General features: G+C 67.5%; 46 protein-coding genes and 1 tRNA gene. 20 read left to right on the plus strand and 27 right to left on the minus strand.

What is annotated here, in order from left to right:
* Positions 1 to 253: RHS repeat domain-containing protein (locus tag J7346_RS12240; RefSeq protein WP_209120258.1), on the minus strand; the 253-nt coding region annotated here is incomplete at its 3' end.
* Between the two features lie 119 nt (positions 254 to 372).
* On the opposite strand from J7346_RS12240, the gene J7346_RS12245 reads away from it, so the two are divergent.
* The 10 genes from J7346_RS12245 to virB11 all read left to right on the plus strand — a co-directional run bounded on the left by J7346_RS12245 (position 373) and on the right by virB11 (position 13,171).
* Positions 373 to 537, plus strand: coding sequence for a hypothetical protein (locus J7346_RS12245; protein ID WP_209120259.1), 165 nt, complete (start codon positions 373 to 375; stop codon positions 535 to 537).
* Positions 534 to 4,844, plus strand: a complete 4,311-nt coding sequence (locus J7346_RS12250; protein ID WP_209120260.1) for an RHS repeat-associated core domain-containing protein — start codon at positions 534 to 536, stop codon at positions 4,842 to 4,844. Before J7346_RS12245 ends, J7346_RS12250 begins: the two co-directional genes overlap by 4 nt.
* A gap of 664 nt (positions 4,845 to 5,508) precedes the next feature.
* On the plus strand, positions 5,509 to 5,790 hold the full coding sequence (locus tag J7346_RS12255) for a TrbC/VirB2 family protein (RefSeq protein WP_245157843.1): 282 nt from the start codon (positions 5,509 to 5,511) through the stop codon (positions 5,788 to 5,790).
* Between the two features lie 4 nt (positions 5,791 to 5,794).
* The gene (locus J7346_RS12260; RefSeq protein ID WP_209120262.1) at positions 5,795 to 6,079 is read left to right on the plus strand and encodes a VirB3 family type IV secretion system protein; all 285 of its coding nucleotides are present in this window, start codon (positions 5,795 to 5,797) and stop codon (positions 6,077 to 6,079) included.
* Positions 6,058 to 8,433 carry a VirB4 family type IV secretion/conjugal transfer ATPase gene (locus J7346_RS12265; RefSeq protein WP_209120263.1) on the plus strand — a complete coding sequence of 792 codons (2,376 nt, stop codon included), beginning with the start codon at positions 6,058 to 6,060 and terminating at the stop codon, positions 8,431 to 8,433. The genes J7346_RS12260 and J7346_RS12265 overlap by 22 nt, the downstream gene beginning before the upstream one ends.
* On the plus strand, positions 8,430 to 9,644 hold the full coding sequence (locus tag J7346_RS12270; RefSeq protein WP_209120264.1) for a type IV secretion system protein: 1,215 nt from the start codon (positions 8,430 to 8,432) through the stop codon (positions 9,642 to 9,644). The genes J7346_RS12265 and J7346_RS12270 overlap by 4 nt, the downstream gene beginning before the upstream one ends.
* The gene (locus J7346_RS12275) at positions 9,641 to 10,414 is read left to right on the plus strand and encodes a type IV secretion system protein (RefSeq protein WP_209120265.1); all 774 of its coding nucleotides are present in this window, start codon (positions 9,641 to 9,643) and stop codon (positions 10,412 to 10,414) included. The genes J7346_RS12270 and J7346_RS12275 overlap by 4 nt, the downstream gene beginning before the upstream one ends.
* Positions 10,411 to 11,115, plus strand: coding sequence for a TrbG/VirB9 family P-type conjugative transfer protein (locus tag J7346_RS12280; protein WP_209120266.1), 705 nt, complete (start codon positions 10,411 to 10,413; stop codon positions 11,113 to 11,115). Before J7346_RS12275 ends, J7346_RS12280 begins: the two co-directional genes overlap by 4 nt.
* 101 nt (positions 11,116 to 11,216) lie before the next feature.
* The gene (locus J7346_RS12285) at positions 11,217 to 12,191 is read left to right on the plus strand and encodes a TrbI/VirB10 family protein (protein ID WP_209120267.1); all 975 of its coding nucleotides are present in this window, start codon (positions 11,217 to 11,219) and stop codon (positions 12,189 to 12,191) included.
* Positions 12,188 to 13,171: a P-type DNA transfer ATPase VirB11 gene (virB11, locus tag J7346_RS12290; protein ID WP_209120268.1), complete on the plus strand. Its 984-nt coding sequence runs from the start codon at positions 12,188 to 12,190 to the stop codon at positions 13,169 to 13,171. The genes J7346_RS12285 and virB11 overlap by 4 nt, the downstream gene beginning before the upstream one ends.
* A 172-nt stretch (positions 13,172 to 13,343) precedes the next feature.
* On the opposite strand, the gene J7346_RS12295 is transcribed toward virB11, so the two are convergent.
* Entirely contained in the window at positions 13,344 to 15,563 is a 2,220-nt protein-coding gene (locus J7346_RS12295; protein ID WP_209120269.1) for a TonB-dependent receptor, read from the minus strand.
* Between the two features lie 247 nt (positions 15,564 to 15,810).
* On the opposite strand from J7346_RS12295, the gene J7346_RS12300 reads away from it, so the two are divergent.
* The 7 genes from J7346_RS12300 (at position 15,811) to J7346_RS12330 (ending at position 24,319) form a co-directional block, all read left to right on the plus strand.
* Positions 15,811 to 17,979, plus strand: a complete 2,169-nt coding sequence (locus J7346_RS12300; protein WP_209120270.1) for a TonB-dependent receptor — start codon at positions 15,811 to 15,813, stop codon at positions 17,977 to 17,979.
* 5 nt (positions 17,980 to 17,984) lie between these two features.
* Complete coding sequence (locus J7346_RS12305) at positions 17,985 to 19,073, plus strand: PepSY domain-containing protein (RefSeq protein ID WP_245157845.1); 1,089 nt, start codon at positions 17,985 to 17,987, stop codon at positions 19,071 to 19,073.
* Positions 19,070 to 19,267: a hypothetical protein gene (locus J7346_RS12310; RefSeq protein ID WP_209120271.1), complete on the plus strand. Its 198-nt coding sequence runs from the start codon at positions 19,070 to 19,072 to the stop codon at positions 19,265 to 19,267. The genes J7346_RS12305 and J7346_RS12310 overlap by 4 nt, the downstream gene beginning before the upstream one ends.
* Positions 19,268 to 19,360: 93 nt before the next feature.
* On the plus strand, positions 19,361 to 21,136 hold the full coding sequence (locus tag J7346_RS12315; RefSeq protein ID WP_209120272.1) for an N-acetylglutaminylglutamine amidotransferase: 1,776 nt from the start codon (positions 19,361 to 19,363) through the stop codon (positions 21,134 to 21,136).
* The gene (gene ngg / locus J7346_RS12320; RefSeq protein ID WP_209120273.1) at positions 21,126 to 22,898 is read left to right on the plus strand and encodes an N-acetylglutaminylglutamine synthetase; all 1,773 of its coding nucleotides are present in this window, start codon (positions 21,126 to 21,128) and stop codon (positions 22,896 to 22,898) included. Before J7346_RS12315 ends, ngg begins: the two co-directional genes overlap by 11 nt.
* Before the next feature lie 14 nt (positions 22,899 to 22,912).
* The gene (locus tag J7346_RS12325) at positions 22,913 to 24,025 is read left to right on the plus strand and encodes an osmoprotectant NAGGN system M42 family peptidase (protein WP_209120274.1); all 1,113 of its coding nucleotides are present in this window, start codon (positions 22,913 to 22,915) and stop codon (positions 24,023 to 24,025) included.
* A 39-nt stretch (positions 24,026 to 24,064) separates the two neighbouring features.
* Positions 24,065 to 24,319 carry a hypothetical protein gene (locus J7346_RS12330; protein ID WP_209120275.1) on the plus strand — a complete coding sequence of 85 codons (255 nt, stop codon included), beginning with the start codon at positions 24,065 to 24,067 and terminating at the stop codon, positions 24,317 to 24,319.
* Between the two features lie 4 nt (positions 24,320 to 24,323).
* On the opposite strand, the gene J7346_RS12335 is transcribed toward J7346_RS12330, so the two are convergent.
* Both J7346_RS12335 and J7346_RS12340 read right to left on the minus strand, forming a co-directional pair.
* Positions 24,324 to 26,018: an amidase gene (locus J7346_RS12335; RefSeq protein WP_245157846.1), complete on the minus strand. Its 1,695-nt coding sequence runs from the start codon at positions 26,016 to 26,018 to the stop codon at positions 24,324 to 24,326.
* Positions 25,952 to 28,225, minus strand: a complete 2,274-nt coding sequence (locus J7346_RS12340; RefSeq protein ID WP_209120276.1) for a S9 family peptidase — start codon at positions 28,223 to 28,225, stop codon at positions 25,952 to 25,954. Before J7346_RS12340 ends, J7346_RS12335 begins: the two co-directional genes overlap by 67 nt.
* A 111-nt stretch (positions 28,226 to 28,336) precedes the next feature.
* Between J7346_RS12340 and J7346_RS12345 the strand changes: the two genes are divergently transcribed.
* Both J7346_RS12345 and J7346_RS12350 read left to right on the plus strand, forming a co-directional pair.
* Complete coding sequence (locus J7346_RS12345) at positions 28,337 to 29,164, plus strand: ferredoxin--NADP reductase (protein ID WP_209120277.1); 828 nt, start codon at positions 28,337 to 28,339, stop codon at positions 29,162 to 29,164.
* A 43-nt stretch (positions 29,165 to 29,207) separates the two neighbouring features.
* Positions 29,208 to 29,480 (plus strand): chorismate mutase, encoded by a 273-nt coding sequence (locus J7346_RS12350; RefSeq protein ID WP_280636519.1) that lies wholly within the window; start codon positions 29,208 to 29,210, stop codon positions 29,478 to 29,480.
* Here the strand turns inward: J7346_RS12350 and J7346_RS12355 are convergent.
* Positions 29,477 to 29,830: an Hpt domain-containing protein gene (locus J7346_RS12355; protein ID WP_209120279.1), complete on the minus strand. Its 354-nt coding sequence runs from the start codon at positions 29,828 to 29,830 to the stop codon at positions 29,477 to 29,479. The genes J7346_RS12350 and J7346_RS12355 overlap by 4 nt on opposite strands.
* A 130-nt stretch (positions 29,831 to 29,960) precedes the next feature.
* On the opposite strand from J7346_RS12355, the gene J7346_RS12360 reads away from it, so the two are divergent.
* Positions 29,961 to 30,036 (plus strand) — tRNA-Lys (locus tag J7346_RS12360).
* A gap of 225 nt (positions 30,037 to 30,261) precedes the next feature.
* On the opposite strand, the gene J7346_RS12365 is transcribed toward J7346_RS12360, so the two are convergent.
* The 22 genes from J7346_RS12365 to J7346_RS12470 form a co-directional block, all read right to left on the minus strand.
* Positions 30,262 to 30,762 (minus strand): Gp49 family protein, encoded by a 501-nt coding sequence (locus J7346_RS12365; RefSeq protein ID WP_209120280.1) that lies wholly within the window; start codon positions 30,760 to 30,762, stop codon positions 30,262 to 30,264.
* 210 nt (positions 30,763 to 30,972) lie between these two features.
* Entirely contained in the window at positions 30,973 to 31,374 is a 402-nt protein-coding gene (locus tag J7346_RS12370) for a hypothetical protein (RefSeq protein WP_209120281.1), read from the minus strand.
* The gene (locus tag J7346_RS12375; RefSeq protein WP_209120282.1) at positions 31,371 to 31,709 is read right to left on the minus strand and encodes a hypothetical protein; all 339 of its coding nucleotides are present in this window, start codon (positions 31,707 to 31,709) and stop codon (positions 31,371 to 31,373) included. The genes J7346_RS12370 and J7346_RS12375 overlap by 4 nt, the downstream gene beginning before the upstream one ends.
* Positions 31,709 to 32,308 (minus strand): hypothetical protein, encoded by a 600-nt coding sequence (locus J7346_RS12380; RefSeq protein ID WP_209120283.1) that lies wholly within the window; start codon positions 32,306 to 32,308, stop codon positions 31,709 to 31,711. Before J7346_RS12380 ends, J7346_RS12375 begins: the two co-directional genes overlap by 1 nt.
* Positions 32,309 to 32,310: 2 nt before the next feature.
* A complete protein-coding gene (locus J7346_RS12385; RefSeq protein ID WP_209120284.1) occupies positions 32,311 to 32,664 on the minus strand; it encodes a hypothetical protein in 354 nt (117 codons plus the stop codon).
* Positions 32,661 to 33,419 (minus strand): hypothetical protein, encoded by a 759-nt coding sequence (locus tag J7346_RS12390; protein WP_209120285.1) that lies wholly within the window; start codon positions 33,417 to 33,419, stop codon positions 32,661 to 32,663. Before J7346_RS12390 ends, J7346_RS12385 begins: the two co-directional genes overlap by 4 nt.
* On the minus strand, positions 33,416 to 36,004 hold the full coding sequence (locus J7346_RS12395) for a hypothetical protein (RefSeq protein WP_209120286.1): 2,589 nt from the start codon (positions 36,002 to 36,004) through the stop codon (positions 33,416 to 33,418). Before J7346_RS12395 ends, J7346_RS12390 begins: the two co-directional genes overlap by 4 nt.
* 77 nt (positions 36,005 to 36,081) lie before the next feature.
* On the minus strand, positions 36,082 to 38,745 hold the full coding sequence (locus tag J7346_RS12400) for a hypothetical protein (RefSeq protein ID WP_209120287.1): 2,664 nt from the start codon (positions 38,743 to 38,745) through the stop codon (positions 36,082 to 36,084).
* Complete coding sequence (locus J7346_RS12405; RefSeq protein WP_209120288.1) at positions 38,742 to 41,282, minus strand: hypothetical protein; 2,541 nt, start codon at positions 41,280 to 41,282, stop codon at positions 38,742 to 38,744. Before J7346_RS12405 ends, J7346_RS12400 begins: the two co-directional genes overlap by 4 nt.
* A 138-nt stretch (positions 41,283 to 41,420) precedes the next feature.
* Positions 41,421 to 44,321 (minus strand): hypothetical protein, encoded by a 2,901-nt coding sequence (locus J7346_RS12410; protein WP_209120289.1) that lies wholly within the window; start codon positions 44,319 to 44,321, stop codon positions 41,421 to 41,423.
* A complete protein-coding gene (locus tag J7346_RS12415; protein WP_209120290.1) occupies positions 44,318 to 44,809 on the minus strand; it encodes a hypothetical protein in 492 nt (163 codons plus the stop codon). Before J7346_RS12415 ends, J7346_RS12410 begins: the two co-directional genes overlap by 4 nt.
* On the minus strand, positions 44,806 to 45,234 hold the full coding sequence (locus J7346_RS12420; RefSeq protein WP_209120291.1) for a hypothetical protein: 429 nt from the start codon (positions 45,232 to 45,234) through the stop codon (positions 44,806 to 44,808). Before J7346_RS12420 ends, J7346_RS12415 begins: the two co-directional genes overlap by 4 nt.
* Positions 45,231 to 47,402, minus strand: a complete 2,172-nt coding sequence (locus J7346_RS12425) for a hypothetical protein (protein ID WP_209120292.1) — start codon at positions 47,400 to 47,402, stop codon at positions 45,231 to 45,233. The genes J7346_RS12420 and J7346_RS12425 overlap by 4 nt, the downstream gene beginning before the upstream one ends.
* Positions 47,403 to 47,444: 42 nt before the next feature.
* Positions 47,445 to 48,062, minus strand: coding sequence for a hypothetical protein (locus tag J7346_RS12430; RefSeq protein ID WP_209120293.1), 618 nt, complete (start codon positions 48,060 to 48,062; stop codon positions 47,445 to 47,447).
* A gap of 124 nt (positions 48,063 to 48,186) precedes the next feature.
* On the minus strand, positions 48,187 to 48,660 hold the full coding sequence (locus J7346_RS12435) for a hypothetical protein (protein WP_209120294.1): 474 nt from the start codon (positions 48,658 to 48,660) through the stop codon (positions 48,187 to 48,189).
* Between the two features lie 99 nt (positions 48,661 to 48,759).
* Positions 48,760 to 49,698, minus strand: coding sequence for a phage capsid protein (locus J7346_RS12440; RefSeq protein WP_209120295.1), 939 nt, complete (start codon positions 49,696 to 49,698; stop codon positions 48,760 to 48,762).
* A gap of 245 nt (positions 49,699 to 49,943) precedes the next feature.
* A complete protein-coding gene (locus J7346_RS12445) occupies positions 49,944 to 50,966 on the minus strand; it encodes a hypothetical protein (protein WP_209120296.1) in 1,023 nt (340 codons plus the stop codon).
* A complete protein-coding gene (locus tag J7346_RS12450; RefSeq protein WP_209120297.1) occupies positions 50,863 to 51,285 on the minus strand; it encodes a hypothetical protein in 423 nt (140 codons plus the stop codon). The genes J7346_RS12445 and J7346_RS12450 overlap by 104 nt, the downstream gene beginning before the upstream one ends.
* Positions 51,282 to 51,605 carry a hypothetical protein gene (locus J7346_RS12455; protein ID WP_209120298.1) on the minus strand — a complete coding sequence of 108 codons (324 nt, stop codon included), beginning with the start codon at positions 51,603 to 51,605 and terminating at the stop codon, positions 51,282 to 51,284. The genes J7346_RS12450 and J7346_RS12455 overlap by 4 nt, the downstream gene beginning before the upstream one ends.
* Before the next feature lie 23 nt (positions 51,606 to 51,628).
* Positions 51,629 to 53,326 carry a portal protein gene (locus J7346_RS12460; RefSeq protein WP_209120299.1) on the minus strand — a complete coding sequence of 566 codons (1,698 nt, stop codon included), beginning with the start codon at positions 53,324 to 53,326 and terminating at the stop codon, positions 51,629 to 51,631.
* Positions 53,323 to 53,511, minus strand: coding sequence for a hypothetical protein (locus J7346_RS12465; protein WP_209120300.1), 189 nt, complete (start codon positions 53,509 to 53,511; stop codon positions 53,323 to 53,325). Before J7346_RS12465 ends, J7346_RS12460 begins: the two co-directional genes overlap by 4 nt.
* Positions 53,512 to 53,531: 20 nt before the next feature.
* Positions 53,532 to 55,093: ATP-binding protein (locus J7346_RS12470; RefSeq protein WP_209120301.1), on the minus strand; the 1,562-nt coding region annotated here is incomplete at its 5' end.

Raw genomic sequence — 55,093 nt, forward strand, 5'->3', positions numbered from 1 at the left:
GTGGCGGAGGAGGTGGCGGCGGGGGAGGCGGCGGCGTGGACCCGTTCGACGTCACCACCTGCGTCCGGTTACCGGCGGCGTCGTAGGTATAGGTCACCGTCACGCCCGTCGGATAGGCCGCCGACGTCAAGCGTCCAAGTGCATCATAAGTGTAGATGACCGGATCCCTGGCGAGAGCGACGCGGGGCAGCAGGGTGAACAGTGCACCACCCGCGCCCAGCCAGCTCAGGACTTTCCTTCGGCTGCCCGACATTCCGTTTCCCCCCTCAATGACGGCAGTCGGGCACGAACCGCAGGGTACGTCAAGATTGAATAGTAGATTGACATCTCCCGTTAGCGGTGAAAACTTCAACCAGAGGGGGATGCACAATCATGAAAATGCTCGTTTTTGCCCTGTCCGGGCGAGCCCTGATCCTGCCCGGCGCAACGGCAGCACAGACGGCTGCGCGGACTGGCGACCATGCATCCCTGCTCTGCCATGACGGCCCTGAGATCCGCTTCTCCGACGTCGACACCCAACCGGAGGCTTTCCAATGATCCGCCTGTCCCGCAAGGCCATGTTGCTGGCCGTGACCTCCGGCATCGCCCTGACCGCAGGCGCGGCCCACGCCCAGTCGACCGACCCTATCCCACCCGAGCATTACACGGTGGACGAACGCGGGGTGGATCTGGTGACCGGCATGTGGATGGCGATCGCGGGCGGCACATCCATCGGACCCGCCGAGACGGGGCTCAGCTACAGCCAGATCCAACTGGACAATGGCATGTGGTGGGACCCCGCTATAGGCGGCATTGCCAGCTGCGGGTACGGCGTGGACTGCGTAGTGACCGTAGAAGGGTTTACCGAAGTTTTCGTCTCAACCGGTTCAATGGTATTCGCCCCGAAAGATAATACTGGCTCCACCCTGACATATAACTCTTCAACATCGCAGTTCACCTATACGCGCAGCGATGGTACCATCTACACGACAGAGCGTAAGGGGACCATGACGCTAAGTGATGGCGTCGTGACCAAGAAGGTTGAACCAAATGGACTTACAACCAACTATAATTACGCAACCATAACATACGAGATTTGTCCGGAGCCGGAGACTGATCCGGAGCTCGACCTTCCTGGTGGAGGTGTCGTCTTTTGCCAGGATGTCACCGCCGGACGGCTGCAGTCCTACGACAACAATGCCGGATACATGGTCCACTATGACTATGCATCCAATCTTGATCCAGAAGATCCGAGTTGGCACGAGGTCGCGAAGGTCACCGCGCTGAACTTGGCCGTCGACTACTGCGCGCCCACAGCGGCGACCTGTACCTTCACCCGGACCTGGCCGAGCGTGGCGTTTTCGACGGCAACGCCCAGTTCCGGGGTGACCGACCAGATATTTACCGACCAGACCGGGTTCACCACGCGCTATCGCAGCCAGTGGGTCTCGACAGGGAAACAGACGGACGTTCTGCTCGGCACGGATCCGGATCCCGTAATCTCGGTCATCTCAACCAGTCTGGGCGTATCCAGCGTCACGGATGCCACCGGGACGTGGACATACGGCTACACCGATACCGGCTCGACCCGGATCATGGTGGTGGAAGGGCCGATCGACCAGAAGCTGACCGTGGTCACCGATCTGTACGTCGGCCAGCCGAGCTCGGCGACGCTTGTCACGGACGCGAGCACTTCTCCCTCTGGGGACCAGGTCTGGTACTGGAGCTACACTGCCGGCGGTCGGCTCGCCTCTGTCTCAGACATCGAGGGGGGAGAGACCACCTACAGCTACGACAGTCGAGGCAACATCACCCAGGTAACCACTTCACCGAAGTTGGGCCCGCCAGCGACAGCGATCCGGACCAGTGCCACCTACCCGACCACCTGCACCAATCTAGTGACGTGCAATCTTCCGCTCACGACGACGGATGCTGCCGGAAACGTCACCAACTACACTTGGGACAGCACCCACGGCGGCCTCCTGACGGTCACGGCCCCGGCGCCGACCGCCGGCGCAACCCGGCCCGAGACCCGCTACACCTATGCGCCGCAGACGGCCTATTTCAAGAACAGCAGCGGCGTGATCGCGGCCGCGCCCTCGGCCATCACCCTGCCGACCCAGGTATCCGCCTGTACGACCGGAAGCAGCTGCACCGGCACCGCCAACGAGGTCCGGACCACGATCGGCTATGGTTCGACCGGCGTGGCCAATAATCTTCTGCCCGTCACAATCAGCCGCGGTTCGGGGGCCAGCCCCTCGATGGCTGTCACCACGTTGGCCTATACGCCCGAGGGTGACGTCCTGACGGTCGACGGTCCCCTGTCCGGGACGGCGGATACCACCCGCTACCGCTACGACGGACGTCGGCGCGTCGTCGGCATCGTCGGTCCGGATCCGGATGGTGCCAACGGTCGCCTGAACCAGGCCCGGCGGTTTACCTATAACGAGTGGAGTCAGGTAACCCTCGGCGAGATCGGCACTACGCCAGGCTATACGGATGCCAACTGGGCCAGTTTCTCACCGTTGCTGCGCACGGCCACGACCTATGACGACCATGGCCGAACCGTTCTGGTCAGCCAGCAGTCCGGTGCCGGCACGCCCATCAGCGTCCAGCAAATATCGTACACTGCGGCCGGCCAGATCGACTGCATGGCCCTTCGCATGAACCCGGTGGTGTGGGGCAGTTTGCCCGCCTCAGCGTGCACGGCAACGACCACAGCCGGCGATGGCCCCGACCGCATCACCCGAATGACCTATGACGATGCCGGTCGCCCCCTGTCGACCACGTCGGCCTATGGTCTCCCGGAGGCCTCGACCAGCAGTGTCACCTATGGCCTGAATGGTCAGGTCGCCACCATGACGGACGGCAACGGCAACGTCTCGGAAATGACCTATGACGGGTTCAACCGGCCCAGTCGCCTGTATTTCCCCAATGCCACGGGCGGGGGCACATCCCTGACCGACTATGAAGAGGTGACCTACGACGCCTATGGCCGTCTGGCGACGTCCCGCAACCGTGCGGGTCAGGTGACCAGCTTCACCGTTGACAAGCTGGGACGGATCACCCTGGTCGACACGCCCTCGGGAACGGCCGACGTCTATTATCGGTATGACCTGCTGGGTCGTCTGACATCGATCAGCAAGACCGGCGCACTGCCCGTCGTCTGCAATGCAGATGCCACCTGTTTGACCTGGGACGCGCTGGGGCGCCAGACAGGCGAGACCACCGACCTCGGCACCGTAAGCTATGCCTATGACGCAGCCGGACGCGTGACCCGCATCACCTGGCCGGATTCCTTCTATGCCCAGTACGATCGCGACGTCACGGGCAGGGTGACGGCCATTCGCGAGAACGGCGCGACCTCCGGCGCGGGCGTACTTGCTACCTACGCCTACAACAATCTCGGCCAGACGACGGGCATCACGCGGGGGAACGGTACCACCACGGCCTACAGCTATGATGCCGCCGGTCGGATGACGGGACTGAGCCACGACATGGCCGGTTCGGTCGCGGACGTGGCCTTTGGCTTTGGATACAACACAGCCGGTCAGCTGGTCAGCCGCACCGTGTCCAACGCCGACTATGTCTATGCCCCGACCACCGGCGCGACCAGCTATGCCAACAACGGCCGGAACCAGGCGACCTCGGTCGGCGGGACCGCCGTCACTTATGACGCCGACCAGAACACGGCCACCGCTCTGGGCAACAGCTATGCCTATGACGCGGTGGGGCGACTGACCTCGGCCACGATTGGCGGCACGGGGTACGGTTTTGACTATGACCCCAGCGGCCGGCTGGCCAGCACGGGCAGCACCCGCTTCCGGTATGCCGGCGCCCAGCTGATCGGCGAATATAGCGCAACCGGTACCCTGACCACTCGTCACGTTCCGGGGCGAGGCCTTGACGAGCCGGTCGCGAGCTATTTCGGGAGTACGAGGGTCCAGCAGATCGCAGACGAGCGCGGCTCGATCATTGGCGTGGCCCAGGCCGGTGGCACGGTCACCATCAACCGCTATGATGAATATGGCGTGCCGGATGCCTCGAACCGCTTCCAGTATACAGGCCAAGCCTGGATGGCCCCAAACCTCTACTACTATCGCGCACGCGCCTATGCGCCCGAATTGGGGCGCTTCCTACAGCCTGATCCGATCGGTTATGCGGGGGGATCCAATCTCTACGCCTATGTAGGCGGAGATCCGGTCAACTTAGTCGATCCCACAGGGCTCACCGGTCGGCACTTCGATGTTTTCGAGTGCCTACGCCGCGGGGGGGTCCCCAACGAGACACGTGTGGAGGGGGAAGATCACGGCACGTGCACCGGTCCCACCTTTGGCGGCTTTGGAGGTTTCGGAGGCAACCCCGATTGGCCTGGCCAACCTGATATGCCCGGCGTCGACGGCTCGGGTGGTGGAACAACCCTTGATGAGATCGTCGTTGTCGGTCGACGACGCCCCCATACCTTTACTATAACTATGCCCCTTTTATGCGGAGGCGCCGAGGCATTCGCATTCCTTTTGGGGCCTAACATTTCAGCGCCCGGAGCACCCGCAATACGAGATGACGGCTTTAACCCTCGCGTTGCACTCTTGGGAGGAAACTACATATCTCAGGACGTGAGTTTCAGAAATCTAACGATCCACAATGCTACCCTGGAGGGCGAGCACGATTTCCACCCTGGAGACGTATACATCCAAGTATTCGGAATTTCAGATCGTTCGTCGATATTGTCTATAGTGGGCACGGGAGAGGGCGACCACTACTTGCTCAACGCAGCAGCATTTTATGGACATTTTGGTGCGGTCACGGCGAATGGCACGGCCGCCTTTTGCTTGGCCCGACGAGGAGCGGAAACCCTAAGATGAAACAATGGTGATCATATGAAATTTTGTCGTACGAGCGTTGCAATTATGGCGTCACTGTTGGTGTGCGGATGCACGACCTCCAAGAAGAAGTTTCAGGTGGAAGTATGCCTTAGTGATGAGGTTCAGGAGGAGAGCTTTCTAATATTTATGCGCGCCGTTGCTGACAAAAGCGGATTGGTATTCATAGACGGAAGCGATACGTATGATCGTCGTAGTGCAGAATTGGGAATAGACTCGGTTCCCGGCAATACAATATATTTTGGCGCGGAAAGCGAGACCGATTCGGGCGGGTTTACAGGTGGGAACTTAGGCCTTAACCGGTTCCAAGTCGGGCTAGCGATGACGCCTACAGAAGATGCATCCTTCAACGCTAGGATGATTGAGCGAACAACCGACGAAGTGATCACGCGATGGACCGCGCGTCGAGTGCCCGCAGATGCCACCTTTAAGCCGCGACCGGGATGTGGTGACGGCCAAAGATAGGTGTGAACCAGCCTTATGGCACGTACGAGAGTGGATAGCTGCAACGGCTGGATCTTAGGCTATCCTTCTTCCTTCATCTTGGCAGGCGAACCCATCTCCGCCTAGTGTGACGCGTAAGGATTGTGTGGGGGCGTAAATGAAGCGTTTGGCGAAGGCATTCTCAGGAGGCACGGCGACGCTCTTGGCCCTGTCACTGGCCACCACGGCCCAGGCCCAGGTCGCGCTGACCGACCCCAGCGGTTCGGGCCCCATTGTCTCGGCCGTTCAGTGGCTTCAGGGCACGCTGCTGGGGACGGTCGCCACGGTCGTCGCCGTGATTGCGGTGGCCTGTGTCGGGCTGTTGATGCTGACCGGGCGGATCGACTGGCGGCGGGGCGCTGTGGTTGTGCTGGGGTGTTTCATCCTCTTCGGCGCGGTGAGCATCGTGGCCGGCATCCAGTCCGCCGCCACCTTCGGCGGCTGACGCCGTGGACCATCTGGAACGGACCCCGATTTTCACGGCCCTGACGCGGCCGCTGATGTTCGCGGGCGTGACCTACAACTACTTCATCATCAATGCGGTGATCGCCGCCGAGCTGTTCCTGATATTCCGGTCGGCGTGGGTGCTGCCGGTGGCGCTGTTGATCCATGGCATCGGTGTGCTGTTGTGCCTGCGTGAGCCGCGCACGATCGACCTGTGGCTGATGCGGATCGGCCGGTGCCCGCGCGTGCGCAACTACGACATCTGGCGATGCAACTCCTACCGTCCCTGAGCCAGGGGGCTGGCACGGTGCGGCGCGAGCAGGCGGCGGGCACCCACCTGCCCTATGCCCGGCATGTGGACGACCACACGATCGCGACGCGCGACGGTCTGCTGATGCAGACCATCCGCCTGCGCGGCCTGCTGTTCGAGACCGCCGATACGGGCGAGCTCAACTATCGCAAGACGCTGCGCGACGCGATGCTGCGCGCCATCGGCTCGTCACGCTTTGCCCTGTATCATCACGTGGTCCGACGTCGGGTGCAGGTCGATCTGGACGAAGCCTACCCCGACGCCTTTTCCCAGAGCCTCGGGGATCGGTGGGCCGACCGTCTGGTCAGCCGCTCGCTGTTCGTCAACGACCTGTACCTGACCCTCATCCGCCGCCCGCTTCAGGGCAGGATCGGACTGGCAGACCAGGTCCGGAACTGGTTCGTCCGCGCCGGCGAGGCGCCGGGTACCAGCCTGGCCCACGAGCTGTCGCAGCTGGAAGCCGGGCGCGATGCGCTGATGTCTGCGCTCGGGGAGTATGAGCCGCGGCTGCTGGGCGTTCGCGAGACGCCGTCCGGCATGGCCTCCGAGCCGCTCGAGTTCCTGTCGGAGCTCTTCAATGGCGAGCAGCGCCCCGTGCTGATGCCGCATCAGGACCTGGGCGCCTACCTCCCCTATCGTCGCATCAGCTTCGGCCAGGACGCGGTCGAGCTGTCGGCGGCCGGCCATCTGGGACGCAGCTTCGTCGGCGTCGTATCGATCAAGGATTACCCGGCCTGGAGTGCGCCGGGCATGTTCGACGATCTGCTGCGCCTGCCGTTCGAACTGACCATCACCCAGTCCTTCGCCTTTGTGGAGCGGCAGGCTGCGCTGGAGCGCATGAACCTGTCGCTGCGCCGCATGCGGTCGGCCGAGGACGAGGCCCTGTCCCTGCGGGGGGAACTGGCCCAGGCCAAGGACGACGTCGCGGCGGGTCGGGCCGGCTATGGCGAACACCACATGACGCTGGCCGTCCGGGGCGACACGCCCGCGGCGGTGGATGCCGCCGTGGCCGATGTGACCGCCAGTCTGGCGGATATGGGCATCGTCGCCGTCCGCGAGGAGATTGCGCTGGAGCCCGCCTTCTGGGCCCAGTTTCCGGCGAACTTCAAGTACATCGCGCGGCGGGGTCTGGTCTCGACCAACAATTTCGCGGGACTGGCCAGCGGCCACAACTTCCCCATGGGCGAGCGCTCGGGCAGCCATTGGGGTCAGGCGATCAGCCTGCTGGAGACCACCGCGGCCGGGCCCTATTTCTTCAACTTCCACCAGGGCGACCTCGGGAACTTCACCGTCATCGGTCCCTCGGGCTCGGGCAAGACCGTAGTGCTCAACTTTCTGCTGGCCCAGGCGCGCAAGCTGAAGCCCCGCATCATCTTCTTCGACAAGGACCGGGGCGCGGAACTGTTCATCCGCGCCATCGGCGGGCGCTACGACCTGCTGCGTCCGGGAGAAGCCTCGGGTCTGAACCCGCTGCAACTGGAGGACACCGCCGCGAACCGCGGTTTTCTTGCAGACTGGCTGGCCCAGCTGGCCGGGGGCGCCGACGTCAGCGAGCGCGCCCGGATCCAGGATGCCATCAGTGCCAACTTCGACCAACCCGCCCGCCATCGCCGGCTGAGACATCTGGTCGAACTGTTCCGCGGGGATCAGCGCGCCCAGGCCGGAGACCTCTGGTCGCGCCTGCGTCCCTGGTGGGGGGATGGCGACCGGGCATGGCTGTTCGACAATCCGAAAGACCTCACCGACCTGTCCGCGGATACCGTGGGCTTTGACATGACGGTGCTGCTGGACGATCCGGTCGTGCGGACACCGGCCATGATGTACCTGTTCCACCGGGTCGAAGAACGCCTTGACGGCACGCCGGCCATCATTGTGGTCGATGAGGGCTGGAAGGCCCTGGACGACGACGTCTTTGTCCGCCGTATCAAGGACTGGGAAAAAACGATCCGCAAACGCAACGGGATCGTCGGCTTCGCGACCCAGAGCGCGCAGGACGCTCTCGAAAGCCGGATCGCCAGCGCCATCATCGAACAGGCGGCCACCCAGATCTTCATGGTCAATCCGAAGGCCCGGGCCGAGGATTACATCGACGGTTTCGGGCTTTCCTCGCACGAACTGGATCTGATCCGTACCCTGCCCGACAGCGCGCATTGTTTTCTGATCCGGCGCGGCGGAGAGAGCGTCGTGGCGCGACTGGACCTGTCCGGAGAGCGCGACGTCCTGGCCATTCTTTCCGGGCGGGAGCGGACGGTCCGACTGCTCGATGAAATCCGGGCGGCCGTTGGCGACGACCCCGCTGACTGGATGCCGCCCCTGCTGGAGCAGGTGTCATGATGACCTGCCCCGCCCTGTCCACCGGCGACGCCTTCCTGTCCTCCCTGCTGCGTCACATCGATTGTCAGGGACAGACGGTCGGCGCCGTGGGGTACCAGCTGCTGGCCGCGCCCGGCGCGCCCCTCACACTTTTCCTGACGGCCCTCCTGACCCTCTTCGTGGCCTTCTTCGGTCTCAGGTTGATGATGGGGGAAACCCCCACGCTTCGGAGCGGCGTCATCGCCGTCGCAAAGATCGGGGTCGCCCTGGCAATCGCGACCAGCTGGCCGGCCTATCGCACCGTCGTCTACGATGTCGTGGTTCACGGCCCTGCCCAACTGAGCACGGGACTGACAGGTGGCACCGGCCTTCCCGTTGCGGGCGAGGCCCTGACCCGGAGGCTGCAGGCGATGGATGGATCGATCGGGCGCCTCATCAATGTCGGCAGCGGTCGCAGCGACGTTACGGCGACGACTCCCCCCGAAGACATGCGCCCCGGCGAAGCCGCCCGACGCGCCCCCATTGATGACGATCCCGCCCTGGGCGCAGCAAGGGTGGTCTTCCTGTCGAGCACGATCGCGGCCTATGGCGTGGTCAGTCTGACGACGGGCGTATTGCTCGCGCTGGCTCCGCTGTTTGCCGGCCTGATCCTGTTTGACCTTTCCCGAGGTCTCGTACTCGGCTGGGCCAGAGCCCTGGTATTCGCCATGCTGGCGTCGGTGACCATGACCGTCCTGCTGGGCGTTCAGCTGACCCTGCTTGAACCCTGGCTTGAGCGCGTGCTCGCCCTGCGCAGCGAACGGATCGTAACGGCGGCAGCGCCCGTCGAGCTCCTGATCGTATGCCTTGGGTTCGCGCTGGCTCTCGCGGGATCATTCGCGGTCCTGCTTCGTCTGGTGTTCACCTCGACGGCATCTTTTACCAGCTGGATATCCGCCGGAGCGAGCGGCCTCCCCCAGCACGTCCATGCCTTTGCCGCCGGCCCCACCCAGAGCTTTCCCGAGCGCCCGGCGCCCCGGGCGCATGCTCTGGCCGACGCCCTTGCCGCTTCGGTCAGGCGCGAGAGGACCGTGACCACCTCGGGCTCCGGCGCCACCGCGCGCCCCTCCCTCCGAACGACGCCCATGTCTCCGACCCTCGATGACTTCGCCATTCCGGCTTCTGCGCAGACCCTGCGCCGGACCCGGCCGAGGAAATCGCTCGGGGCAGCCTTGCGAGACCGCCGCTCATGAAAAAGACCCGCCGCGAAGCCCTTGATGCTTACTATCGCGAGGCCGGGAGCTGGGCCGCCGACAAGATCGGCTCGCTTCAGAAGTCGCGTCAGGTCGCCTGGATCATTGCGGCAATAGCCGTCGTGGTTGCCCTGGCTGAAGCTGTCGCCCTCATGACGCTCACGCCCCTGAAGACTGTGGTGCCCTATACATTGATGGTGGATCGCACCACCGGCTATGTGCAGGCGCTCAAGCCTCTGGATCCCGAGTTGTTGACGCCTGACCAGGCCCTGGTCGAGTCCATGCTCGTGCAATATGTGATCGCCCGCGAGAGCTTCGACATGGCGACCCTCCAGCACGACTATCAGAGGGTGGGCCTGTGGTCGGCCGACACGGCACGAAGCGACTATCTCAACCTGATGCGCGCGTCCAATCCGGACAGTCCGCTGTCACGCTATCCCCGGACCTCTGTCGTCGAGACCCGGATCAAGAGTGTGTCGCGTCTGACCGCTCAATCTGCCCTCGTGCGCTTCGACACTTTGAGACGGGACGAAGGTGGACGCTACCAATTGCCCCGATCCTGGGTCGCAATCGTGGAATACCGGTTCTCCGGCGAGCCCATGTCCGCAGAAGACCGCTTCCTGAATCCCCTCGGCTTCCAGGTCTACGGCTACCGGCGCGACGCCGAAATCGCCCCGGTGCCGGACGACCTGGTTTCGACCTCGCCCTACAGCGATCCGGGCGAGCCATCCTACCTTCCGCCCGAGCTCGAGGGGGAGGAAGCACCATGAAAGCCCTCGCCCTCGCTTCGGCATTCCTGACCTTGTGGGTGGCGCTACCGGCGTTTGCCCAGGTATCGGCGCAAGAGATCCGCCCCGACCCGCGCATCCAGACCCTGCCTTATGATGCGAACCAGGTTGTGCGACTGCGGGTGGCGCCCGGCTATCAGCTCGCGATCATCTTCCGTGCCTCCGAGCGGGTCGAAAATGTCGGCATCGGCGACAGCGATGGCTGGCAGGTGACCCTCAATGGACGGGAGGATGCGCTGTTCATAAAGCCCACGCGATCCGGCGACGTCACCAACATGACCGTGATCACCGATGCCCGGGTCTATAATTTCGAACTTTCGTCCGTGCGGGTCGCTGGCGCCGACACCCCCTTTACCGTCAGATTTACCTACCCGGACGACGGGCCGGGCACGGGACCAGACGGCGACACCGCCCTGTCCCTCGGACAATACAGGATACGGGGAGCCCGGGCCGCCCGCCCTGTCTCGATCAGCGATGACGGTGTGACCACCTGGATCGAGTGGCATGAGGACCGACCGATCCCGGCCGTGTTCGGAAGCGATTACGGCGGGCAGGAACACCTGATCGAAGGTCAGGTGCGAAACGGCCTCTATGTCATCGAGGGGGTATACCGCACCCTGACGTTCCGCCTCGACCGACAGACGGCCAGTGCCACCCGGAGCAGTACAAGGCCTCCGCAATGACTCACCACGCCCCCCACCCCGGCGCAGATGAAGATATCCGGCCTGTGGTCGGAAGGGGTCGGCGCCAGTTGCCCTTCTGGCTCCTCGCGGGAATGGTCGTGGTGTCCGGGATTGTCCTGTTCCTCGTGCTGGACGGCCAAAGGCGGGACGCTGCCGTGCCCTCCACCCAGGTCAGATCCATAGACCAGACAGCGATGGCTGCGGAGTTGCCCCCGCTCTATCTGCCTCCGCCCGTTCCGCCGCCACCGCCACCACCCGATATGGTCACGCCCGCAGATGCGCCTGCGCCCTATGTGCCTGTTGCACCCCAGGCCCAGGCATCGGCACTGCCCGTGCCGCCTCCGCTGCCCAACTACCCGACGCCGGCCATCGCGGCCTCCCCGTCGGCAACAGCTACGGCGACCGGCCCCCGCAGTTCCGACGGGCCCACACTGATCATCGACACAACGGAGCAGGCGAGCCAGAGTTCGGGCGGGGGCGAGACCACCGCGCCATCACCGGGGCCGCGAACCACACGCCTGCGCCGGCCTTCCACGACCATTCCCCAGGGCGCTCTCATTCCCGCTGTTCTTGAGACGGCGCTGGATTCGACCCAGCCTGGTCAGGTGCGGGCCATTGTATCGCGCGACATCGTCGGCTTTGACGGCACCCGGATCCTGATCCCCCGTGGATCAAGGCTTCTGGGCGAGTACCAGTCCGATATGGAGCCGGGACAGCGACGTGTGCTCGTCCAGTGGACCCGCCTTATCCGCCCGGACGGAGTGTCGATCGCCCTCGCCTCCCCGGCCACCGATCTGGAAGGTCGGGCCGGGATGGAAGGCCGGGTGGACAATCATTTCCTCTCGCGTTTCGCGTCTGCCCTCCTGCAAACGACCGTCAATGTGGGAAGCGCCTTCGCTACCCGGAGCATCGGGGGCGACACGCCGGTCGTGTTTGCCGTGACCGGCGCGCCGCCTGTACCCGCAGCGCCGGGGAGCACGAACGGCCAGCCGACCATTCGCGTTGACGCTGGTGCCCTCGTGGCTGTTCAGGTCGCGCGCGACCTTGAGCTGCCGCCCGTCGGGCCCTCGCGGTGAACGTCGACGCGCCGCAGGGACAGATCTACCTTCAGAGCTATCTGGAGCCTCTGCAGGAGATACTCGCTCGCCCGGACGTCACGGACGTCTTTATCAACTGCCCCGGAGAGGTCTGGGCCGAGACCCTGGGCGGGCAGGTCGAACGCCATGCTGCCGCCGAGTTGAAGCCGGTCGTGCTGGCACGGCTGGCTCAACAGATCGCCGCCTACGCCCACCAGGGGATCAGCCGGGAGCATCCCGTTTTGTCTGCCACCCTGCCAGGCGGTGAGCGCGTGCAGATCGTGGGCCCTCCGGCGACCCGGGGTGGAGTTGTGCTCGCGATCCGGAAGCATGTCTCGGCCGGCCTCAGCCTCAAGGAATACCTGGACCAGGGCGCCCATTCGGTCTCGGGTCCGGACCAGGACGGCATGGCGGCGCTTCAGGACTTTCGTTCCAGGGGCGACCTTTTCGGACTCCTTCGCTCGGCCGTGAAGGCTCGCCGGACCATCCTGATCTCCGGTGGCACCTCCACCGGCAAAACCACATTGCTGAACGCGCTCATTCAGGAAATCCCTCAGGAGGAGCGCCTGATCTTCATCGAGGACACCCCCGAACTCACCCTCAGCCATCCCAATGCGATCGGCCTTGTGGCGCATCGCAGCGCCCTCGGCGAAGCCCGGGTGACGACCGAAGACCTCCTGAACGCCTCCCTGCGCATGCGACCGGACCGGATCATCCTGGGCGAGCTCCGTGGGCCAGAGGCCTACACCTTCCTTCGTTCAATCAACACGGGACACCCGGGCTCTATGACGACGGTCCACGCGGACAGTCCCGACCGGGCGATAGAGCAGATCGCCCTCCTTGTCCTGCAGGGCGGCACGACGCTCCGGCGTGACGACATCGCGCACTATATTCGCTCCACCATCGACGTCTTCGTCCAACTGACCCGGAAGGCCGGTCAGCGCGCGATTTCCGAAGTCGCCTTGAGGGAGGGCACTTGAGGGGGCTCGACGCCGACGCCCGTTGGTGGGCCGCAGATTCTGTCGGAACAGGCCCGGCCGGTCCTCTCCTGCGTCCCTCTTCTGTCTGGCGGCACACAAGGCTCGAGCAGAGACAAAACGACCGCCCCGGCGTCATACCGGGGCGGCCTTTTCGTCGGTCAATTGACGCGCCCTATTGCGGGATGCTGGGGGCGCCGAAGTCGAAAGCGGGTTCCTGACGGCGCGGGCTACTGCCGAAGGAATAGGTCAGGCCGATGTACCAGGTCGGCTTCATGAACTTGACCCGGCTGCGGTCCTGGAAGTCCGGCGTTTCGGTGAAGGCGTCGATCTCGGCCGTGTCCAGGATGTTGGTGCCCGTCAGCACCATGCTGAAGGTGTCCGTGAACTTGTGGCGATAGCCGATGTTCAGCATGCCGAACGCGCTGCGCTCGCTCTGCGCCTGGATTTGCTCACCGACATAGAAGCCGTTCAGCTGGAAGAAGTCGGTCTCGGTCGGCTGCCAGTTGATCGAGGCGCGCGCCGTGCCGCTGGTGCCGCTGCGGTCGATGCCGCCGGCGATGCCCGGGACATAGATGTCGTTGCGGAACACGGTGCCCGAGGCGTTGTAGGTGACCTTGCTGCCCAGTTTTCCGTTGACGATGAACTCGACGCCGGTGCGCTGGCTCTCGCCCAGGTTCTCGCGGGTGGTCAGCACCACGCCGCCGCCGATGTCCTGCGAGACGTCGGTCACACCGCCGCTGCTATCCCGGTAGAAGGCAGTGACGGCGTAGAAGGTCTGGCCCTTGCGCATCTGCCAGCCCAGCTCGAAGGAGTCGGTGATTTCGGGATCGAGATCGGGATTGCCGCGACGCAGGTTCTGGGGGTCGACGTAGATCGTGTAGGGGTTCAGGTCCTGCGGCGACGGGCGGCTGATCCGGCGGCTGTAACCCCCGCGCAGACGCTGGCTGTCGGTCAGCTGGTAGCCGAAGTTCAGGGTCGGATAGGCCTTCAGATAGTCGCGCTCGACCGTGATCGAATCCGTGATCTGGTCGAGGGTGAAATCGACCTGTTCGATACGCAGGCCGGCCTGCACGTCCAGATCGCCGAAGGGGCGCTCGTAGGTCGCGTACACGGCGTGGATCCACTCTTCGTAATCGAACTGGTTGGTCAGGGCCGCGACCGGCGCAAGGCTGGCCTCATCGGCGCCGCGTGCACCGAAAGAATCGAACGAGTCCTGGCCCAGGTCGCCCTCGTAGCCGATCTTGAGCAGGCGGCGCTCGCCCATGGGCCGCGTGTAGTCGAGCTTGAAGCCATAGGCGTCACGCTGCTGCTCGTTATCGGTCCGCTGCAGGAAGTCGGGTTCGCCGCCCACCTGGGTCGTCGAGATCAGGTCGAGATCACGCTCGGACTCGCTGGAGTCGATCTCGAAATCCGCGGCCAGCTCGTGCTGGTCGCCTTCGAACTTGCGACGCCATGACAGGCGACCGCCGACATTGTTGTTCGAGAAGCCGCCGGTCTGCAGGCGCTGGTAGCGGTCGCTGACCGTGCCGTTGCCGTCGGCGCGTTCGAACGTCTGGATGTTGTCGTTCTCGACGTCGATCGCCCGATAGCTGAGCTCGCCGCTGATCCGGTCGCGTTCATTCAGATCATAGTCGGCGCCCAGACGCGCATTGCCGAAGGTGTTGGTGTTCTCGCCGTTCGAGAGGCTCTCTTCGGTGATGGTCGTCGCCGGGGTCGCGCCGGGGCGCAGACGCACGGACTCGCTCTCGAAGTCGCTGACGTTGTGGCGCAGGCCGATGTCCCCCGACAGGGTCAGGCCGTTGTTGGTGCGGCTGCCGCTCAGCGACAGATTGCCTCGCTCGCCACCGTCCCACGAAGCACGCACGCCAAGCGAGGTGACCGAAGGCCGGGTGCTTTTGGTCACCAGATTGATCACACCGCCGCTACCCTCGGGGCTGAAGGCGGCCGACGGGTTGGTGATCACCTCGACGCGTTCGATCTGGCTGCCGGACATGGCCTGCAAAACATCGGCGCGCGAGGCGCCCTGCAGCATGGCCGAAGGACGGCCATCGACCAGAATGGTGACATTGCCGTCGCCGCGCAGGCTGACATTGCCCTGAAGGTCAACCTCGACGCCGGGCACGTTGCGCAGCACGTCGGCGACCGAGCCGGTCTGGGCCTGCACGTCATTGGTGACGTTGTAGATCATCCGGTCGGCGGCGGTGACGATGTCGGGGCGCGCCGCGCGCACGACGACTTCATCAACCTGGGTCGAGTCCTCGTCCGCCTCGTCCTCTTCGGCGGTCGCCGGCGGGTCCTGATCGGCATCCTGGGCCAGCGCGGGCGTGACCGACAGACACAGGGTGCCGCCGAAAATCAGGGCGGTCGCCATCAGCAACTTGCGGTTCGACATGGTGGAGCCTGTCCGAGAGAGAAAATTGATGCCGTTCAATGCAGTTCTGACGAGCGTCAGGCGCCGGACGGCTTTGCCCGCGACTAGCACGCCCGCCCGCCCCCGCAAGTTACATCTTGGACATGCGCGAGGCCCTGTTGTGGCAGCCGCGCCCCAACGGTCCGGATGCGACCAGATGTCCGCCCTCTTGCGCACCCCGGGGGGGCTCTGTATTGCGACGCATTCTTATTTGCACTGGAGTAATGTCGTGTCCCCGCGTGGTCTTGCCCTTCTGTCGTCTGTCGCCCTGGTCGCCCTGGCGCCGGCCCTGCCCGCCCTCGCCCAGCAGGCCGACCCGCAGGAGACGCGGGTGGACGACATTGTGGTGACCGGCTCGCAGGTCACGGTGCCGCCGGCCTATGCCGGGGGTCAGGTCGCTACGGGGGCCCGCGTGGGCCTGTTCGGGGCGATGGACCTGATGGAGACCCCCTTCGCCTTCACCGCCTACACCGAGGAACTGGCCCGCAACCAGCAGGCCCGCAGTGTCGGTGATGTGCTGCAAAACGACCCGGTCGTGCGGGTCTCGAAGGGCTTTGGCAATTTCCAGGAGCTGTATGTCATCCGCGGCTTCCCGGTCTATTCGGACGACATGACCTACAACGGTCTGTACGGCGTGCTGCCGCGCCAGTTCGTGGCCGCTGAATTCCTCGAGCGCGTCGAGGTGTTCCACGGCGCCACGGCCTTCCTGAACGGGGCCGCTCCCGGCGGCAGCGGCGTGGGGGGCGCTTTCAACCTGATGCCGAAGCGGGCGGGCAACGAGCCCCTGACCCGCCTGACCGCCGGTCTGGAGGGCGGCGGCGAGACCTATCTGGCGGCCGACGTCTCGCGCCGCTTTGGCCTCGGCAACGAATATGGCCTGCGCCTCAACCTCGCGCGTCGCGACGGCGAGGCCGGTATCGAGGACCAGGATCGCCAGCTGAGCGTCATCGGACTGGGTCTGGATCGCCGGGGCGACGGCGCGCGCTTCTCGGCGGACATCGGCTGGCAGGACCACCACATCGATGCACCCCGTCCGACAGTGACCCCTGCCGGCGCCATCCCCGCACCGCCGGCGGCCGACAGCAATTTCGCCCAGCCCTGGACCTACACCGATGAGCGCCAGCTGTTCGGCGTGGCGCGCGGCGAGTTCGACCTGTCCCCCGGCCTGTCGGCCTGGGCCGCGATCGGCGGACGTCAGGGCAAGGAACAGAATGTGCTGGCCAATCCGACGGCCCAGCCCGACGGTACGCTCAGCGCCTACCGGTTCGACAATGTCCGCGAGGACCAGATCGTCTCGGGCGACATCGGCCTGCGCGCCGACGTCTCGACCGGCCCCGTGGACCACCGGCTGGTCGCCTCGGCCTCGACCGTGCGCTCGCGCTCCGAGAACGCCTATGCCTTCTCCAACTTTGCCGGCTTCGCCAGCGATCTCTATGCGCCGGTGGATGTGACACCGCCCACGCCGGACTTCTTCGTCGGCGGCACGCTGGACAATCCGAATGTCACCGAGCGCGTCGAGAACAGCAGTGTCGCGATCGCCGACCGCCTGTCCTTCATGGACGGACGCCTGCTGGCCACCGTCGGGGTGCGCTACCAGTCGATCGAGACCCGGTCGTATGACTACAACACCGGCGCCTTCACCTCGGGATACGAGGGGGATGCGACCACCCCGGCCTTCGCCCTGGTCTATCGCCCGGACGAGCGCGTGTCCTTCTATGCCAACTATGCCGAATCCCTGACGCCCGGCCAGACGGCCCCGGCGGTCAGCGGCGGCGTGCCGGTCACCAATGCGGGCGAGGTCCTGTCGCCCTTCCGCGGCGAGCAGGCCGAGGTCGGCGCCAAGTTCGACCTGGGCCGGTACGGCGGCACGGTCAGCCTGTTCCGCCTGACGCTGCCCAGCGCCTTCGTCGACAACAACGTCTTTGCCGCCAACGGCGAGCAGCGAAACCAGGGCCTGGAGCTGACCGTGTTCGGTGAGCCGGTCGACGGCCTGCGCGTGCTGGGCGGCTGGACGCTGATCGATGCCGAACTGACCCGGACGGCGGGCGGCGCCATGGACGGCATGGCCCCGATCGGCGTGCCGGAGTTCCAGCTCAACGCCAATGTCGAGTGGGACGTCCCTGCCCTGTCCGGCCTGACTGTCGAGGCCCGGGCGGTGCACACGGGCGAGCAATACGCCAATGCCGCCAATACGGTGACGCTGGACTCCTGGACCCGCTTCGACGCCGGCGTGCGCTATGGCTTCGAGGCGGCAGGTCGCCCGCTGACCCTGCGGGCCCGGGTCGAGAACCTGGCCGATGAAGATCACTGGGTGGCCGTCGGCGGCTATCCGGGTGCCAACTATCTCAGCCTCGGCGCCCCGCGCACGGTCAGCGTCTCGCTGTCGGCGGACTTCTGAGGCGGATGCGGTCCGGCACGGTCCGCGCCTGGTCCCGGGTTCACACCTGGTCGAGCCTGATCTCGACGGTGTTCCTGTTGATGCTCTGCGTCACGGGACTGCCCCTGGTGTTCGCCCACGAGATCGACGAGGTCCTGCTGCATCAGGACTGGAGCCCGACCCATGCGGACGGGCGGCGACTGGACCTCGACCAGGTTCTGGACGCCGCCCTCGCGCGCCATCCGGGGGACGTGCCGACCTTCATGAGCTTCGATACCGACCGGCCGGTCGTGAACGTCACCAGCCGCGCGCCGGACGCGCCGGCCGGGGCCTATAATTTCCAGCCGATCGACCAGACCAGCGGCGAGGCAGCGCCCCTCGTCGCCGGCCATCCGGTCATGGAGTTCATCCTGCAGCTCCACACCGACCTGTTCCTCGGTCTGGGCGGGATGCTGTTCTTGGGCCTAATGGGGCTGATGCTGCTGGTCGCCGTGGTGTCAGGCGTGGTCCTGTACGCCCCGTTCATGCGGCGGCTGCCGTTCGGCACAATCCGGGCCGAACGCTCGGCACGGACCCGCTGGCTGGACTGGCACAATCTGCTGGGGATCGTCACCGTGGCCTGGGTGGTGGTCGTGGGGGCGACAGGCGTGGTCAACACCCTGGCCGTGCCGATCATCGCGCACTGGAAGGACACGGCGCTCGCCGACCTCGCGGCAGCCTATGACGGGCCGGTCGCCCTGGATGAGCGCGCCTCGCTCGACGCCGCGGTCGACCGCGCCCGCGAGGCCCTGCCGGGCATGACCCTGCAGTTCGTGGCCTTCCCCGGCTCGGACTATTCCACCGACAACCACTATGCCGTCTTCTTCCACGGAGACACGCCCGTCACGACCCATCTGATCACACCGGCCCTGATCGATGCCCGCACCGGCGAACTGGCGGCTGTCGCCCCCATGCCCTGGTATGTGAAGGCCCTGTCCCTGTCACAGCCGCTGCATTTCGGCGACTACGGCGGGCTGGGGCTCAAGATCGTCTGGGCCGTGCTGGACCTGATCACCATCGTCATCCTCGGCAGCGGCCTGTATCTGTGGATCGTCCGGCGGAGGCGCGCCCGATGAGCCCCCGCGATCAGGGCCTGTGGCTCATCTTTCGCCTGCCACTGCTGATCGGGGTCCTCAGCCTGATTGGACTGGTCGGCGCCCTGCTGGGCGATGGCCTCTGGGATGGCCTTGGCGCCGCGCTTCTGGCCGGCGGTATCGCCCTCGCCACCGCCGCCTGGGCACGCCAGCGATCCGGTACGCGCAAGACCTGACCGGAACGGTTCCGGTCCGCAGCGGTTAAGCTTGGGTGCGGGCGACATCGCGCCCCCTGTTTCCAACTGAGACGCGAGGTTCCGGACCAGCCCATGTGTGGACTGAGTGGCGAGATCAATTTTGACGGACAGACAGCGGATCTTTCCGCAGTAGAGCGGATGACCGGCGCGCTTTCGCCCCGGGGCCCCGATGGCAGCGGGGTGGTGGCCAGAGGGCCCGTCGCCTTCGGCCACAGGCGTCTCAAGATCATCGACCTCAGTGACAAGGCCCAGCAGCCCATGGTCGATGCCGACCTCGGGCTGATGATGGTCTTCAACGGCTGCATCTACAACTACCCCGAACTGCGCGCCGAGCTGCAGGGCATGGGCTATCGCTTCTTCTCGGACGGCGACAGCGAGGTGATCCTCAAGGCCTGGCATGCCTGGGGCGAGGCCTGCGTGGACCGCTTCCACGGCATGTTCGCCTTCGTCATCCATGAACGCGACAGCGGCCGTGTGGTGATGGGCCGAGACCGGTTCGGCATCAAGCCGCTGTACCTGTCGGAGAAGGGCAAGCGCCTCCGCTTTGCCTCCAGCCTGCCGTCGCTGCTGGCGGGCGGCGACGTGGACCGTTCGATCGATCCGGTCGGCCTGCACCACTATATGACCTTCCACGCCGTGGTGCCGCCGCCCCACACCATCCTAAAGGGCGTGCGCAAGCTTCCCCCGGCCACCCTGCGCATCTTCGAGGCCGACGGCACGTCCCGCGACCGCCTGTACTGGGCGCCGCAGAATGTCCGCCGCGCGGAGGACGCGAGCCTCTCGGCCAACGACTGGCGCGACCAGGTGCTGGAGGCGCTCCGTGTCGCCGTGAAACGCCGCATGGTCGCCGATGTGCCGGTGGGCGTGCTGCTGTCCGGCGGCGTCGACTCCAGCCTCGTCGTCGGCCTCTTGGCCGAGCTGGGTCAGACGGGTCTGCAGACCTTCTCGGTCGGCTTCGAGGAAGCCAATCAGGAGAAGGGCGACGAGTTCGTCTATTCCGACCTGATCGCGAACCATTACGGCACCGATCACCACCAGATCTTCGTGCCCCACGACCGGCTCATGGCCGCCCTGCCCGGCACCATCGGCGCCATGTCGGAGCCGATGGTAAGCTATGACAACGTCGGCTTCTACCTGCTCAGTCAGGAGGTCGCGAAGCACATCAAGGTGGTCCAGTCCGGCCAGGGCGCGGACGAGGTGTTCGGCGGCTATCACTGGTACCCGCCCATGCTGGACACGACCGATCCGGTGTCGACCTATGCGGGCGCCTTCTTCGACCGCAGCGATGCGACCCTGCGGACCCAGGTCAACCCGGACCTGCTGCCGGATCGCGACGCCAGTCTCGATCTCGTGCGCGCCCATTTCGGCATTCCCGGCGCGGAGACCCCGGTCGACAAGGCCCTCCGCCTCGACAGCCAGGTCATGCTGGTCGACGACCCGGTCAAGCGCGTGGACAATATGACCATGGCCTGGGGGCTGGAGGCGCGCGTGCCCTTCCTCGACCACGAACTGGTCGAACTGGCCGGACGCATCCCCCCGGAACACAAGCTGTCCCAGGGCGGCAAGGGTGTGCTGAAGGAAGCCGCCCGTCAGGTCATTCCGTCCGAGGTCATCGACCGCAAGAAGGGATACTTCCCGGTCCCGGCCCTCAAATACATCGACGGCCCCTATCTCGAGATGGTCCGCGACGCCCTGAACAGCCAGGCCGCCCGCGAGCGGGGCGTGTTCCAGCGGCCCTATCTCGAGACGCTGTTCAACGCGCCGCGCGACCACATCACTCCCCTGCGCGGATCCGAACTCTGGCAGGTGGCCGTCCTCGAGATGTGGCTGCAATCCCATGGCGTCTGAGGCACCCCGCCAGAAGCCACGCGCCGCGCCGCACCGTTTGAAGCGCATGCGCCACGAGGGGCTGAAGCCCATGGTGGGCGGCGCCGAACGCGAGATGACGCCTGACGCCGTGCTCGATATGGGCTGGGGGCGGCTGTTGTTCGCCCAGACCTTTGCCGAGGCCGGACCGCTGATCGAGGCCCTCAGGGCCGAGGGACCGGACCGTCGCGACATCGCCTTCTATGTCCGCAATCCGCACGTCCTGCTGGCCTCGGCCCCGCAGGAAGTGTTCCTCGATCCCTCGCACACTTTCCGGCTGGATCTGGCCACCTACCAGCCCGGTCGGCGCCAGCCGCGCGGGTTCGCCGTGCGACGGCTGGCCTCGGATGCCGACATCGAGGCGGTCAACCGCATCTATGGCGCCCGGCGCATGGTGCAGATCCGGCCTGACTTCTTCACCACCCGAAAGGATGACCGGGCCCTGACCTATTTCGTGGCGGAGGACGAAACGACCGGCGCCGTCATCGGCACGGTCACGGGCGTCGACCATGTGAAGGCCTTTTCCGATCCCGAGGAAGGCTCGTCGCTCTGGTGTCTGGCGGTCGATCCGCAGGCGACCCAGCCGGGCGTGGGACAGGCCCTCGTCCGGCGGCTGGCCGAGCACTACCGCACCCGGGGGCTGGCCTATATGGATCTGTCGGTCATCCACGACAACGAACAGGCCATCGCCCTCTACGAGAAGCTGGGCTTCCGCCGGGTTTCCTTCTTTGGCGTCAAGCGCAAGAACCCGATCAACGAACCCCTGTTCAAGGGTCCGGACCCGGCAGCCGATCTCAATCCCTATGCAAGGATCATCGTCGACGAGGCCCGCCGGCGGGGTATCGCGACCGACATCATCGACGCCGAGGGCGGACTGGTCCGCATGACCTGGGGCGGCCGCACCATCCGCTGTCGCGAGAGCCTGTCGGAGCTGACCTCGGCCGTGGCCCTCAGCATCTGCGACGACAAGCGCATGACCCGCCGCATCGTCGAACAGGCCGGGCTGGCCGTGCCTCAGCGCTACGACCCCGACGACCGGGAGGCGCTCAAGGTCGGCCTGGAGCGGCATCCGGCCCTGGTGGTCAAGCCCGCCCGGGGCGAACAGGGCAAGGGCGTGGCCGTCGGCCTGACGACCCTCGAGGATGTCGAGGCGGCCATCGAGGAGGCCCGCATTCTTTGTCCCGAGGTTCTGGTCGAGGAACAGGCCGCGGGCGAGGACCTGCGTCTGGTGGTGATCGATTTCAAGGTCGTGGCCGCTGCGATCCGCCGTCCCCCGCGCGTCGTGGGCGACGGCCGCTCAACCCTGCGGGACCTGATCGCGCACCAGAGCCGCCGGCGTGAGGCCGCGACCGGCGGAGAATCCCGCATCCCACTCGACGCCGAGACCCGGCGCACCCTCGCCGAGGCCGGCTATACGCTCGACGACATCGCGCCGGAGGGCGAGGAGGTCCGGGTCCGCAAGGCCGCCAACCTGCATCTGGGCGGGACCATCCACGACGTCACGGGCGAGGTGCACCCCGCCCTGATCAACGCCGCTGTGATGGCGGCCCGCGCCATCGACATCTCGGTGACCGGCATGGACCTGATGGTGCCCGACCACCGCGGCCCGGACTACCGCTTCATCGAGGCCAATGAGCGCCCGGGTCTGGCCAATCACGAACCGCAGCCCACGGCCGAGCGTTTCATCGACCTTCTGTTTCCGCTGTCGGGTGCCGCCGCCAGCCGGACCGCCCTCCAAGGCTAAAGTCAGGGAGACCCATGCCCAAGCCCGCCATCGACGCCGACTATCTCACCGAACGCCTGTCGCGCCTGCTGAACATCCCCAGCCCCACAGGCTATACGGACGAGGCCGTCTGGGAGGTCTGTCGCGAACTGGAGCGGCTGGGCCTCAGCTTCGATCTGACCCGGCGGGGCGCCATCCGGGCGAAACTGCCGGGCAGGGACGCCAAGCCCGCCCGCGCGCTGGTCGCCCACGTCGATACCCTCGGCGCCCAGGTCAAGCGCATCAAGGACAACGGCCGGCTTGAGGTCGTGCCGATCGGCCACTGGTCGTCGCGCTTCGCCGAGGGGGCCCGCGCCACCATCTTTGCCGAGGGCAAGCGGTTCCGCGGCACGATCCTGCCGCTCAAGGCCTCCGGCCACACCTTCAACGAGGAGGTCGACACCCAGCCCGTCGCCTGGACCCAGGTCGAGCTGCGCATCGACGAACGGGTGCCGGACCGCGCCGCGACCGAGGCGCTGGGCGTAGAGGTTGGCGATATCATCGCCATCGACCCCCAACCGGAATTCCTCGACAACGGCTACATCGTCTCGCGCCATCTGGACGACAAGGCGGGGGTCGCCACCCTGCTGGCCGCGCTGGAGTGCATGGTCCGCGAGGGCCGCACCCCGGAGGTCGACACCTATGCCCTGATCACCATCGCCGAGGAGGTCGGCGTGGGCGCCTCGTCCGTTCTGGTGCCCGACGTCGCCGCCATGATCACCATCGACAACGGCACCACCGCGCCCGGCCAGAATTCGTCCGAGTTCGGCGTGACCCTGGCCATGGCGGACCAGACCGGCCCGTTCGACTGGCACCTGTCGCGCAAGCTGGCCCGGCTGGCGCGCGAGCATGACATCCCCTTCCAGAAGGACGTGTTCCGCTACTACCGCTCGGACTCGGCCTCGGCCCTCGAGTCCGGCGCCGATATCCGTACAGCGCTCGTCACCTTTGGCATCGATGCCAGCCACGGCTATGAGCGCATCCATCTGGACGCCCTGATGTCCTTGGCCGAACTGCTGGTCGTCTATGCCGAGAGCGAGGTCGAGATCGAACGCGACATCCGCCCCCTGACCGGCGTCAGCGGCTTCACGCACCAGCCCATCGACTGAGCCTCTTGCCGGGCGGAACCGAGGCCGTAAGGTGCCTGCATGGAACCGCCCAAGGACAAGGAAGAGGCTCTCGCCGGCCTCCTGAACGGGACGATGGTCACCCTGCTGGGCTGCGCGTTTCCGGCCGTGTTCATCCTGGCCCTCACCCGGAACTGGCGTGATCTGCTCGGCGGCGACTTCTCAGCCATTTCGACCGATGCATCGCTGGCAGTCGGTATTCTCCTGTTCAGCCCATGGCTGATACGGTTCGGGCTGCGTACGCTGCGCCTGAACTGGTCGGCCTTCCAGCGCTGAGCCCCTACTGCAGCGGCCGGAGCAGCGGTGACACCGCCTCCATCCGATCGACGGACGGGGCGAACACAGGGTCACGCCGGGCCTGGGTCGCCTGTTCGAAGGCGTAGCCGTACGACAGCACCTGCTGGTCCTGCCATTTGCCGCCGATGAAGCTCATCCCCACCGGGAGGCCGTCAACATAGCCCATGGGCACCGTCAGATGCGGATAGCCGGCCACGGCTGCCAGCTGGCTGGCCGAGCCCAGATAGTGATCGCCATTGACGACATCGGTCGTCCAGGCCGGGCCGGTGGTCGGGGCGATCAGCACCACCACATCATGGTCGGCCATCATCCTGTCGATGCCCTCGGGACCGGCCAGACGGAACGAGCGCTCGCGGGCGGCGATATAGTCCGGATCGTCCAGCCCCTTTGTCGCTTCGGCCGATATGAAGATGTCCTGGCCGAACAGGGCCAGCTCGCGCGGCGTGGCCTCGTTGAAGGCGATCACCTCGGCCAGCGTCCGGGTCGGGACCTGGGCCGGGTCGGTCGAAGCCAGATAGAGGTTCAGGTCCACCTTCAGCTCGGTCAGCAGCACGGCGAACTCGGCCCCGCCGATGGCGCCCCGGTTCGGCCCTTCGGTGATATCGACCAGAGTGGCCCCGGCCGCTTCCAGCGCCTTGAGGTTTTCCTCGAACACCAGATCCGAGCCGGTCGAATAGCCGGTCAGGAACCGCATCACGCCGATGCGCTGGCCCCGCAGCGACCCCGCGTCGAGGCCTGCGGCAAAATCCACGCGCTGACGGTCGGCCTCGGCCGTCGCAGGATCGGCCGGGTCGCTGCCGGCGATAACGCTCAGCACCAAGGCGGCATCGCGGACAGTGCGGGTCATCGGGCCCGCCGTGTCCTGGCTGTGGCTGATCGGCACAATATGGGTGCGCGACACGAGGCCCACGGTGGGCTTGAAGCCGACGATGCCGTTGATCGCGGCCGGACAGGTGATCGAGCCGTCCGTCTCGGTGCCGATGGCCGCCGGCGCCAGTCCGGCCGCGACCGCCGCCCCAGACCCTGCGGACGAGCCACAGGTATTCCGGTCCAGCGCATAGGGATTGCGGGACAGGCCGCCGACCGCACTCCAGCCGCTGATGGAGTCCGAGGAGCGGATATTGGCCCACTCCGACAGATTGGTCTTGCCGAGGATCACCGCCCCCTCGGCCCGCAGGCGTGCGACCAGCGGCGCGTCCCGCCCCGGCGCATTGTCGATCAAGGCCATCGACCCCGCCGTGGTCGGCATGTCGAGGGTCTCGATATTGTCCTTGATCAGGATCGGCATGCCCCGGATGCCGTCGCCGGGTGACCAGTCCAGTTCGGACACCGACGGCGACCAGGTGATGACGGCGTTGGTGGTCAGTCGGTCGTCAACGCAGAGGCGCGACAGTTGGTCTGACAGGCCATCGCAGGCGGACAGATCAACATTCTCTTTGCTCCCATGGACGCCCGCACTCGACCACACATCCCGCGAGGGGAGCTGATCGGGTGTAGGCGCGCGCGTGATGCGGCTCGTAGTGGCACGTACCGCATCCGGTTGGTCGTCCGTCCGCCGGACCTCGACGCTGATGCAGCCGCCCAGCGTCAGGGCCAGCAGGCTGGCGCCGATCAGTCCTGCGAAGCCGGCGAACGCGATCCGATCGTGCGATCCAGGAAGTCCAGATAGGTTCGCCATTGGTGTAGCCCCCGCTCATTGCCCCGGATGCCGTGGCGCTGACCCGGATAGAGCATGGTCTCGAACGGAAGGCTCCGGCTCTGCAGCGCGTCCAGTACGCGGGTGGTGTTTTCAAAGATGACGTTGTCGTCGGCCATGCCGTGCATCAGCAGCAGCCGCCCGGTCATGTTCTCCAGACGCGGAATGACGTCCGAGGCGGCATAGCCTTCGGGGTTCAGCTCCGGCGTCGACATATAGCGTTCGGTATAGTGGGTGTCGTACAGGCCCCACTCGGTCGGCGGCGCGCCGGAGATCGCGGCCGCCAGCCCCATTTCGGGCTCGGTCAGCGCCATCAGACTCATGAAGCCGCCATAGGACCAGCCCATGATGGCAATCCGATCATCGTCCACATAGGACAGTGATCTCAGATAGTTGGCGGCCAGAACCTGATCTTCGATCTCAGGTTGACCCATCTTCAGATACAGGGCCTGTTTGAACCGCGCCGAGCGCTCGCCCTCACCCCGGTTGTCCAGCCGGAAGACGATATAGCCGGCCTCAGTCAATAGTTGATTGGTCGACGATTGCCAGGCGTTGCGCACGCCCCCGCCCGACGGGCCGCCATACACCTGCATGACCACAGGATAGGTCTTCGACGGATCAAATCCGGGCGGAGTGGTCATCTGCCAGACGAGGGTCTCGCCATGGCTTTCCAGCGTGCCGAAGGTCGGGGTCTGGCGACGCGAGACGTAGGGCCAGAAGGGATGGTCCTCGTCCAGCCGGTTCTCCTCGATCCAGCGCACCCGCGTGCCGTCGATCCGGTAGAGGGCCGACTGGGGCGGCGTCTCGAGGTCGGTATAGTTGCCGACATAGGCCGTCCCCTTGGCATTGACCGACGCCGACCACCAGCCGCCCCGCGGGGTGACCTCGACCGGAGTCACGGTGTCGTTCAGGCTGGCCCGGAACAGCTGCTGCTCGATGGGATATTCCTCGCCGTCCCGCATGGAGGCGGTGAAGAAGACGTCGCCCGTTTCCGGGTTCACCCCGTCCAGACCCTTGACCGCATAGTTGCCCGTGGTGATCGGGCGGATCAGGGTGCCGTCGCGGCCATACAGATACAGGTGCCGCCAGCCGCTCTCTTCCGACGACCAGATGAACCGGCCGTCCGGCAGGGGCCGGAAATTGTGAGTCAGCCCCACCCAGGCCTCGCTGGTCTGGGTCAGGATCACGCGGGACTGGCCGGTCGCCGGGTCGACGGCCATCAGGTCCAGGGTCTGCTGGTCCCGCGACTCGCGCTGGACATACAGCGTCTGGCCGTCCACCGACCAGGCGACCCGCGCCAGATAGACGTCGGGGTTATCCCCCATATCGACCTTCACCCGGCGGCCCGTGGTGCGGTCGTGCACATACAGGTCGACCAGGGCGTTGGGGCGGCCCGCGCGCGGATAGCGTTGCTCGACCACGGTCGCCCCGCCGCCGGAGATGTCGAGACGCGGAACGATGTCGACGGTCGATTCATCGGTGCGCTGCAGGGCGATGTAGCGTTCATCGGGGCTCCACCAGTAGCCGGTGTCTCGGTCCATCTCCTCCTGGGCAATGAACTCGGCCGTGGCCCAGGTAATCAGCCCGTCGCCGTCCGTGGTTATCGCCATCTCGCGGCCGGCGGCGAGGTCATAGACGACCAGATCCTGATCCCGCACCCAGCTGACATAGTTGCCGTCCGGGCTGACCTTGGCGTCGATCTCGTCGGCCTCGGTCTCGGTCAGGCGACGCACCGCGCCCCCGTCACGCTCGGCCAGGAAGATGTCGCCCTCCAGCGGCGCCAGGATATAGCGGCCCTGCTGGTCCCAGGCGTATTCGACGACGCCGCGGGCGCTGATCCGCATGCGCTCGCGCCGCGCCTTTTCCGCTTCGGACAGTTCACCCGCGTCCGGCACCAGGGCCCGGGCATCGATCAGCTTGAACGGCTCGCCCCCCTCGACCGGCACGGCCCACAGGTCCTGGACGTTCACGTCGTCCTCGCGCGAGCGCAGAAAGGCGACCAGTTCGCCGTCGGGCGACAGGCTGACGCCCCGCGCCACCGGTCCGTTCAGCGAGGGGCTGGAAAACACCCGCTCGGGGGTCAGGATGGCGCCGGGGTCGGCCTCCTGGGCCAGGGCCTGACCGGCCAGGGCGGCCGCGGAAAGAAGAACGAGGGCGGAGGCGGAGTGTCGAACGATCGAGGTGCGCATGGCCGGCACGCTAGAGCGGCTTTGCCGGATCGTCACCCCTCAAATCGATACGGCGGACGGAACGCCTCACCCGGGTTTCGCTGACGGGCGTCACGCTCTAGATAGGGCGCGATGACCCAGACCCTTCCGTCCACGCCGGCCGATGCCGCCCCTGCCCGGCCGTCGCCCCACCATGCGCTGAGGGTGCTGTCGGTGCACCACTGGACCGACCAGCTGTTCAGCTTCACCCTCGAACGCCCCGAGGATTTCCGCTTCCGCTCGGGCGAATTCGTCATGATCGGCCTGCCGGGAGAGGATGGCGCAAAGTCGGTCCTGCGGGCCTATTCCATCGCCAGCCCCCACTGGGCCGAGGCGCTCGAGTTCTTCTCGATCAAGGTCCCCGACGGGCCTCTGACCTCGCGCCTGCAGAAGATCCAGCCGGGCGACACCGTGCTGATGGGCAAGAAGCCGACCGGCACCCTGGTGCTGGATGCCCTGACCGGCGGCGAACGGCTGTGGCTGATCGGTACGGGCACGGGTCTGGCCCCCTGGCTGTCGGTCGCCCGCGACCCCGAGACCTACAGCCGCTTCGGGCAGGTGATCGTGTGCCACACCGTGCGCCAGGTCGCCGATCTGGCCTACCGCGACTTCTTCACTCGCGAGATTCACGACGACCCGCTGGTCGGCGACGAGGCCCGGGCCCAGCTGACCTACTATCCCACCGTGACGCGCGAGCGGTTCGAGACGCCGGGGCGCATCACCGACCGCATCCGCTCGGGCGACATCTTCGCCGACCTGCAACTGCCGATCGGCTTTTCGCCCAACACCGACCGGGTCATGCTGTGCGGGTCGATGGCGATGATCAAGGAAGCCGGCGAACTGCTGGAGACCTGGGGCCTGAAGGAAGGCTCGAACGCCGAGCCGGGCGACTATGTGCTGGAGCGCGCCTTTGTCGGATAGCATCCCCGTGGATCCCCGCACCGCGCCGGAGGCCTGCACCTCCATGGCCGAGGTCCGCCAGGGCGTGGACGCGCTGGACCGCGCCCTTGTCGCCCTGCTCGCCGAGCGTCAGGGCTATATGGAGGCCGCCGCACGCATCAAGCCCAGCCGTGACGTCGTCCACGATCAGGCCCGTATCGACGATGTGGTCGCCAAGGTGCTCTCCGCCGCGCGCGAAGCCGGCCTGTCCCCCGACATCGCCGAGCCGGTCTGGCGCCTCCTGATCGACCGCTGCATCGCCCATGAGTTCGCCACCTGGGACCGGGTACGGGACTAGCCTCTCAGGCCCCGCAGCATCAGCTCGTGCCGCCAGGCCGCCACATCGGCGAGGGCCGCGTCCAGCGCATTGTGAACCCGGTCCAGCAGGGGCGGTGCGTCGGCCTTGTCTGCGGCCTCGGCCACCGCGCAGGCGTCCGCCAGGGCCCCGGCGCCGATCCCCGCGGCCGCGCCCCGCACCGTATGGGCGGCATCCCGCCAGCCCTCGTGCCGGACGTCCAGCAGCGGCGACCACAGCCCGGCCTGCTGCACGAACAGGGCCAGCACCTCTTCGGAAACGGCATCGTCCCCCCCGGTCATGGCCTCCAGCACGGCAAAGTCGACCGCCCCGCTCAGATCCCGTCGTGCCATGCGCCGCCCCCTATTCCGAGCGCCCACCCTATCCCCGCCGCCCTGCGACGAAAACGGCCTTGCGTTCCGGAAGGCGAGACAGTATGTCCGGCCCCTTCGCGCAACCGGGCCCCGCCCGGCTGGACGATACGGGTGATTAGCTCAGTTGGTAGAGCAGCTGACTCTTAATCAGCGGGTCGTAGGTTCGAGCCCTACATCACCCACCATCGCACCGCATTGAAACTCCACAACATTCGCCCCCACGGGCGCCGGACATAAGGCGAACATCCGGCCCGTTTGCGACCTTGCGAAAGTCGCACGTGCGACTTTGCGACCTCGCGTTCCCGGGCTGTTCACGCCGCCAAACATGCGAACGCCCCGGCTGGTTTCCCGGCCGGGGCGCTGTCCGCTATTCGGGGCGGCTTGCTGATCCGCCCCTACTGCACGGACGCTCAGTTCTGACTGAGCCGGTCTCGAAGCGAGAACCCCATCAACGGCCACAGCTGCCGGATGGCATCTTCACGGGCGAACGTCTGGCCTTTGTCGGGGTCGAAGTTCTCGGGCGACGCCGGCGCACTCTTGCCGATCACGACGAACCCGTTTCTCATCGTCAGGACGCACACGGTCAACAGGTCCAGCGACGGATTGCTGGGCTGGCCCAGCGCCTCCACGGCCGAGCCCACCGTGAAATAGTTCTCGTCCGTGATGGCCGCGTTGATGTCGTCCAGGCTGACACGCGGGGCGACAGCGCCCTTCGCACCCAGAGCCTCGGTCGCGGCCAGGGCCTCGGAATGCGGAGCGGTCGACACCGCGCCGGCAGCGGCCAGGCTGGCGACGGCCATGGCCTCGGGCGGAATGCCCGTCGCGGCCGCGACCGGACCGGCAATCGAATACACACAGGCACAGGCCAGCAGACCCACGGCGGCGATCACGCCAAATCTCAACAGCTTCATCGTCTCTCTCCGTTATGCCCGGAAAGCCCCGGGCGGGCATCTTGTGAAGGGGTCTCCCGTTCCTCCTCCGGCGGGGGGCAGTCGAACGGCAGGGGCATCCCCTGCTCGCGCCAGAACCGGCACTGGCGGCCGACCTGTGCGGCCAACGCCTCGCCCCATGCCTCGACGGCGTTGTCGTGGCGCTCGCCCGCCTCGCGGCTGAACAGGACTTCAAGGCCGGGCTTCGGCTTCTCCGGCACCCTCAAATCTTCGGCAGGCGGGAACACCAACGGTCCCGGCTTCGCGCAGCTGGCGACAGCGACGGCGAAGATCGCGGTCATCAGGGGCGCTATCAGGCGTCTGGGCTGCATCGTGGTTCCTTTCGTCAAGGCGGGATTGAACGGCGCGGGTGTCGATCGCCCGCTCGCCGGCGGCGGTCTCTCGCCCCTCGGCCGCGCGCGTGGTCACGACGCGATCGCGCCCGGCCTCGGCCTCGGCCTCATCGCTGCGACCGGCGCGATAGGTGGCGAACAGGACCAGGGCGATGAGGGCGAAGAACAGCACCCACAGCCATTGCTCGATCGACAGCAGGCGGGCCCCGGCGCGGAGGCCGGACAGGAGGCGGCGGGTCATGCGGCCTCCCGCTGGTATCGAAGGCCATGGCGGGTCTCGATTTCCTTCCACGGCGGTTCTTTGTCGTCGGCGTCGTCTGCAAGCCAGACCTTCGCCATGGCCACGCAGCAGGCCCAGCACCAGCGCCATGCGAACAACTCGCCGTCCAGGATCGAAACCTTGTGCCGGTGACGCTCACCCTTCTCGATCGGGCCGCCGCAGTTGTGGCATTCACAGTGGGGCTTGGCCGCCGTCACCATCTTGTCGGACAGGTCACGGTCGCCCGGATCGCCGAAGTCGCCCTCAAAGGGATTATAGGCGCACACATCGCGCTCGAAGTCGGAGAACGCATCCATCACCCCTGCTCCTCGATCAGCACATAGGTCACGCGGGTCTGGCGGGCGGCGCTCAGGGCGCGTCGGATCAGCGCCATGAAGGCCTCCCACTGGTCGGGCGGGATGGTCTGGCACCCCTCGCTGCCCGTCGTGGTCACCCCGCCCTTGTGGATGTTGATGCCGAAATGTCCGGTGTGGTCGTAGTCGCCGTCCGTCCCGTCGCGGGTCACCGTCACCGGCCCGGCCCGCTGGACGAGCGCCTGATGCGCGCTGCGCGTTCCGGCCCGATGCGTGCCCAGCTCATACGACGGCCACACCCCGGCCTTCAGCCGCGCCATGCCCTTGCCCGCGCCGGTGCCCTTGCCCTTGCGCACCCGGCTGGGGTCCGTGTTGGCGTTGAAGGCGGCGAAGATCCCGGGCGCCAGCACAAAGATCGCATCGTCATAGATGCCCCGGTCGTTCTCTCCGACCTTGCCCAGGCCGTCGCGGTAATAGCCGCGGACGCCTACGACATAGACCTCCGGCAGCTGGGCGTCGGGGTATGCCTTTGACACCATGGCCACCACATCGGCACGGGTGGCGCGCGGCGGAGCGCTGGGGCGGGCGACGGGCTTGGCCATGGTCATCCTCCGGTTTGCATTTGCAGATAGGCGGTCAGGGCGCGGACCAAGGCGTCCGACAGTTCGCTGCCGCCGTTGAAGATCACCGTCAGCACCAGCGGGATCAGCCACCATCCGACCTTGGGAAACCACTTCCGCATGAAGTGGCAGAAGTTCAGCCACTTGCCCGCTATCTCTCCCAGATCGGTCAAGGCCTTCATCCCCGGGCTGGGCTCCGGGTCATCGGGGTGCCCGAACAGCCGGTCGGCATGGTCCGCGATGCGGGTCAGCGCCTGGGCCTGCATCCGGCCACAGTCGTTTTCGGTGCAGCCGGGGGGCGGGGCGGCGGGGCGAGCGGGGGGGCGGCGGGCGCTCATGCGAAGCTGATCCCGCGACGGGCCGCCAGCTGGCGCACATAGCGGGCGCGCGCCGAGTATTCATCGGGATATTGCGGGCGATTGCAGAGGACGGCGCCCCCCAGGATGCCCTTGAACCTGGAACCGGCGTTGGCCTGAAAGTTATCGCCCAGGATGATTTCATTGCCCCCGGTCTTGGGCGCTTTCCCGGCCGCCTTTCCGGTCACGTAGGCGCCACCGCCGCCCAGCTCGACCTTGCCGACCACATCGGGGCCGGTGTCGCGGCGCTGGAACGACACGATTTTCCAGGCATCCAGCGGCGCCGCGTCATCGGGCAGGGTCACAGTCGTGGAGCCCACGGTGCTGCCGTCCGTCTGGGAATAGACCTGGCGGAAGGTTTCCGCGTCGCGCAGATAATAGGCAAAGGCCCCGCCGAGGTTGGCGAAGCTGTGATAGTCCCCGGCGATCACCTGAAACGCCGACCCGCCCGACAGCGGCTTGAGCAGGAAAATCCAGTCGAACTCTTCCGTGCCGGTGACCGAGGTGCTGACCCTGTTGGTGGCGCCGTCCAGCTGCAGCCCCTCGGGCGTCCAGATCGGCGTGCCGGTGATCGTCGCGTGGTTGCCGTTGCCAGACTTGTCGATGATCGTCGTGCCGGACCCTTCGTCAAACTCGTACCAGGCCTGCACGCCGTCCATCGAGACGGGCGGGAAATCGTCGAGGGTCGGATAGCCGGTCGGAAAGTCGACGTCCGGAGCGCGAACAAGCGTGGTCATGGGATATCCACCTGACAGGGCACCGCCCAGTTGAAGTGTTCGTAGGGGCGGCCCAGCGCATCCAGATAGATGGACGGCCACGGGTCACTGTCGCGCAGACAGCCGCGCGCGCCCCGCGTCGGGCCGTTGCCGTCGCCGGGCGTTCCGGTGTGGGCATAGGCGAACTTCTTCGACGCCCCCAGCGCCGTGGTGGCGGCCACCCGGGTCTTGTTGTGGCCCAGCAGGGTGACGGACGCGATGGTCTTGGCGCCGTCCGCATCCGACAGCTCCATGCCATAGGCGCCCGGGTCCGTGACCCGCACATCGTCCAGCACAAGCGGACCGTGCGGCACATGCCAGGTCACGACGACCGAACGGTCCGTGTCCTGCTCGACCTCCAGCACGTGGGTCGGCATCCACGCCTCGCCCCACACCTCGACCAGATAGCGGATCTGCGCCAGCTTCTCGCCCATGGCCCGCTGCGCATGATTGATGATGTGAATGCGATCAGGGGTGGTCCCCGGAGGAACCGGCGAAAATGCGTTTGTCTCGTACTGGTATCGCGGCCCGATGATGATGCGGTTTACCTTGTCCTCAAGGTAAAGCTCCCACTGCGCCTGGCTGATCACCGGCGTCGCGTGGTTGTAATAGGTGTGGGCCAGCGTCGGGCTGATATAGTGTTTGGGCCGCCAGTCCTGCCCCGTGGTGGCCATGATGTCCGCCACCTGATCGGCGTCATGCTGGCGCCAGTTCGTCTTGTAGGTCTCCTTGGCGGTATTGATCGCCTCGTCCTCGGCCCCGTGCAGGCCGAAGATCGCCTGAATGGCCAACGACATGTCCAGCGCCTCGAACCGCGCATTTCCCGCCACCAGCGCCGCCAGCCAGCCCGTATAGGTCGGCGACCCCTTCATCAGGTTCACCAGTCGCGTTCCGCCCAGCCCCCAGGCAAAGCCGAACGCCGGATAGCGACCGCCCATCAGCGCGTTCATGGCCATGGCCATGCCCGGCAGGGGCGTTTCGCCCTGATAGTCTCCCGTCCCGTTCGCCTGGGATATCATCGGCACCAGCGCGGTCAGCCCCGATCCGGCCGGCTGGGTCACGCCGCCGTTCAGCATCCAGATGTTGTCGTAGGGCTGGGCGGTGCTCAGAACCGGCTTGGCGCCATATCCCGTCGCCAGCGACTGCCCCCACAGCAGACAGCCGTTCACGGCCCGCAGGGGGTGCGCGTTCGGCCCGGGCGTCCGGCGGACCATATCTCGCTGAAAATCGTTCCGCAGCTTTTCGAGCCCGCCGCCGACGATTTCGCCATCTTCCGTGACGCCCAGCGACACCCGGTCGCTGCCGGTGCGATCGGCGGCCGCCCAGGTCAGCCGCGACTGTGGGAGCCTCTCGATTTCTCCCGTGCGATCATCCAGCGCCGCGACCACGCTCTTCGTCGCCGGGCCCTCCTGCGGGGTGGCCGTAGTGCCGCCCGGGTCGACCTTGTAGTTGTCGATGGCGTCGGCGGTGACGACCTGAAACACCTTGCCGGGCGCCTCATTCTGGGCCGTCACCAGCGTCAGGGTGTGCCCCGTCAGGCCATGGGTGCCCGTGATCGCCAGCGCCTCGCCGGTCGTATAGCCCTTGCCGCGATGGGTCACGGCCACCTGTGTCACCACGCCCCCGGCAATCACCAGATAGCCCGTGGCCCCCGTGCCGGTGCCGCCCGTCGTCGTCCAGGCATAGGTGCCGTTCGTGCCGCCCGATCCGGCCGCCGCGATGGTGACGGACCAGACGCCTTTCGACAGGGCATCGGCGGTGCTGGCATACTGATCCGCGCCCGGCTGACTGGCGACGGCGGCGACCTGGGCCGCCCCGGCCGCCGCGATATCGGCCAGTTCGTCGTCGCCCGCGTCCCCGATCTGCGACAGTTCGCTGTCACCCGCATTGCCGATGGCCGCCAGTTCCGCATCGCCTGCGCTGCCGATATTCCCCAGCGCCGTCGTCGCGAGGGCGTCCACGGCATCGGTCGCCTGCGTCTCGCGCTCGCCCACGGCGGCCAGCGCCTCGGTCTCCCGCTCGGCGATATTGGCCAGCGCCGGCGCGGTCACACGGTCGGCGGCATCCTGCGCCAGTTCATCGACGCCCTTGTCGAAGTTGGGATTGCCGTCGTCGTCATAGGCAAACACCTTGCCCGCCCGCACCGGCGCCCGGGGCAGCACAGTGGCGGCCTCGCCCACGGGCACCTTGATCGCCCGGTCCGCCTCGGCCGAGGTCTCCTGCGCCTTCCGGCTCAGCTTGTCATAGGCCCGTTCGGCCTGTTGCGGCTGAAACCGCTCCAGATCGCCAAAGTTCTCACCCTGGCTGGCCGGGGTCACGCGGCGGATGATCACCCGCGCGCCGTTCGGGGGCGTGTTGCCCGCCGTGAAGGTGATCGTGGCCCCGTCGTTGGGCCAGTCCCCGGCCCCGATCGTGTAATGGGTGTCCAGCGTCTTGTCCGACACCACGCCGTCAATCTCGACCGACACCCTGACCTCGGTGGCGTTGACGAACGAAAAGCCGGTGGCGAACGCATCGGTCGCGCCGTTGGCGGTCAGATCGGTTTCGGGCGTTTCGATGTTCAGCATGATGAAGCATCATCGCTTCGCTCATGGCGCGGGGGATAAATCCTCCACGCTGGCCCTGGCGCTCGCCGCGCGGCGCCTTACTGCCCCGTCACAGCCTCGCTGGGGTCCACCAGAAACTCGCTGGCCTCGCGCTCGCGCACCCGCTTTTCCCAGCGTTCCAGATACCCGGGGCTCATCGCCTCCTGCATCCGGTACAGCACCAGATAGTCCAGCGCCGCGCGGGTGTAGAACAGGTTGGCCCCCGGCGCCGAGGTCACGGCGAACTTGGCCAGGTCACCCCCCGCATCGGCCTTTTCGTCCATATCGCCCCATACCGCCCGGTTGACGATGGCGAACAGGCGCTCGGCATCCGACACCGCCGGGCCCGCGAAACTGCTGATCGTGGCCGGCAGGCCGTTGCGGTTCGCCTCCCCGAACAGGAAATCGCCGTAGATGCCCAGTCCCCCGCCCTGCAACAGGCTGGCGATAAACAGGCTCCCGGCCATGCTGTTGCCGTCCTCGTCCTCGAACCCGCGCGGCGTCCGACCCTTCACCAGCTGCTTCATCTGCAGCGACACATAGCCCAGCGCCGTTGACGCCACGATCATATGGGCCAACAGGCTGACGGGGTGCTGACCGGCGTAGCCCTTCATGGCGGGCACCAGGTGCCGACCTATCACCGCCTGCGAGAAGCTCAGGAACTGGGTAAAGAACCGCGCCGCCTCGCCCATGGCCGTCCCGGGTCGCATCCCGGCGGTCAGCGTCACCCGCTCGCGCGCGCGCGGCTCGGTCAGCGCGTCGTCCAGCGTGGCCCCGATCAGCGTCCGCAGCCGCAATCCCAGATCCTCGCGCGCCGCCCGCACCGCCTGCGCCCGGTCGCCCTTGCCGTTCCACTGGTACCAGTCCAGCAACCCGGCCTCATCCGCCGTCTCGACCGCATCCATGGTCAGATAGCGCCGCCCGTCGCCGGGATCGACGGCCCCGGCGCGCAGCACATCCCAGGCCTGCTCATTCAGGCCGAACCGGGTAAAGTCCTCGCGCGTCCCGGCCTCCAGCGCGCCCCACGCCCGGTCGGCCTGGCGCCCCCACACATTCGACAGCATGGACGCCAGGCCCTGACGGCCGCCGTCCATCCACGCCTGAAACCCGTTCACCTTGAAAAAGGCCCGCTGCATCCACGCGGCCCAGCCCAGCGGCCCGTCACTGGCCGCGAACCGCGCCGTCAGGTGCGCCGCCGCCGACCGCGCGCCGACGTCCAGACTGTCGGCGACCTCTTTCCTGATCTTCGGGTCCAGCCGCGCCACGCCCTTTGCCATGCCCGCATAGCCGTCCAGATAGGTGCCGCCCGCCCGCTTCATGCGCTGGGCCGCCAGCGACCCGTCGGACATGGCCGACAGCACGACGCCGCCCAGCTTGGACAGCACCTCGAGCGCGCGGATCGACCGCCCGACGACGGCCAGACGCACATTCTCGGGCGCCGACAGGGCCCCGGTCAGTTCGTCAAACTCGGCCTGTCGCATCCGGCTTTTCAGCTTGTCGACGGCTTTCAGGTCGCCGCGCGCCCGGGCGCTCGTGATCAACCGGTCAATCTCGGCCTGCCGGGCCGCCTCGGGGTTCGGCCCCCAGCGCGCCATCAGGGCGCTGTTCCGCGCCGCCCGGTCCAGATCGCCCATGATCGTGCCGTACAGGCCCCCTTGCCCATACCGGGCCGTGTAATCCATCCAGGCATCCGGCCCCGCGAAATGCAGCACGCGCGAGCGGCTGACCGCCGTGGCCGTGCCGCCCGGCGGGCGCCATTCGCCCAGATCGCTGGCGCCCTTCACCGCATCGTGCCGCCCTTCGACGATGTTGGCCCAGGCCTGATACAGGAACAGTTCGCGGGCATCCTTCGCATCGCGCAGGATCCCGGCCGCCTTCAACGCCTGTGCCGCCTCCGGGTCCGGCCTCACCCCGGCAAAGGTCCGCTCATCCAGCCGCGGCCGGATATGATCGTGCCAGTCCCGAAACGCCTTGCGGCTGGCCCGGTTGGCCGCCTCGCGGAAATCCAGCCCCGCCCCCGACAGCGCCCGCACCTCGCGCCAGAACCCCCCGGCCACCTTCAACCGGTCGTGGGTCTGCCGCCCGATATAGCCCTCGATCTTGCCGATCCAGGCGCCCTCGCGGTTCTGCATGCGCCGCGCGGCCTCCAGCGCATCGACGAACAGGCGCGCGGCCTCGACCGCATCGGCATCGCCGGTCGCCTTGACCGCCTTGGCCCCATTCAGCCGGGCCATTTCCCGGGCCACATTGCGCTCGAAATCCGGGTCCGACCGGCCCGTCACCTCCGACACCAGCCGCGAGCGCAGGCCGGGCCGCTTCGACAGGCCCCGCTCGATCATCCCCCACAGCATCACGGTGCGCGCCCGGCCCTCGGCATCGACGCTGGCGCCCGTGAACGGCCCCTGGGCTTCGCTGCCGACATCATAGGCCCGCAGCTTGTCGGCCTCATCCCCCGGCAGGGCCTCCAGACGCCGGGCGCGCTCCTCCCGCGCCTGTTTGGCGAACAACTCCACCCGGCGCTGCAACAGCGCCTCGGTCACATCCTCGCGGATCACCTCATCGGCCGCCGCCTGCATGGCCTCGGCATCGCCCGCCAGCGGATCGGCCGCACGGCGCTCTCCCCGCCGCGCCTGAATGCGGTCCAGCAGGGCGTCAATGTCCGTATCGGTCCAGGTGTCCCCCACCACGCCCCGCACGGCGCGACGGCATTTGCGATTGGTCATCCCTCGCCTCCGCTCAACAGGCACAGGCTGGCCGCCGTCACGGCATCGGCCAGCGATTGCGGGTCACGTCCGGGCTCATAGGCCGGGGGCTCGATCCCCAGCGTGGCCTCCCACGCCTCGGTATCGTCGCGCAGGGCCGCCAGTTCGGGGTCGGCAAATGGATCGGCGGGCGGCGGCGGGGCCGGCTCGCCCTTCGGGATGCGGGGTTTCTCCAGGACCGCTGTTGCTAGCCCCTCAGCTTGTCCGCCAGCGCCTTGTCCCCCGGGCTCCCGTCCGGCCGGGTCGCCAGCCGGTCGAACATTCCCGCCAGCAGGGCGCGGCGCGCCGTCCGGGCCGTCTCCGAGGCCGAAGAGGTCGGGCGCGCTTCCGTCGTCGCCTTGTCGGGCGAACCAGCGCCCAAGCCCGTCGAGGAGTTCTCTTGCCGTGCCACGATCCGCCACCTCTCCAAACAGGTTCGGCCCGGGTTGGACCTTCATCGCTTCCGTCGCCAGGAACCTCAGTCCCTCGCCAAGGCTGGCCGCCGACCGGGGCGACCGCCACAGCGTCATACGCGTTTCCTTGTCTGTCCGAAAGAAGGCCCGAACAAAGGCCTCCGTCTCGACCGTCATGGCCCGCCCGGAAAAGGCGTCGGTCTGGTCGACGATCAGTTCCATGGCCTCGCCCACATTTCCGCGCGCGGCCCGCACCTGGCGCACAAAGGCCACCGCCGCGCGCAGCGGTTCGGTCAGGTCCAGTTCGGCGGGAATGTCCCCGCGCGCCATCGCCGCCTTCATCGTGGTCCATTCCGGCGCGGCCTCGACCAGCGCCTTGCCGATGGCCCTGACATGGCTGTCCTCGCTCTCGAACAGCGCCTCGACCAGCTGGCGGTCCTCATAGGCCTTGGCGACCAGCGCCGCGCGCGCGCGCTGCAGCCCCGCTTCCGACAGTTCCCCCGTCTTGGTCACCAGCCGGTTCAGGTCCGTGCCCGCCACCTTGTCCAGGAAGGCCCGCACAAAGGTCCGGTTTCCGGCCGCATTCAGGTCGCTGGACGCCAGTTTCTCCAGCACCGCCCCATCCACCGCCTCGGCATCGGCCATGGCCCTCTCCGACGCGCTCAGGGCCTCGGTCGGGGCTTCGTTCATTTCCCGGGTCAGGCGCACCCGATCCGCGCCCGTCAGGGGCTCCGACCGCATCCGCACCAGCACCGGCTGCTGATAGCCTTCCAGCGGCAGGCCCAGCGCCTCCAGTTCCGCCCGGTACGCCTTCGCCAGCGGCCCGTCGGTTTTCAGCGCCCGGCGCAGGGCAATGGTGCGCCCGTTGCCACTTTCGACCACCCCGTCCGGGCTGACGATCGGCGCGCCCGTCTCGGCCCCCACATCGCGCACCAGCCGCTTCGGGTTCATCCGGCTTTCCAGCCCGACGTTATAGGCCTTTGACCCGGCCCGCTCGCCCCGGTTCCGGGGTTGCAGGGCGGCGGGGAACGCCGGGTTGGCGAACATGTCGTCATCGTGACTGGTGATCAGGTCCGACGCCTCAAACAGGGCATAGCGCACCGGGATTTCCCGCCCCGTCGTCGTCACCGCCACATCGGCCTGCAACAGGCGCGCCCCGCCGAACGGCTCGAACGCGACCTCATCCAGGCCCTGCATCTGCGCGGGCGAGCGGCGGCCCGTGTCCATCACCTCGCCCTGGCGGACCAGCATCGACGCCAGATCCACGGGCCGATCCTCGCTCACCGCCTCCAGCGCCTGATGGAATGCCCCCAGCCGCGCCTCGGGCTCCAGCGCCTCGACCATGGCCGGCGCGCGCGGCGTCCGGCCCTCCCACCACCCGGCCCCGGCGCCCAGCACCCCGCCCAGCACCGTGCCCAGCAACAGGCTGGCGCTCGCATCCCCGAAATCGTAATCCGTGCCCTCCGCATGGCTCAGGCCCAGATTGACGGCCTCATACAGCACACCGCCCGCCAGGCCCTCGCCCGCCCCGATGACCGCGCCGCGCGCCACCGGCCCCAGCCCTGCCAGCCTTTGCCCGACCGTCCCGGCGCGCAGCACGCGCCCGGCCGCCACCTCGGGCACCAGCCACAAGGGCGCGGCGGCCGGGTCCAGGATCGTCCCCGACAGGGTGATGCCCAGACTGGTCAGCGGACCCAGATCGTCATTGGCCGTCACATTCTCGGCAAACGCCTCGCGGCTGGCCACGCTATAGCGCCACGCCGCCACCGCCTCGCTGACCGGGCCGTCGAAACTCAACCGCCCGCGAATGCCGTACCGCTCATCCGCCGTCTCCCGGTCCAGCAGTTCGCCGCCCGTCGTCGTCATCCGCAGATGGCTTTCAAACCGGCGCTGATCGTCCATCTGGATATAGTCGAGCGTCCGCCCGGTCAGCTGGGCGCCCTCGAACAGCACCGAGGCCGCCAGGCCCCGGCTGGGCATCATATGGCGATATTCGCGGTCGATCCGGTCAAGGTCAGGGTCGCGCGGGACCGGCGCCGGACGATTGGCCACGGGTGGAGTATTTACCGGGTCTTGCGGCGCGCCGGCGCCAAGCGTGTCGGTCATCGGAACTCACCGGGCCAGTTTGGGGTATAAACGGCGAGACCGGAACAAGTGTGGGCATAAAGCGTCACCGGCGCGCCCTCCGGCTGGACAAGGTTGGGGTATATACGGCCTCACTGGACCAGGTGATGGCATAAAGCGTCACCGGCGCGCCCTCCGGCGGGGGGCACGGTCGCGCGGGCGAGCGTTGCGGGCCGCCTCCTGCAACAGCGATTGCGCATAGGGCTGCTCGCCGTTCTCGTGCCGGATGATGGCGCCCATCAGCCCCGTCATCACGCGCGGATCGTCGAAATCCAGCACCTCGTTCGGATCGACGCCGATGGCCCGGCTCACGGCCGCAATATAGGCGGCCGTATTGTTCTCGTTCGGCGGCGCCCAGACGCTGATGATCTCGGCCACCGTATCCAGTCCCCGGTCCCGCTTGGTGTACAGGTCGCGCGCCAGCGCCCGCAGGCCGTGTTCGGGCGTCTCGAACCGGGCGAACCGCCCGTCGCTGCCCGCCTGCCCCTGCCAGCGAATGTCCGACCGGGCCTCGATATTGCCGGGGTTGTTGTTGCGGATGCCGCGCGCCGGCTGATCGGCCCGCGCCACGGATCGTCTTTGTCCCTGCGGGCGGTCCGGATCGACCCCGCCCTCGACCAGACTGCTCCAGCGCCGCACGATCGTGTGGCCATCGCGATCCCGCACGGGCTTCCACTCGCCGGACAGGGTCGGCGCCATCCAGATCAGGCCCTGGTCATCGGGCGTGGTCACCCAGCGGCCCGACCGGCTGACCGCGTCCGCATACCGCTCACGCCGCCGCGCCGCCGACAGGCCCGATCCGTCGTCGGTGGGCGTGTAGAGCAAGGCCCCCTCATTGGCCATATAGGCCGCCGTCGTCCGCCCCACCCCGCGTTGTGCCAGATCACGCCACCGGTTGCTGTCACCGATCGTGCCGCCACCGACGATGCCCGCGCGCCGCCGTTCGGCCTCGCCCCGCGGCATGCGCCAGCCCTGCGGCCCCACGAACACATAGTCCTCGGTCAGCACCCGGGCCGCCTCGCGGGCCGCATCGGTTTCGTTCAGGCCGCGCTCGGCCATGGCCTGCGCCGCCAGCCGATAGGCCATGTTCCGGCGCCCGCCCATCAGGGCCGCGCCGGGCGAGGCACCGGTGTAGCTGCGCATATAGGTCGCCAGTTCGGCGTCCACCCGATCCTGCAGGCTGTCACGGTCCTTCTTGTCCAGCGCATCCAGCGCGCCCGTCCGGGTCGCGGCGACATAGCGGCCCATCCGCACCGGATCGTCGCCCAGCGCCAGGCCGGCGGCAAGATCGCCGGCATCTGCGCCCGCCGCGATGAGTTCATTGGTCACCATGATCTGGCGACCCCGCGCCGCCTTGCGCTGATCATTGGTTGCCCCGGGCGGGGCGGCGAACGCCTCGACGATGCTGGCCATCTGGCTCAGGCCCTCGGCCCGGTTCTCGGCCTGTCCGGCGCGCGCCACGATGCCGCTGGCCGCCGACTTGGTCAGCAGTCGCCATTGCTCCGCCGGCACCCCGGCATTGCGCTGGAGCGTCAGCACCCCCACCGCGTACTCCGACCCCGCCCCAAAGCGCGCCTGCGGGTCCGGACTGTTCAGCCCGTCCAGCCGCGCCGACAGTCCCGGCGCCTGTGCCAGCGCCCAGGCCGCCGGGTCGCGGGTCCGGGCCTCCAGTTCCGCGCTCGCCGCCGACTGGGCCATTTCATAGCGGCGCTGTTGGTCGGCAAAGTCCGGCGCCCCCGGCTCGGGGCGCAGGCTCTCGACCCGCGCGGCGATGGCGTCCGGCGTCATCGTGCCGAACCCTTCGGTCGCCTGTCGCGCCTCGCGCGCCTTTTGCAGGTTCAGCGCATATTCCGCCGCTTCGCGCGGCCCCAGCATGGCCTCGACCGAGGCCAGATCGGCGCCCGGCACCTCGACGCCCGTGGTCACCACACTGGTCAGATTGTCTTCCATGCGCTGTTGCAGCGCCATCCGGTCCACCCAGTCGTCGACCGACAGGGCTTCGCTGGCCCGCGTCGCGCTGCCCAGCAGGGTCGCCTTGGACCCCGGGTCCAGACGGTCATCCAGCGTTCCGCCGTTCAGCAACTCCAGCGCCCGGTCATGATCGCCCGCCGCGATCAGCCCCTCGATGTGCGCAACCGTCAGATCATTGACCAGCCCCGCGCGCGCCGCCGGGCGCGCCGCCGCCGGCAGGGGGGCGATCACCGTATCCACCTGGGCCAGCACCGTGTCGTACATCGAGGGCGACGACAGGACCGCATTGACCATCTGCCCGCCGGTCGACTTGACGGTCCCCGCCACATAGCCCTGTTGGGCGCGCGCCTCGACCTCCAGCCCTGTCGCCACAAGGCTCAGGCGCTGGCTGTCCAGCCACCGCTGCATCGCGGGTCGATCCGCCTCGCTAGCTCCCTCAAGCGTCGTCGCCGCCCATTCGTCGTGCCCGGCGAGCAATCGCGCGGCGTAGTCTCCGGTGGACCCGTCATAGTCCTGATCCAGCGTCTTCCGGACCCCGGCCATGCCCTGCATATAGGCGCCCATGGCCGCGCCCTGGCGCGCACTGGCGCGGGCCTGGGCTTCCTCGGTCGCCATCTGGCCACGGCGGCGGGCCTGATATTCGATGGCCCGCTGCGACGTCGCCCGCTGATAGTCGGTCACACCGCGCTCGACCGCCTGGCGCACCCCGGGGCTCAGATCCTGTTGCCCGGCCATGAACCGGGTGACATTCATGGTCAGCAGGGCGTCCATTCCGCGCGCAAAGTTCGGCTCCAGCCCGTCCCAGTTGGCCGCGCTCTCGGCAAACACCGGCTCGAACGTCTCGACCAGCTGGCGCAGGATCGGTTGCGCCGCCTCTTCATCGGCGTTGAAGGCCTCGATTTCCTGCAGTTCCTCGGTCTTCGCCACTTCCTCGGCGAAGCGGTCGGCCTCGCGCGCCACCACGCCCAGCCCCAGATCGGTCGGGCGAACCGTCTCCAGCGACGGCCGTTGCGCCCCCTGCGGGCGGGCCTGCAGTCCCGGCAGTCTCATCGCGTGGCCCTCACGCCATACCGGGCCTTCATCCGGTTCAGGATCTGGCGTTGCTGGCGCTGTTGCGCCTGCCCCATCCAGTCCCCGGCGATGCTGGCGCCGGTGCCCACAATGCTGCTGATCAGCTGCATCGTCCCTTCCTGCTTCGCCACCCTGGCCTCATACAGCCGGTTGGCGGCCTCGACATTCCCGCTCCAGATCGCCGACCGGGCATTGAAGGCCGCCGTCTGCTCGATCGAGCGCAGCACATCGTCAAAGCTGCCCTCGAACCCGCCGCCCATGGCCGCGCCCCGCACCGCCGCCTCGGCGGCGACGCGCTCGCCTTCATCGGCCATCATCTGGCCCTGCATCGACGCCTCGGCGCGCGCCATCTTCGCCGCCTGTTTCAGCGCCGCCGCCCGGGCGCGGCTGGCCTGCCAGCCGCCGATACCCACCATCAGGTTCGAGATTTTCGCCGCGGCGCCCGCCGCCGCCTGCGCAGCACTCATCGCTCGGCCTCCCAGACCATGCTCCACGACCGGCCGGGCACATGCCCCACCTGGTCCAGTTCGAACCCCAGCTTGGCCAGCATCCGCCGCGCGGCGTGGTGGCCCGGCTCGACCAGCGCCACCACGCGCCGCACCATCTTCCGGCCCCTCAGCCACGCCAGACACGCCCGGCTGGCATGGACCGCCGCCACCCAGTCACGCGCGCTCAGGTCTTCGGTCAGAAACCACCCCTCGCCATCGGGCTCGACCCCGCCGATGCCCACGGGCCGCGCCCCGCGCCACAGGGTCCATTTCGGCCCCTCGGGCAGGCGCCCGTCCTCGGCGTCGAAATCGCGCGCCATATCGGCCCGCAACTCCAGACGGCGCTCATCCCCGGGGCGGTAAATGGCCGTGCGATAGCCGCGCGGGTCGGCATAGCGGTTCATCGGTTCGCCTCCGCTTCCAGTCGATAGGCATAGATGCCCAGGTCAAAGGGCGCCCGCGTCTCGATCACCAGCCGCTGATCCCGGTCCGCCCCGTTGCCGATCGCCACCCGCTCGCGCACCCGGCGCTCGCCCGGCGCCGCCAGATCGTCGGGGGTGCGGGTCCGAACCGTGTCCATGCTGCCCTCCTGCAGCGTCCCCACATCGGCCTCGACCGCATCCAGAATGACGGTCGCGTGGGTCGGGATCAGGGTCACGGCATTGGTCGAGCCCGGGCCGGCCATATCCAGCGGCAGGCTCTCGAAACGCCGATGGATGCTGTCGCCCACCACGATCTTGCCGGCGGCGTCCGGCACCGTCACCGTGCCGCCCTCGCTGACCACCTGATCCGGCACCCGGGCGCCGTCCGCCACGATGCTGACCGTCTCGCCCGCGCGCCAGTCCAGCCCCGAAACCGTCGTCACCGGCGTCCCCTCATAGGTCGCCGATCCGTCCAGGAACATGCCGTCGCTGCGCGGGGCCAGCAGCCACACCCGGCGCTGGGTCACCTCATCCTTGACCCGGCTGACCTGTATCGCCACCCGATCGCCGCCCGTGGGCGTCGGCACCGACACCAGGCTCTCGACCGTCCACCCTTCGGGCAGGCTCTGGCGATAGATGCCCAGCACCTGTTGCTCGAGGTGATAGACCAGCGCCGCCAGTCCCCCGTCACCCAGCCGCATCCAGACGATGTTGTCCGGCTGCTGGAACGCCATTTCGGCGATGCCGCGATCCATCACATGCTCGCGCAGCACCGACAGGTCGCGGCTGTCGACGCTCTGGTCCGGGCTCACCCGCACTTCGCGGATGACCGTGCGACTGCGCAACACATGCAGGATGGTCGGCGGGGGCCCTTGCAGCATCAGGGGGGCCACATCGCCGCTGCCGAAGCTCGACACCTTGCGCGCCGTGCGGCCGTCCGGCGTGATCGGATCGTCCAGCGTCGCGCCCGACAGCACATATTCGCCATCGGTACAGCCCGCGATCAGGGCCGCCGCGCTGGCCAGCCACACCACGCGCGAGGCGCCGCCGACATTCAGGCTGACCGCATTGTCCGACACCACCCGGCCCGAGCCATAGCCCGGCTTGAAGTTCGTCGTCGTCGGCGTGAAGCCCGAGGTCCGGGTCATGTCGACCTGTCCCGGCCTCTGCGTCGTCGCCCCGAACACCAGTCGTTCCTCGCGTTCCTCGGCCAGCGCGCGGGGCCAGCCCTGCACGTCCGAAAACCCGCTCTTGGCCCAATAGATGGTGGACGTCGCCGACGGCAGGCGCGTCTCGACGATCCCGCTCACCTGCGTCGGACTGGTATAGGCGGTGATCCGCACCACCCCGGCGCCGTCGTGCAGGAACAGCCAGTCCAGCTTGCCGTCCGACACCACGCCGCTTTCGTGCAGGGGCGGCGTCGTCCCGCTTTTCAGCGTCCCGCCCGGCGTCTGGCGCTGATAGACCTTGCCGTCGTACTGAACGATCTTGCCGCCGTCGTAATCGGTGGCCGAGGTCCAGGTGTCATAGCCGCTCTGGCCGTCCGACTGCCGAATGCGCAGGCGGCTTCCCACGTCCGCCGGCTCAAAGGCCGCCGCCCCCGCGTTCAGGGTAATGGCGCCCGTCACCCCGCTGGGGGTCAGGCTGATGGTCTGGCCCTCGGGCAACCAGGGGCCTTCCCGAAACTCCAGATCCGCCACGGCCCAGTCATCGTCCGCCAGCCGCCGGATCGTGCGGGTCCGCCCGCCCGTCCGGTCGGTCACGAACAGCACATCGCCGATCTGGCGAAACCACAGATCGTCCAGCTGGCTCGCATCCCACGGCAGGGCGAACACATAGGGGTCCGACCCGTCCATGATCAGCGAGCCGTCCGGCGTCCACACCCGGGCCTCTTCATCGCCCAGTTCCAGGATCAGCGCATCGTCGCTCGATCGGGCAAAGCCGACCAGCCGCCCGCGCACCGTTTCATCGGCCACCGGCCCCCGGTCGCGGAACCCGCCGCGGCTGACCAGCGGCCCGGTCACCAGCGCCACCATGTTCAGCGCCAGCGCGCACCCCTTGGCATGCTGAACCAGATCGCTGCGCTCCCAGCCTGTCGGCCCGATTTCGCCCGCGATAAAGCCGTTGATGAAGCTGACGACCTTTCCCATGCGGCCATCATGGCCGCGCCCCGGCGCGAGGGGATAAAGCCCCTACGGCGCCGACCGGCGGGCCGCCTCCAGCGGCCCTCCGGCAAAGGGCGGCGCCTGCCCGCCGATTTCGGTCACTTCCGCCCCTTCGGCCTGTTCATAGGCCAGCCGCGCCCGCTCCAGCAGGGCCCGCCCGTCCGCCTGCTGGATCGGCCCGGCCAGATGCGCGGCCAGGTCCAGCGACACGGCCATGAACAGCAGCGGGGTCAGCGCCTCGGCCGGGCGCCGCACGGCCATGTCCACATTCAGGGCCTCGCTGCCCTCGGCCCGCACATAGCGGCGCACCGCCCCGTTCCCGTCCAGATCGGTCCCGGCCTGCCAGGCAAAGGTGTGGGCGCCGTCCACCCACCACAGTTTCAGATACTCCCCCGGCAGCTGATACCGGCTGGAATAGCGCCAGTCGCGCCAGCCCTCTGCCGGCGGCGTGATCAGGGCCAGCGTCCGGCTCTCGACCGCGCACAGCCACGGCGCGCGCTGCAGCGCCGCATCCAGCACGGCGTCATACTGGGCCAGCGCCTTGGTCAGCTTGGGCGGGCGCGGATCGTCCTCAAGGCTCGACACCGCCCCCTCGCCCAGATGGGCCAGCGCCAGATTGATCAGTCTCAGCTTCGCCGCGCTCATCGGGGCTTCCTCAACAGGGATCCGGAAACGACAAAGGCGGGGGGCCGAAGGACGGTGACCCCCCGCCTCGCTCGCGGGCCATCAATGTGTCAGCGCAACACGGAGAACGACGGCCCGAAGGGGGTTAGCGCGTCTGGCCCTTCATCTGCCAGACGACCGTGCCGGTCGATGCAGCACCCAGCAGGGTGCCGATCAGTTCGATGTTGCCGCCGGGGTCCGACGCCATGCCCAGCACCTTCCACAGCGGCTCGTGGTAGAGGCTGATATCGACCGACTTGAGCAGGCTGAAAGAGCCCGCCGCCGTGGCCACATCCTGCCCGTCGACCAGGGCGTCCACGTCCCCGGCATAGCCGACGTCCATGGTCACGCCGGTGCCCAGATCGTCGAACCAGCACTTGCACCCGTCCGGGTCCAGCACGGTGTTGGACGGGAACTTGCCCAGCCAGATCGTGTCATTGGCCGGCGCAGCCGCCAGTTCCACACGGTCGCGGATCAGAATGTGGTCGGTCCCCTTTTCATGGGCCGAGCTGGTCACGATCGCCGTGGCCGAAGTGCCCGCATAGGCCAGACCGACCAGGGCTCCATATCGCATCGTCATCGGTGTCTTCCTTGTGTTCGCGTTCCGGCCTGTCAGATCGCCGGGCGGGGCCTTGGCCCCATCATGGGTGTGGGCCGGGGTTGCCCCCGGCCCGGTTCATCAGACGGTCACGCGGATCTCGACCACGCCCTCGTCATAGCGGCGGCCGGCGGCATGACTGGTCTTGTAGAACGCCTGCGGCGTGTCCGACTTGTCGGTGCGGATCGAAATGCGCGCATTGGTGACGGGGCGGCCGCGAATGGCCAGCGCAGGCTTCACCCAGGCGATCAGGCGGCGCTGGCCGCTGACGATGGGCATGCGCTTCTTCGACATGCGCTTCACCGTGAAACCAAGCAGGTGGTTGATCTTGCCGCTGTTCAGCGCCTTGACCTCGGCATAGCTGTCGTTGGTCGTGGGCGTGCGTTGCAGCAGACTTGCGATTTCCGCCGACGTCAGGGTGACGTAACGGTCCCCCTCGATTTCGCTCTCGTCGAGCAGTTCGTTCGCCTCGATCAGCTTGCCCAGCGACATGCCATAGTCGCTGTTATCGTCCGGCACGATTTCATCCTGGTGCGCCCGCAGCACGCTGCTGGCAGCGACGATCTGACTGGCAGGCAGGGCGACCGGGGTCAGCGACCCGTCCGTCTCCTTCACAAACGCATTGCCGAGCGCGGCCTGGATGATCTTGTCATCATGCTTGCGCTGCTTGCCGGCCATCAGGGCCGCCATGGTCAGGTTGGTCGGGTCTTCCAGCAGCTTGGCCTTGTCCACATTGTCGAGCCAGGCGCTGTCTTGGAACTCGGTGAAGTTGGCCACGCGGCGGCTGGAGCCGAGGAACTTGTCCGGGGTGTCGGGCACGCGGGCTGCGACGTCCTCCGGCTCGCTTTCGCCCACATCATCCAGATTGAAGCCCTCGCCGGGCTCCGTGTAGTTCATGTCGCTGTCGACCGCGTCAGCCAGATGCGACTTCGTCTGCTGAGGGGACAGGTTCAGATTGGAGCGGAAGCCCGGCACATAGCGGGCCAGAATGGTATCGGCTTCGTTCGAGAACTGCGTCATCGCAGGGGTTCCTTGCTGCAGGGCGCGCACGCGCGCGCCGTCGATCAAAATGTCTGGGTTTGATCGGCAGCGACCCCCGGTTTCGAGACCGGACGCAAGCCTGGGATTAGCGCCCCCGGGCGCCGCCCTGTCCCGGTTCCGCTTTCGCGGTCAGCCCGGGGCGGGGGCGATGGTCGGGGGTTTTGGTCAGACCCCCGGAACTGTGAGCTTCATCGCTGGACTGATTTGCCCAAGCCGTCAAGCGGTCAATCCGGGTCCATACCCTCGATGGCCCTGAGCAGCCGTGCGCGCTCGGCCACGACCGTCTTGTGCATCGAGTGACCGTTGTCGAACAGGGCCTTCGATTTCACCGGATCGCTTTCCAGAGTTTGGAGCGCAGCCCTTGCCTGCGCGGGCGAGACCTTGCCGGTCGGCGTCGTCCCCCGGTTGCCGCCCTCCAGCGTCTGCGGCTCCCCGCGCGCATCCATCGCCTTGTGCAGGAACAGCATCAGCCGCGGGCTGTTGCCCAGGCCCGTGCGGTCCAGTTCGGCCTTGAGGTCTTCGCCGCCCTCTTCCAGCAGCCACTTCCCGACCGCCTTCATTTCGGGGTCATAGGCCGCACCCAATTCCTTCTTCAACAGCGCCGCGCCCGAGGTCTTGGCCTCCTCGAACGCATCGGCCTCGGCCTTGGCCTGGGCTTCCATTTCGGCGTTCATGAAGTCGACCGAGGCCTTCACCACATCGGGCGGGAACGGGCCCGCCTTGAACATGTGGTTGGCGAACCGGTCGGCCAGCGCCCGGTCCTCATCCGTGGCCTCCTTCGGCAGTTCGATCTTGTAGCCCTCGGCGCTGTCGGGCGCCCCCAGCTTGCCGTACACGGCGGCGCGCTCTTCGTCGTTGGTCGGCAGGCGCACCAGCTGATCGGCGGGCACCCCCAGCCGCCGCTCGGCCGCCAGGGCGGCCCGCGCCAGTTCCTCGACCGTACTCCAGCGGGTGAGGCTCTTTTCCTTTTTCAGGTCGTCGGGCAGGCCCTCCCAGAACGGGGCATCTTCGCCCGTCGTCCCGGCTTCCGCCTGTTGCTTGCCCTTGCCGCCCCTGGCCGCCGCGCCGCCGGTGCCGGCCTCGCCCGCGCCGGACGCCGCGCCCTTGTCAGCCGCGCCACCCGTGGCCGCACCCTTGCCGCCGTCAGTCGGGGATTGCCCCGTCGTCTGGGCGGCTGAACCCGCCCCCGCCTCGGCCGTCCCCGTGGTGTCCGTCGTCGCGTCCGACGCTTGATTGGTGTCCGTCATTGTCCTGTCCTTCCAGCATATCTTCGGCGACAGCCATGGCGGCACTCATTGCCCCAAAGCCCGCCATGTTCAGCAGGTGAAGGGCCTGATCGGCCCGCCCGTCCTGATATCGGCCCCGTTCGGGGGTCATGTCCGGCCCGCGCAGCGAGCCCACGCCCGCCTCGGCCAGTTGGTGTACCAGCACCCGGCGCCCGGCATCGGTGCGGAACACCTCGCGATAGTCTCGCTCGATATCCGCCAGCTGCGCCGCATCCAGCCGCGCCACCCGGTCGGCAATCGCCGCGCGCTGCAGCGCCTCGATGTCGGGGGTGGCGGTCAAGCCAGCGCCTCGTATTCCTTGGCGAAGCGCTGGCCATCCATGACATGCAGATGCCCGCTCCGGCCCTTGATGATCCAGTCACCCGGCTTGACCGTCAGGAGCGCGGTCTCGGTCTGAATGTAGATCTTGTCCCCGACGCTCGAAATCGACCCCGGGCCCCAGTTGAAGCCGCCGGGCGGGGTCTCTTCCAGCACCGCCGGGAACCAGTCAGGGCAGGTTTTCGGCACCACGCGACACGGCGTGGCCGTGTCCGGTTGCCCGACATACTCCCCGTCGAACAGGGCGGCGTCGATCACCGCGTCCTTGTGTTGAAACTTCATGGTCTGTCCTTCCTTGCTTGCCGTCATGCCGCCATCGCCTCGGGCGCGCCGCCCATATTGGCCAGGCTGGCCACCCCTTGCGCGCCGTCACGCAGGGCGGCGGCCCCGTCCATGGCGGCCTGGCGTTCCTCGGCGGCCTGGGCGCGCTCGGCCTCGGCCTCGACCATGGCCTGCACCTCGGCGCGGCTGCGCAGCGTGCCCAGCGGCAAGCCCTCGGCGTCGGCACAGGCGCGCAGGCCCTCGGCCAGGTTCAGAACGAACGGCGCGGCGGGGTCCAGTTCGCGGGCCTGCATGGCGCGGGCGAACATGCGGTCGAACCCCTCGGCTTGGCGCTGGCGCTGGGCCTGGGCCAGCGGCCCGGCATAGTCCCAGTCGACGTCCAGATTGCGCAGATCGGCCGGCACCGGCCCCAGATCGCCCTCGGCCAGCAGGATTTCGGCGGTGCGCTCGGCCACCACGCCCATCCAGTCGCGGTCGATGCCGGGCACATGGGCGCTCATCACACTGATGCGCAGGTTACGCCGCTCGCGGATTTCCTCGGCCGTCACATTGCCGCTGTCGCGCAGCCGCATCCAGTCGACCAGCATGGCCGCCTCGACCCGCTGGATCAGTTCCTGATGATAGGCCTGCCCCACGCCCAGGTCGCCGGTCAGCTCCAGCCGCTTGACCGCATCCGACAGGTTCATGAACCCCAGCCGGGTCGGGTCGAAATAGTTGGCCGCCCCCGGGCGCCGGTCCAGCGGGCCGCCGAACAGCTTCTTGGGCATCATGGTCGGCGGCGCGACCTTGAGGTCCACCCCGTTCTCGATCGCCTGCTGCAGGATCGACAGGGCCTTGGCGTCCGGCAGGGCATGCCAGCACCGCCCCGTGCCGTAATCCGAGCCCTGTTCGGGCTCCAGGCGCGGCACGGCATAGGGGAAGCTGTCATAGCCCCGCTCTTCCAGCACCGCCTTCTTGTCCAGACAGACGTAATACTCCGCGAACGGCTTTTGCCGCTGCACCCGGCCACGCTCGCCGCCCATGCGGGGCTCGACCACATGCAACAGGGTCACGGACTGGCGCAGGGCGGCTTCGCGCTTGGTGTCGTCGATCTCGCTGGCGATCTTCTGCCAGTCCTCGACCTTGGTCGCCTCGGGCCAGCGTTCCAGCACCCAGTAGAGCGGCGCCGTGAACTGGTAATAGACCGTATCGACCAGGCCGTCCCCGTTGGTCCGGATCCAGCACGATTGAAACGGGCGGGTCTGATAGATCGGCCCCTGCCCGCGCTTGTGGCCCACCCATTGCACCCCGGTGCCGAACGCCCACAGTTCGACCGACAGGCGCGCGGAACTGGTCGCAAAGCCCGACCGGGCGCTCATCATCCGCCCATGGATGCCCCAGCGCAGCCGCTCCAGCCAGTCGCTGCCCTCGCGCGACAGGTCCAGCATTTCATAGCCGGCCGCCATCAGGCTGTTTTCGACCGAGGGGTTGATGAAGGGGTTGGTCGGGTCGACCACATAGCTGAACAGCATCGCCGCGCTGTTGCGCAGCGACACCGGCGGCACACTGGACGTCAGGCGGCGGCGGCGCAGGTCGCCGGGCCGGTTGGCACAGCTGAAATCCTTGCGCGGCATGAAATAGTCCGCGATCTGCTGAAACTCATCCTCGCGCAGCGCCTTGTGCGCCTTCATGTCCTCGAAGGCGCGGTCGATCCCGCGGATGATGGTCGCCTCGTCCCTCACGAACCGGCCACCCCCGTCAGGGTCGCGGTCGGCACGCCCGCCGCGCGCTCCATGGCCTGGGCCAGAATGGTCGACTGGCGCCCGCCGGTCCGCAGGCGGTTGCGGCGCTCGGTATTGCGGCGGTTCTCAAGGTCCGCCGGATCGGGCATGGGGCCCGCGCTCTCGATCTTGGGGCGTCGAAACACCGGTCAGGCCTCCACAGGCGTCATTCGGGCAACAGATGCCCCTGCGAGCCCACAGAATGGCCGTCGTCCGGGCCAGAGGGCATAAACTGGCCCTCGATCGCGCCGATCCCGTTCAGGCCCAGCGCCCCATAGTGGACCGCATCGGCCACGTCGGACGCCGGGTGGCTCTTCTCCGGTATCTCCGACACCTTGTCGCCCGTCCGCTTGAACCGGTATTCGCCCGCCAGCGCCGCCGTCGTGCGGGGCATGGACGGCCCCGACAGCACCAGTCCGGGCTCGCCCGGGCCGCACCGCCGTTTCAGGATCTGGTCAAGCGCGGTGCGCCGAACGCGCGGATCATTGGTCTGGGCCGGCACCACCGTCATGCCCGTGGCCTGCGTCAGCACCTGCAGCCACGTCAGACCCCTTTGCATGGCCGTCTGACCGCGCGCAGCCGGGTCGACCACGATCACGCATGACTTGACCTTGGAAAACCGCGTCTCCATCAGGCGCCGGATCGCCCCGCCGACCTCGACGATATCGGACTGCCCGTCCGGCACCACCTCGGCAAAGCCCCGCACCTGGCCGCCGAACGTCCGCTGCAGGAACACCGCCGCATGGTGCAGGCTGTTCGACCCGGCATCCAGCCCGATCACCATGGGGCTGTCGGGGTCAGGCTCCAGATCGGTTGTCGACACCATCGTCGGCGGGTCAAAGTCCGGGTGGACCGGCTGGCCATGGCGCGAATAGCCGGGCCGGTTGCGCAACAGGCGCTCGACGTCCCAAGGCTCAAGGTTCGCCGCCATGTCGCGGTAGTAGTTTCGACCGATCCGCCGCAGATTGCCCGCGTTCTCGGCCAGCGGATGGAAACCGTCCGGCGACGTCGGGTCATAGCCCGGGGGCTGGGGGAACAAGCGGTCGTTCGGACGGCGCTCGACGAAAAACCGCTTGTGGAACCAGCTGCCGATCACCGGGGCGTTGGCGTCGGCGCTCACGCCCTTGTAGGCGTCCGGCAGGCCCAGCGACGGATCGGGACGGTCCCGGGGCGGCGGATAGCGCCCGGCCCGGTTCGAGGCCAGCGAGAACATGTCCTGGCTCTCGTGGGTGTCCGCCTCGGGGAAGTGGAAGGCCGTGGCCTCCAGCCCGCGAAAGAACTCCTCCAGATCGCCCTCGCCCGGCGCCCGGAACAGCACTTCGACATGCACGGGGGACGGCTCGGTGTGGGGATCGGGCGCCCACATGAAGTCATAGATGTGCTGCGCGGGCTCGCCCGTCCCGCCTTTCCAGCCGTTCTTGTGCCATTTGATGACCTCCCGATAGCTGGGAATGAACTGGTCCCACAGCTTCCGGTATGTCGGGGCCAGAATGACGGTTCGGGCCTTGCGCACGCCGTCAATCGGGCTAGGGTGCTGCCATAGCGCAATGCGGAAGGTCCGGAGAATGCTCTCCGTCGTCTTTCCCCCACCCGTCGGCCCCACGATCACACTGATCGGCGCGCGGCTCTCCCCATAGGCCTGGGCCACTGGCCCGGCCGGGGCCATGGTGAACGGGTTTTCCGCCGTTGCGCTGAACCACTCCCCGCTCAAGGCCGCCCCCCGACCCC

The organism is Brevundimonas sp. A19_0, assembly GCF_017744255.1.
Classification (GTDB): domain Bacteria; phylum Pseudomonadota; class Alphaproteobacteria; order Caulobacterales; family Caulobacteraceae; genus Brevundimonas.

What these genes read in the sequence shown, in the direction of transcription:
- J7346_RS12245 (WP_209120259.1), top strand. Translation starts at nt 373, where the DNA reads ATGAAAATGCTCGTTTTTGCCCTGTCCGGGCGAGCCCTGATCCTGCCC.
- J7346_RS12250 (WP_209120260.1), top strand. Translation starts at nt 534, where the DNA reads ATGATCCGCCTGTCCCGCAAGGCCATGTTGCTGGCCGTGACCTCCGGC.
- J7346_RS12265 (WP_209120263.1), top strand. Translation starts at nt 6,058, where the DNA reads ATGCAACTCCTACCGTCCCTGAGCCAGGGGGCTGGCACGGTGCGGCGC.
- J7346_RS12270 (WP_209120264.1), top strand. Translation starts at nt 8,430, where the DNA reads ATGATGACCTGCCCCGCCCTGTCCACCGGCGACGCCTTCCTGTCCTCC.
- J7346_RS12275 (WP_209120265.1), top strand. Translation starts at nt 9,641, where the DNA reads ATGAAAAAGACCCGCCGCGAAGCCCTTGATGCTTACTATCGCGAGGCC.
- J7346_RS12280 (WP_209120266.1), top strand. Translation starts at nt 10,411, where the DNA reads ATGAAAGCCCTCGCCCTCGCTTCGGCATTCCTGACCTTGTGGGTGGCG.
- J7346_RS12295 (WP_209120269.1), bottom strand. Translation starts at nt 15,563, where the DNA reads ATGTCGAACCGCAAGTTGCTGATGGCGACCGCCCTGATTTTCGGCGGC.
- J7346_RS12305 (WP_245157845.1), top strand. Translation starts at nt 17,985, where the DNA reads ATGCGGTCCGGCACGGTCCGCGCCTGGTCCCGGGTTCACACCTGGTCG.
- J7346_RS12310 (WP_209120271.1), top strand. Translation starts at nt 19,070, where the DNA reads ATGAGCCCCCGCGATCAGGGCCTGTGGCTCATCTTTCGCCTGCCACTG.
- J7346_RS12315 (WP_209120272.1), top strand. Translation starts at nt 19,361, where the DNA reads ATGTGTGGACTGAGTGGCGAGATCAATTTTGACGGACAGACAGCGGAT.
- ngg (WP_209120273.1), top strand. Translation starts at nt 21,126, where the DNA reads ATGGCGTCTGAGGCACCCCGCCAGAAGCCACGCGCCGCGCCGCACCGT.
- J7346_RS12325 (WP_209120274.1), top strand. Translation starts at nt 22,913, where the DNA reads ATGCCCAAGCCCGCCATCGACGCCGACTATCTCACCGAACGCCTGTCG.
- J7346_RS12330 (WP_209120275.1), top strand. Translation starts at nt 24,065, where the DNA reads ATGGAACCGCCCAAGGACAAGGAAGAGGCTCTCGCCGGCCTCCTGAAC.
- J7346_RS12335 (WP_245157846.1), bottom strand. Translation starts at nt 26,018, where the DNA reads ATGGCGAACCTATCTGGACTTCCTGGATCGCACGATCGGATCGCGTTC.
- J7346_RS12340 (WP_209120276.1), bottom strand. Translation starts at nt 28,225, where the DNA reads ATGCGCACCTCGATCGTTCGACACTCCGCCTCCGCCCTCGTTCTTCTT.
- J7346_RS12345 (WP_209120277.1), top strand. Translation starts at nt 28,337, where the DNA reads ATGACCCAGACCCTTCCGTCCACGCCGGCCGATGCCGCCCCTGCCCGG.
- J7346_RS12350 (WP_280636519.1), top strand. Translation starts at nt 29,208, where the DNA reads ATGGCCGAGGTCCGCCAGGGCGTGGACGCGCTGGACCGCGCCCTTGTC.
- J7346_RS12355 (WP_209120279.1), bottom strand. Translation starts at nt 29,830, where the DNA reads ATGGCACGACGGGATCTGAGCGGGGCGGTCGACTTTGCCGTGCTGGAG.
- J7346_RS12365 (WP_209120280.1), bottom strand. Translation starts at nt 30,762, where the DNA reads ATGAAGCTGTTGAGATTTGGCGTGATCGCCGCCGTGGGTCTGCTGGCC.
- J7346_RS12370 (WP_209120281.1), bottom strand. Translation starts at nt 31,374, where the DNA reads ATGACCCGCCGCCTCCTGTCCGGCCTCCGCGCCGGGGCCCGCCTGCTG.
- J7346_RS12375 (WP_209120282.1), bottom strand. Translation starts at nt 31,709, where the DNA reads ATGGATGCGTTCTCCGACTTCGAGCGCGATGTGTGCGCCTATAATCCC.
- J7346_RS12380 (WP_209120283.1), bottom strand. Translation starts at nt 32,308, where the DNA reads ATGGCCAAGCCCGTCGCCCGCCCCAGCGCTCCGCCGCGCGCCACCCGT.
- J7346_RS12385 (WP_209120284.1), bottom strand. Translation starts at nt 32,664, where the DNA reads ATGAGCGCCCGCCGCCCCCCCGCTCGCCCCGCCGCCCCGCCCCCCGGC.
- J7346_RS12390 (WP_209120285.1), bottom strand. Translation starts at nt 33,419, where the DNA reads ATGACCACGCTTGTTCGCGCTCCGGACGTCGACTTTCCGACCGGCTAT.
- J7346_RS12395 (WP_209120286.1), bottom strand. Translation starts at nt 36,004, where the DNA reads ATGCTGAACATCGAAACGCCCGAAACCGATCTGACCGCCAACGGCGCG.
- J7346_RS12400 (WP_209120287.1), bottom strand. Translation starts at nt 38,745, where the DNA reads ATGACCAATCGCAAATGCCGTCGCGCCGTGCGGGGCGTGGTGGGGGAC.
- J7346_RS12405 (WP_209120288.1), bottom strand. Translation starts at nt 41,282, where the DNA reads ATGACCGACACGCTTGGCGCCGGCGCGCCGCAAGACCCGGTAAATACT.
- J7346_RS12410 (WP_209120289.1), bottom strand. Translation starts at nt 44,321, where the DNA reads ATGAGACTGCCGGGACTGCAGGCCCGCCCGCAGGGGGCGCAACGGCCG.
- J7346_RS12415 (WP_209120290.1), bottom strand. Translation starts at nt 44,809, where the DNA reads ATGAGTGCTGCGCAGGCGGCGGCGGGCGCCGCGGCGAAAATCTCGAAC.
- J7346_RS12420 (WP_209120291.1), bottom strand. Translation starts at nt 45,234, where the DNA reads ATGAACCGCTATGCCGACCCGCGCGGCTATCGCACGGCCATTTACCGC.
- J7346_RS12425 (WP_209120292.1), bottom strand. Translation starts at nt 47,402, where the DNA reads ATGGGAAAGGTCGTCAGCTTCATCAACGGCTTTATCGCGGGCGAAATC.
- J7346_RS12430 (WP_209120293.1), bottom strand. Translation starts at nt 48,062, where the DNA reads ATGAGCGCGGCGAAGCTGAGACTGATCAATCTGGCGCTGGCCCATCTG.
- J7346_RS12435 (WP_209120294.1), bottom strand. Translation starts at nt 48,660, where the DNA reads ATGACGATGCGATATGGAGCCCTGGTCGGTCTGGCCTATGCGGGCACT.
- J7346_RS12440 (WP_209120295.1), bottom strand. Translation starts at nt 49,698, where the DNA reads ATGACGCAGTTCTCGAACGAAGCCGATACCATTCTGGCCCGCTATGTG.
- J7346_RS12445 (WP_209120296.1), bottom strand. Translation starts at nt 50,966, where the DNA reads ATGACGGACACCAATCAAGCGTCGGACGCGACGACGGACACCACGGGG.
- J7346_RS12455 (WP_209120298.1), bottom strand. Translation starts at nt 51,605, where the DNA reads ATGAAGTTTCAACACAAGGACGCGGTGATCGACGCCGCCCTGTTCGAC.